Source organism: Dickeya sp. ws52, from assembly GCF_007210685.1.
GTDB lineage: Bacteria > Pseudomonadota > Gammaproteobacteria > Enterobacterales > Enterobacteriaceae > Dickeya > Dickeya chrysanthemi.
In genome coordinates, this window is record NZ_SZVX01000025.1 from 1 (window position 1) to 50,262 (window position 50,262).

The window sequence follows — 50,262 nt, forward strand, 5'->3', positions numbered from 1 at the left end:
TCTGTGATGGAAGCACCACAGTTGATTTTATCGCCAAGGCGGGATGCAGGCTGGCCGTTGATGAATACCCCGGAAGACCCCTGAGCGACCTGCATGGAAGGGCCATCCTTATTACAGGCCGCCATACTCTGGGTGGCGATAACTGCGGCCAGACTATTAATGAACACATTCGGGGAACCGGTGAGGAGCGTGCCTGCCTTCGACATGCTGCTGGCACCGGACTCCGCTATGCTGTCGCGGGCTTTTTCTGCCAGCACGCCGGTCCCCCAGCCCACCGCAAAACTGAGGCCAACCAGTAACACGCCGACCCCCAGGCAGGAGGAGGCGATACCCGCCATAAACAGCGCACCGGCAGCAATGCCCCCAACGGCCGCAATCAGCCCACCGACAATGGTGCCGGCAATCATACCCGCCAAAGCCCCCGAGTGCCCAATCCCATCCCCAACGCGCGCCGCTTCAAACATAACAATGTTCCTTATCGTTACTGGTTAAACGTAAAGCTCCCCAGCAGGGCGTTGAACCGGGATGCATCGACATCAGATAACACGGCGGTTTTCGACAGGGTGAAAACAAGAATGTGTGCGCTATCCAGCGCAAATACCGCCTGCTGCTGCCAGATACGCTGACCATCGCGGAGATAACTTGCCTGGACACTTTCACCTTCCAGCACCTGCTGCCCCAGCCAGATCGCCTCACGCTGCTGTGTTTTCCACCCCTTGAGATGTTGCGACATCAGTACCAGTTGCCGGTCGATATAGTCGTTTAGCGACTCCCCCTCATTGAGCGTGTCGCGGGTAACCGTAATGGCAGCGTCGCCTTCTTTTCCGGCTACAAATGCATTTACCGTACGATCCGTGTAGCCGTCAGGCAGTGTGATACAGCCCTCGGTAAAGACACAGTGGGCGGGAGATTGAGTCGTCAAAATAAAAGCCTCGAATAATGATGGGATGCCATAATCGGTAGCCGCCATGCCAATAGGCATAGCGGACAACCTGCTGATTATTTATTCAAATCAATACGATCACTGCCGATGACGTCGATGTGCACACCCTTGATCTGAATATTGCCGTTCTTGAAAATGGTCAGTGACCCGCCACCTGCAGTTGACAGCGTGATATCACCACCGGTCGAGGTGATCGTGATGTCTCCCGTCACCGTCAATTTATCGTTGCCCGTCACGTCCGTTTCACGGCCCGCCCCTATCGCAACTTTCTGTGCCCCCTGAATATCAGTCGCCTGATTTTCGACGATTTTCAGTACCTGATGACGCCCCACAACACTGACCTGATCCCGCCCGACGTTTTCTGCGTGATCGCCCCCCACCCCTGTACTGCGGTTATTGAGCACCACGGTGTTCATGTCCTTCTGGGCGTGGATAAACACCTCTTCCTGCCCGGCCTGGTCTTCAAAGCGCAGTTCGTTGAACCCGGCCCCTTTATGGGTACTGGTGCGCAGCGAGGTGCGGGTCTTGCTGGCCGGCAGCGGATACGGCGACGGGTTGGTGGCATGGAAGGTGCGCCCGGTGACGATGGGCTGGTCCGGGTCGCCTTCCAGAAAGCTCACCACCACTTCATGGCCGATACGCGGAATGGCGATTAACCCGTACTGGCCGCCGGCCCAGCCCTGACTGACCCGCACCCAGCAGGAGCTCTGGTCGTCGCTGGCGCCGTAGCGGTCCCACGGGAACTGCAGCTTCACCCGGCCAAACTCGTCGCAGTAAATCTCTTCACCCGCCGGGCCGACCACGGTGGCAATCTGCGGGCCGTCCACCATCGGTTTGTACGGCAGCGCCGCCCGCCAGGTGGTGGTGGCTTTCACCACCTCGAAACTGTTGCTTATCGTGGTCGGCTCGCCGCCGCTTTCCTCTTCCAGCGCCTGCGGCTGCTGGCCGCTGTGGGTCACCGCCACCACCTGCCAGGCCAGGTTGAACGCCGGGTTCGGGTGCTCGGTCAGGGTAAAGCTGCTGCCCGGCATCAGTTCGGCGGCATTGGATTCGCCCGCCCCGGTCATGGCGCCGGCACGCAGCGCATCCAGCCGGTAGCCGGTAAAGGCCTTGCCGCTCGGGTCCTGCTTGAAGCGACCGGGGTAGTCGAAGTGCTGGTAGGATTCGCGCTGATGGTCCAGCTCGTTGCTCATCTTGTTATGCAGCAGCCCGTAGGCCGGGGTTTTGAAGCTGTAATCCTTCAGCGCCACTTCGGCGGTGCTCACCGCCTCGGCGTAGCGGAAACGGCGCACGTACGCCCCTTCCGACAACCCTTGCGTGGCGAGATTGAAGAACAGTTCCGGGCCTTTGCCGAGCGCGCCGGCGTCGTCGGCAAACACCACCCGGTGCTTGCCGGCCTCAAACTCGTGGAAGTAGAACAGCCCTTCTTCCGCCGCCAGTCGGTTGATGAACGCCAGGTCACTTTCGCGGTACTGCACGCAGTATTCGCGCACCGCGTGCTCATGGCGCAGGGCAAAGGCAAAGTCGGTAATCCCGGCTTCTTCCAGCAGGGTGCCGATAATCGCGTCCGGTTTTTGGGTCTGGAAGAGTCGGGCGTTGGTGCGCAAGCCCAGTCGCCACAGCGCCGGGCGCACCTCGGCCTGATAGCGGGTGCGGCGAAAGCCGGTGTCGCCCTGGGCAAAGCGGCTGACGATACCGCTGACCCGGCGCTGCAGCTCGCCTTCGTACCACACCAGCAGCTCGCACGGCTGGTCCAGCACCGCGCCGAAATCGATGCCGGGTAACGCGCTTGCCAGATTGAGCGACAGCGCAAACGGCTGGTTCAGCGCCTCGCTCAGCTCAAAATCCACCACCGCGAACGTCGTTTCCGGCAACGTGCCGACCTTCACGGTAAACTGCAATCCGGTACTGTTGGCCACCTGACTTTCTCCTTATTCCCTGTCTGCGTCCGCACTCAGCGATGACCGCCGCCATCGCTCAGGGCAGGCTGAAAACGACAACACCCGGACCGGAGTCCGGGTGACGGCGTGATTACGCTTCGATCGGCGCGCGCCAGTCGTCAGAGCCGGAAGTCCCGGCCACGGTGTGCTCCCAGTCCACCTTGCGGTAGGCCAGCGACACTTCAATAAGCTGGGTGTAATCCTGCTTGGACGGGTCCTGGCAGTGCGGCATCTGGTTGTTGATGTCGACGATGGTGGCGTCGGTCAGGGTGGTGGTGAAGAAATGCTCCTGCTTGCCTTCGACAGAGGTGCGATACCACTTCAGGGTCACGGTCGGCAGCATTTCACCGGACGCCAGCGCGTTATACAGCAGCGGCACGGCCTTGTTCAGCGCGACGGTGAACTTGAACGGTTTGTGCACGCGCTGACCGGCAGGCTGGCCGGACTGCGGGTCGGTCGGCACGGTGACGATGTGTTTGAATTCCTGCACCAGCATCTCGTCTTCGTGGCCCTGCACGTAGATGTTGCCGACGGAGTCGGAGGTGAAGGCACCGGCGGTGATGTTGCCCTGGGTTTTCCCTTCGATGCTGATATAGCATGGAGTTGGCATAGTCTTGCTCCTTGTTGTTGAACGGTTAGTGTGACTTCACCGCTTACAAAGCAATGACTGTGCCAGTTTTTATTGCATTGTTTTTAAAGAGAAAAATAATATCGCCATTTTCCCTAAGTCAAACTTGAGCAAAAAGTTGCGCAGACTTCCCGAAAAAACGGCATCCATTGCGCAAACAGGGATTTATGCTGGAAAGTGAGCAAGAAGTTGCGCAGATTTTGCGATCATTCTGCGGGTGACTGTTTTTCGATCTATTAGTGGCTTGTTTTTTGTGATTTTTATCACGTTTTTGATTTTTATGAACGCTGGGATGCCAATGTGTTTACCGCATATTGCTGTGCCAGATATCCCGTCGAGTGATAAAGAAAGGCATTCCGGCACGGGGAAAGACAGCACCAGATAATCCGGCTTCATCATGCTGATTTGTGAGACTAAAGACCCACTCAAGAGGTAAAGATAGTGTCGGCACCCTACCCGCCATGTCTTGCGGCATCCACCCCTCAACTTATTGAGTCCGACGAAAACCAACGGGTATACCTGCGTCTCATGCATGAAGACTGGCCCGATAGCATCGGGCCACAAAGAACAGAGGTAAACAGGATAAAAGTGAATGAAAATCACGCTAATGAGTGTGATTTAAACATGAAAGGGATATTCCTATCGCTGCCCTTCTCAGCCCGCTTTGCCGCTGTCATTTATCCTGAGTATGTCGGGGGCGAGAGCGTGGGGTGCGCGGGATTAACTGCCCCTGCTCGTCAAAATAGCGGCTCGGCCAAATCTCATAGGCCGGTACCCCCAGTGCATCAGCAATCAGCTGCTCCCCTTTAGGCCACGGACGGATAAGCGCATTACCCAGTGTGGAGGAATTCAACCCCGCCGCCCGCGACACGGCGGCCATCGTAGTTCCCCGTTTGTGAAGCCTGGCGATAATGTCGGCAGAATGCCAATCGATTCTAACCATTTGATTTACCTCATTCAAAGACTTGAAGTCCGATAAGGATAAGTGGATGAATGTTATCTTTAGTAAGTCTAAAGATGATTCATCTTAAGGAATGCTAAAGATGATGTCAATATAACCAATAACAGGAAAAGTTATGGTGCCGCAGCGTCTAAGAGCCGCAAGAGAACGTGCAAAAATTTCACAGGAAGAACTGGCGCTAGCCGCCGGGATTTCTGAGGATACGGGTTACTCAAGAATGTCACACTATGAGAATGGCAGGCACAAACCAAAATTTGAGCTGATATGTACGTTTGCCAAAATACTGGATGTACCGGAAGGATACTTCTACACACTGGATGACAGCTTTGCTGAAGCCATGCTGAATTTGCATGCTGGCGAGCTGGTTCAGTGGAGAAAAAACACATCTAATTAATTGAAAAAATTAGCGATCCCTGTAAATACAAATCACCATCTTTATGAACTCTAAAGATAAATTCTATTGAGCAATGCTAAAGATCTCCGTGAAATCCTCATTGGGAGCACGGCATGATCCCCAAAAGACTCAAAGAAGCACGCTTACACGCTAAACTCACTCAGGAAAAACTGGGTGTACTGGCTGGGCTTGAAGAAGCTACGGCTTACTCACGCTTGTCTCATTATGAAAATGGTACGCACAAGCCGACCTTCGAGCTGGTGTGCGAGTTTGCTCGCGTACTGGACGTACCAGAATGCTATTTCTATATAGTGGATGATGAGTTTGCGCAAGACGTGCTTGAGTTATTTCGAAGCAAGAGGAGTGGTTAGGATTAGGCCCTGTCTTTTAATTTGGCAACCAGCGGTTCTCAGCGTATAGCAGGTACTGGCTTTCATCAGTCAATAGAACATGCTGGTCACCAGTAGCAAGTTCAGCGCAGGGCTCCCCCAGCTTGTGTACAACCCGACTTCCACGCCTGCCAGACTGGCGATAATGGCTGACCAGTCAATAAACATGCTTTGTCAGATCAAGTGCAATCAGGGTGGCAACAATACAACCGCCTACAACCCTTGTCGTACCGGCACTGACCGAGATTACAGTTCCCGCTCCAGCGCATTGCAGTAGCTGGCTGAAATAGTGTTACCTCTCCAACGCGCTGGTATCCCGGTTAGCCAATGTCCTGAAGTAATACAGTGAAAATAAAACTTATCATTCCAATTTTAGGCTACCGCTTAAACCGACTATAAAGAGTTTGCCATAAACATCGTGGTAGCAGAAAGGTAATCGGCACCCCGCCGTCATCGGAAAAATTGCAAGGGCAACATAGAAAACTTCTTCTGGATAAATAAACGCTGAATTATAGAAAAACAATTCTGCGATACTGTCTAAAAACCCGTATTAAGGATTGTGATATCCGTAATACGGGCTCATCAACTTTCACTCCGTCCCTCGCTGTGTTTTTTTGTCTTCTCCGGGCATACGCCATTCTGCACTGGAGGAATCTATGACATCTCATCAGTTATTACGCCTGAAACAAGTGGAAGAAAAAACCGGCCTGAAGCGCTCGCAAATCTATTTGTATATGAAAGACGGAACCTTTCCGGCCTCAATAAAGATTGGTCCCGCCAGCGTGGCCTGGCTCGAATCTGAAATTGACGAATGGATTAACGTCAAATTAGCCAACCGCTTAACGCGCTGAAGGGAGATACAGCATTATGTTCCCCTCACTGAATTACGCGGTGTTAACACACGCCCTTGCTGCGCTTAAGGACGGTAATTTTCGTTATTGTGAAACGTTAGGATTCACCTTTGACGAATTAAATGCCCTCAATCAGCTCTCCCTCGACGAATTCTTTATCGTCAGCCGGGCATCAGCGCAATTTATGGCATTGACTGTCCGCCATGACGTCCTACAGCAGATTCTGACGTTATCCCGCAAGGAAGCGCTGCGCCAACAACAGATTACCCGGGCCATCAGATTGGGAGGATCAATAGCCCTCCTGCACCACTTCTTTGGCCTCACCTCAAATGAGGTCTGCACTCGTCGCCGGTTATTGGGCGTCACCATTCCTTATGGCCGAACGCCCATCCCCGATGAAGCCATTGATGCCGAAATCTGGCGGTTATGGCAGAAAAGCCGACCTGCAAACCTTGAAACGCCTGACGCACTGGAAGTGATGATGCAGATCACCGAAGCATTATCGTCGCGGGAGGAAGCGCCTTCGCTCGCCGTTGTCTGGAACCGTATCACCCTTTGCGAAAAGGAAGCACCGAACAGGAGGACATCACATGCCGGATGAGATCGATCGCGATCAGGAATTTAATGAGCAACGTCTGGAAGAAATGATTGAACAAAATCGTTTTAAACCAGCAACCACACCCTCATTACATTACTGCCGTTTGTGTGGTGAGCCGATTCCCGAGCAGCGACGGCAAACTCTGCCGGGCGTGACAACCTGCACGGAATGCCAAACCATACTTGAACGACGCGAACGCTGTTAATATACATGCAGACGCGCAGAGAATAGTGTTTCTCTGTACGTCTGCTTATTATATTAATAAATATAACGCTTGTTATAAGCGTTAAAACGATGAGCAAAAAACGTCGCCATTATTACTTATCTGCATTAGCTCAGACTTGATATGAAGGTGTTTTGTGTTAGAGAATGATTAAGTTTGACAGTCGGCAATGAGCGAAATATAGACTTTCATACCCTGAACGTTACGCTATTAGGTGATCCAGGGTATGCACTTGCTGGTTACGAATATTGAGCGAGAATCATGCGATGATCACCGCTTTTCTTTCGAGCTAGCAAGTGCTCCACGTTCGTTAACGAATACTCAGGGCATGCAGACAAACTGCTGACTATATTTCTTTCGAAGAACGTGGAATGCATACCAATCCTCGATAAAAAGGAGTTGGTGATGACTGCGATAAATCAGTTTACTGCTCATATTGGCCTCGACTGGGCGGATAAAAAGCACGATGTATGTGTTCAGTTTAATAATGGCGAGCGAGTCTTCCATGTCATTGAACATACGCCAGAAGCACTTGATACCTGGCTGAAAGCATTGCACAAAAAAGTGAAAGGCAGGATCGCAGTCGCCATTGAACTTAAAAAAGGCCCGGTGGTTTTCGCGCTACAAAAATACCCGTTTATTACTGTTTTTCCTGTTCATGCGTTATCGCTTGCTCGCTACAGGCAGACCTTCTGGCCCAGCGGGGCAAAAGACGACCCGCAGGATGCAGAACTGGCGCTGGAACTGATGTTACGTTATCCCAAAAAGATCAAAGCCATTGAACCCGACAATGCGGATATTCGACTACTTCAACAGCTGGTTGAACAGCGTCGGCAACTCATTGAAGACAAACGTCGTTTTGTGAACAGGTTAATCAACACTCTCAAACAATATTATCCTCAACTTCTGGAATGGTTCTCACATCGAGGTAGCTTACTGTTGTGTGAACTGATTATGAGATGGCCCAGTCTGCAACAACTGAAACGCGCCAGGCGCGACACTATTCGCAACTTTCTTAATGCCAAAGGTGGCCGCGCAACAGTCCTTACCGAGCAACGAGTTGCGAGTATCGACAATGCGATCCCGTTGACGACAGACCCGAGTGTTATAGAGGCTAATGCTTTGATGGCAACAGCACTGGCGGCACAAATTAAAGTCGTGAGTGAAATCATCAAAACCTATGACGAACGAATCGAAACGCTGTTTGATACATTGCCAGATGCAGAGCTGTTTAAATCACTTCCGGGCATGGGGCCGTGTATGGGCCCACGTATGCTTACTGCACTTGGAGATAACCGTGACCGTTTTAATAGTGCAGAAGAAATTCAAAACTACGCAGGTATCGCGCCAGTAACCGAGCGAAGCGGTCAAAAATCCTGGGTACACTGGCGATGGCAATGCGCCAAGTTCGTCCGTCAGACATTCGTGGAATGGGCTGCGAAGACGGTTAACTCATCATATTGGTCCAGACTGTATTATCAGAGCCTCAGAAAAAAGGGTAAATCTCACCAGTCTGCTATCCGGGCACTGGCGTTCAAATGGATCCGGATAATTTATAGCTGCTGGAAGAACAGAACCTGTTACAACGAAGCAAAATACTTACTGGCGCTGGAAGAGCGTAAATCGCCCTTACTGAAGCCATAAAAAGCTTGTTGAATGTCTCAGGGCGTGAAGCGGCAGTTGAAGACAATCATGAACGATCTATGACTCGATACTTACTTAATGCACCGTTATTCAAAGGGTTAAGTAAAAAAATATTACCTGTCACCTCAGTGCAATGCAATCTAAGGGCTCAAAGACCCCCTTTGAGTACACCGTAAGTTTTAAAATGTGAGATAAGTTTATTTTACATATTTTCTAATGCATTATCATACATCTCTTAAAATAAAGCATATTACTGAGGAAAAAATGTCCAACATTAATTTGTTCGATGATGTAGTGCCTTTAGAAAAACAACATCCAATATATATAATGATGAAAGAAGAACGCTACAAACCGGAGAGAGAAGTAATTAATCAATGGGCAAAAGGATTTCAAGACCGAGACAATAAATTTGCTAAGGAATTTCAAACAAGTTTTGAACCTTGCCTATGGGAGTTATATCTTTTTGCTTATCTGAAAGAATTGGGCTTAAGGAACGACTTTTCATACGACGCTCCTGACTTCGTCGTCAATCATCCAGAATTTTGCATTGAGGCAACTATTGCACTTCCAGCACAAGGAGACCTTGGAGCGCATGGTTTCAGTAAGGAAGATATGCCGAGAGATTTTAATAAATTTAATTCTGAAGCTTCTATTCGACTTAGTAATAGCTTTATATCAAAGGTTAAAAAATTAAGATCGAGATATTCTCTACTTCCTCAATGTAAAGAAAAACCTTTTGTAATCGCCATAGCTTCATTCGACAGACCTTTTGCACACTTTGCAGCAGCCAGGCCCATACTTGCAACATTATATGGCCTATACCATGATGAAGAAGCAACCATTGAATCAGGGGCAAAGAGTATAATTACTTATAACGTCGACGCTGCAGTAAAAAAAGAAAATGTTAATATAGATATGGGGTTATTCTGCACACCTGAATATTCGGATGTAAGTGCTGTGATTTATAGTAGTTTGGCTACTTGGGGAAAAGTAAGAGCCCTTGCGGACAACCCTTCAGCTCTAACGATTTATACATCATTTACTCCAAAGGAAAACTCATTATATCCTGAAGTTCATCAAGCCCCAAAAAGTGATTATGTAGAACACCTAGCGGATGGGTTATATATTTTACACAACCCATTTGCCAAGCATCCACTGCCTAAAGAGACACTAAGTCATCCAAGAATAGCGCAAGGTTATGTTGAGCCAGATGGATACGTTAATTTTATAGCGCCAGATGATTTTCTTTTATTACGTTTTTTACAATCGTTAAATTTTAAAGAGTAGTAATTATGGTCATATCTAATTACTTTACATAGATAACACCCAGAAAGGGCACTTTTCTTAAAACTCAGCTGTCAAAGATTTAGAGTGGTTATCTAGCGGCATGCTTCCGCATCTGCTAGTGCGGCTGAGTGGATTTCTTGTGCCCTCTAAATAGCTTCGCCAAATAGTAGATCACTTGAAGGGAACTCAGTCCGAGTTGAGCGATCTGATCAATCGCCAAATCAAAACAAATCACCAACCGGACTGAGCGATGCCGATCATAGCAGCAATCCCTGATGAAGAACGACAACTGATGCGTAAAGAGGCCCAACAGACTCATGATAAAAACTATGCCAGACGACTCATTGCCATACTGATGTTACATCGGGGAATGACTGCCACCGAGGTCGCCAGACTGCTCTGTGCTGCTCGTTCATCCGTCGGCCGATGGATAAACTGGTTTACTTTACATGGTGTTGAAGGACTAAAAAGCCTCAGACCCGGTCGGGCACCTTGCTGGCCGGTCGCGGATATCCAGCGTGTTCTTCCCTTGCTGGTTCAACGTTCGCCGAAGGATTTCGGCTGGCTGCGCTCCCGCTGGAGCACGGAATTACTGGCCCGCATCGTCAACCGGCTTTTTGACGTGACACTTCACCGCTCCACCTTGCACCGATACCTCAAACGGGCGGGTATGGTCTGGCGCAGAGCCGCGCCGACGCTGAAAATCAGGGACCCGCACCATGATGAAAAGCGGCTTGCTATTGAGCAGGCGCTGACTCAGGAATCGACGGCTAATCCTGTGTTTTATCAGGATGAAGTCGATATTGACCCTGACCCAAAATCCTGCTCCATTCAGAAACAGAATTCCGGCATGATAATGACTCCCCTGAACGGAGGTGGTGCCGATGAAAAAGTCGCGATTCACCGAAGAACAGATTGTGTTTGCCCTGAAGCAGGCTGAATTGGGTACTCCGGTGCCGGAAGTCTGCCGCAAGCTAGGGATTTCCGATGCCACTTTTTATACGTGGCGTAAGAAATACGGTGGGATTTCACCGTCAGAACTCAAGCATATGCGGCAGCTTGAAGAAGAAAACCTGCGGTTGAAGAAGCTGGTTGCCGATCTGAGCCTCGATAAAGCGATGTTGCAGGATGTCCTCGCAAAAAAGAGCTGACACTGGCACGTCTGCGCGAATGGGTCAGGGATTTACAAGCGCGCTACGGTGCCAGTGAGAGACAGGTCTGTTTTGCATTGCGGATCAGTTGTAGTTCGTTTCGATACCGTTCTGTTGCCGCTGATGACAGTGCGCTACGCCTGCGCATTCGTGAGATCACCGAAACCCGGGTGCATTACGGCTACCGACGGGTACATGTGATGCTCAGGCGCGAAGGCTGGCGTGATAATCACAAGCGGATCTACCGTCTTTACAGCCAGCAGGGGCTATCGTTACGTCTCAAGCGGCCACATCGCAACAAATCTGCCCAGCGACGTCAACCGCAAGCTCAGGGCTTATATCCGAACCATGTGTGGGGTATGGATTTTGTCTCTGATGCCTTGTTTGACGGACGTCGATTACGCCTGCTGACCGTTATCGATCTCTACACGCGCGAGTGTCTTGGGATCTGTGTGGGACAGAACCTTCGTTCAGCAGAGGTCGCTGAAATGCTGGATCATATCGCCAGTCATCGCCCGCTACCTCAGTTGCTGAAAACCGACAATGGCTCTGAATTTGCAGGAAAAATGCTGGATAAATGGGTTTACGAACGGGGTATCCGCATTGATTTTTCACGGCCGGGAACACCGACGGACAATGCCACGGTGGAATCCTTCAACGGCAGGTTGCGGCAGGAATGCCTGAACGAGAACTGGTTCATGTCTCTGGAGGATGCACGGTGCAAAATCGAAGCCTGGCGCATACACTATAATCAGAGACGTCCCCATTCTGCGCTGGGTTGGATGACGCCATCCGAATTTGCTCAAAAATCTGTCGGTTGCCAGAATATGCAGCCATCCTGAAGTCGAGAATTTCTGATTATGGGTGGATCAGATTCGGGGTCAGGGTCAGTACGGAGATGAGCGAAGAATTAGGCTTCTTTATTGGTTAGATGTTCATATAATAAAAAAATCGAGATTTGGCGTGTATTACCACACAAGGATTACCTTATGTCTCTCCGCTTAAGACAAACATTTACTCTTTTCCCAGGCGTACGCCTCAACATCGGTAAGCGTGGAATAAGCGCGAGCATTGGTGTGCCGGGTGCAACAGTCAATATTGGACAAAAAGGAATTAGAGCAACAGTAGGGTTACCTGGTTCTGGTTTATCGTACACAACACCTAACTTGTCCTACGAAGATAAGCTCCCAGTTACCAGTTCACTAAATCCGTCCTCTACAGAGTCTCATTTCGAGATACCTAAGGTAGTGCCAAATAACATTCCATCAAACGCCAAAATTTACATGCCCCAATCTGGCATGAATGAAATTTCCAGCGCTTCTGTTGAAGTTCTGACAAGCACGTCCCTTTTACCTTTACGAGATTTGATTGCCAAAGCACGAGAACAAAGAGCAGAGATAAAAGCTGATTTACAAGAAGCAATTGCAGAAGAATCAAAACAAAAGAGCGAATTGGTTCGACGTAAATCAAGCCTGTTCCGTTGGTTTTACAAGCGCCGTATTGCGGAACTTGAGACAGAACTTCCCAAAACCCAGTCAGAAATATCTCGCCTCGTATCCTGGGAAGACAACACTAAAATTGCGATCACTTTCGAAAGCAGTGATGCCTCGCAGCGAGCCTATGCCGCAATGGTTCGTGCATTCGACGTATTGAAGTCAAGCGTCAAAAAATGGGATATTACTGCGGATAAGGCTACAGACCAATTTGCCGAAAGAACGTTAGCCACGCGGTCTGTTAATCGTCACCCTGTTACCTTCGATTTCAGTTCAACTGATCTCATTCAGTTTACAGGACGAGCGATGCGGTTTGAAAATGTTAATGGTGACGATATTTTGCTTTACCCTGGTGTTGCTGTGATACCACGTGCCGATGGTGCATTCGCTCTGATTGACTTACGCGAATTACAAATTAGTGCAGAACATCGAGGATTCCATGAGGAGGATGGCGTACCGAATGATGCCAGTGTAGCTGGGCATACATGGGCTAAAACGAACAAGAATGGTTCACCAGACCGCCGATTTAAAGAGAACTATCAAATCCCTATCTGTATTTATGGGAATATTACTTTTCAGTCTCAAACTGGAGTTACTGAAGAATACATGGTATCGAATGCCGATGCCGCACAAGCCTTTTCAGAAGCAGTCAAACGTTACCAGAACTCGCTCACTGAATTCGAGGAGTTGGTATAGAGTCTTTAATATCCGCTTCGGCACGAAGCAGTCGCTCAGGGTGCAAGCATGTCCGTTAAGAGCGAAGAACGGACATTTACTTTTCATACCTGTTTAGCTCCACACTCTTTTAAGTGTTTCGATTGTCCGTACATCAGTGATGTACTCTTCCGGCGTGTTTGAGAGGCGCATTCCAGATCCGAATAGCGCCTCACTCACCGTAAAAAACTCTTTTTCCTAAGGTGTCCTTGGTGGTTCGCCAATGCTTTTTAACAGGGAGTTGTATTGATGCGGATCTGCCGCATAAATCTTGTCCAATACGTAGTTTGCTACCTTGGAAATTTCTGGAATCTCCACAGGTTTGAATCCGCGATCAGGGATTGATTCGAGATGTGAAAACTCGTTGTTAAGTCTATTCACAAGAGCTATCGCAGTCGGATCCTCTTCGCCAAAGAATTTCTTGATCCGTTCAAAGGCATCGTTCTTGTCATCATGGTGCGGAAACTTAAAGAACAGAAATGCCTCAAGGAACTTGCGGAGGTTGTTACCGAATCCATAGAATGGTTCATGAGATTCATTCGCTCCACCTTGATTGCGGCACTTGTAGATCTGATGAAACAGGTAGTTGAATTCAGTGATGTAGTCTCGCAGATATGAAGGCATCAGGGAAATCTGACTTGCCCCTCCATTTCTCTCAACGATGAAATGTTGGCATCCACCGTGATTCTTCTCATTAGGAAGTGATATTTTCTTAAGATACTTCAAGAAATCCAGGTTGTGGGTGGATATAAAAAGCTGCTTGTAGCGATAGCTGTTTGTTCCATCTGCATTCTTGATGGGTTTCGCAATCAGGCTTTCAATCAAGCTGAACATGAAGAAGATGTGATTTCCGTCTAGGCTGGAAATTGGGTCATCTATATAAATGATCAGATCCTTACCTTTGCTGTCTGGTTCTTCCAGCTTGGCTATGAAGTAGCAGAAAGCAATCAGGCTGCATTCGCCTTCGCTCAAGTTGTAGGCAGATTTGCCATCTCTGGTGACTTCAAACTTAACCGAAGTATTCTCAACATTGTCTTTGGCTTCAAGCGTGATGCCGTCATGACCAAAGAAGTGGCTGAGCAAGTCATTCACTCGCTCCGCGCCCTTGCGTTCATCCTTCTGCTGGCCCTGTAGTCGGGTCACTTCGGTTTCTTGTTTAAGAATTTCGGCTTCAGCTTCGGTAAATGCAGTGTTGGCTGTGTCAGCATCTGTCTTGAGACTAGCAATACGGGCTAATTCAGTGTCGTAGGTGATGTCTACGATAAAAGACGCCACATCGGTAAGCCGTAGAGATTCTCGTGCAGTGTTTTTATCGTTCTCCAGCGAAGTTGTGCGGCCATTGTTTTTGGCGATCAGATCATTTATGTCGCCCACGCATTGCTTAATTGCAGTCGGATCATGAATATAGACAGGTATGGCAACCTGCTGAAAAATGGCGTTCTTTCTCTTACCCAATGCCGCCTTCAGAGCTTTGAGGTCCTGCATGTAGCTTTTCAGGTGATCATCAAGTGCTATCTTGCTGGTTTCAAATAATATTTTTTCTTCTGCGTAGAACTTATCGCCAGTCAAAGTCAAGAAGTTAGGAATGGCTTGGATTTCGGTGGCGATGGAGGACAGGCATGAATCGATACTCGACTCCAGAGCCGAGGATTCCTTACTGAAGTGAGAGTCTAATACCTGCCAGATGTCATGAGGAAGACTCTGACGGCAGAATGCGCAAGTGTCCCGCTTATCTTTATGAAGCGGTATGCCTTCCTTCACCCACATCTGAAGAGCCGTCTCATTTAACAGCTCCTGAATTGGCTGGGTTGGCTTAATCAATCTTGAAAGGAGTTCTTCAGCTACCTTGCTTATCGATTCGATGTTGAGGTTTATTGATACGGTATCGGTAATATCAGGTAGGGCCTCTTGCTTCAAGAGATTGACCTTGGCAGCTTGTTCTTCGGTTGTCAGAGCTATGAAGCTAGGTTCTTTGACTGATCTAATGTCTTTTTTGATGCCTTCTATGTTGTAGACAGCAGGGCCGTAGATGCGGTTCTGTTTAATCTTATTGTTGGCATGAGAACGAAGTTTGCCCTCCAGAGCTTCAGACGCAGTCTTATGATTGTCTTTCGTTCGATCTCGCTCTTTCTTTTTTGCTTCAAGTTCATGCCGGAGGCCCGCCTTCGATTCAACACTGCCTAGCCTAGTTTGGATTGCGGTAATGGCATCTTCGATTTCTTTGTTCTTTTCACCAACGATAGCAAACGTCTTGATCTCGCCGTCGTTCTGATTGACCAAGAAGCTTAGGTTATCGCTCACAAAATCCCGGTTGTAGACTCGAACATCGTAGCCATGACCAGAAATGCCTACCTGTGTCACATCACCTTTGTCACCACGAATAGTGAAATTTGGGTCGACGTAGTTGTGTGGAATGCGCCCCGTTTCCAAAGCGCGGAAAATCCGCGAGAGTGTAGTCTTACCAGAGTAGTTTCGTCCGTAGAGGATGTTGAGCCTCTTGAAATTCTGGACGTTGTTGCCTGCATCCTTAAGGCTATTTTTCCAACTGAGGTCCGTAAAACTACCGAAACTACCGATGTCAACCTGACTAAACATGAACACTCCCCTAGCGCTGGCTATTGGTTGCCAATTTGCAATTGAAACAGATTGTTCATCTAGTCTACTCTGAGGTTAAAGAACGTATGTGACCGGCTCCCCATAAGCTAATATATCTCAATGTTATCAATGTCCGCTCCTGGCACAAAGCAGCCTGTCAGATTAAGTATGACCCTAAGCCAAAAACCTGCCAACTCAAACCCAATCCAATAAAATCCATCACTAAAAATAATTACCCCCACTATACATTTTCTCTCTTATTCCCCGTTTGATTTTCTCATTTCCCACCCGAATGAACTATTGCACGCTAACCCTGCCACCTTCCCCTGGCGAGCGTGATGGACGTGTAGTCGTCCGGGGCCGGTATTGCTCTTTAACAATATGGGTCGGGCTGTCACGTAACCACAATTCAGGGTGCCGCTGAATGTTCTCGCTGACCCGTTGAAACCGGAATGCAGAATCGGGATGTGACCTCTCTATTTAACTCGTCACTCTTGTTGATTAAAGGAAATACCATGCGGAAACCTACCTATCACGTATTTGTCACGCAGGAAAGCCCGCCCGATTCACGCGGAGAAAAAAACACATTCTGGACCAAGGTCGGCGTGGCCTTCGCCCATCACGGTAAACCTGGCTTGAACATCGTCCTGACACCCGGCCTTGCGGTCTCCGGTAAGCTGGTGCTTCTCGAACCCCGGGACGACAGTGACACACCACCAGCGGAGCCCGGCACGATGAACGCCCAACCGTAACGCACCTTTCCCCCGCCATCGGGCTACCTGATGGCAATCTGTAACCCGAATAACGTCACCGAGGCAACCATGCTTTCCCCGACAGCCTTTCTGGCGGCGGCGATGCAATGTGCCGCCAGCATTCACCCGTCCACCGCGTTGGATGTGGCGAAGGTGGAATCCGGCTTTAATCCTTACGCCATCGCTGAGATTGTACCAAAGCAAGAGAGGCCCCCCGGCAGCGCAGGGGTCATTTCTCATCAGCCCACCAGCGATGAAACGGCCGTCAATATCATCAACCGGATAGAGGCCAAAGGCCGCCGCTATTCGGTCGGGCTGATGCAAATCACCAGCTCTAATTTCCGGCATTACGGCGTGACAGCCCGGGCGTTGTTAGACCCGTGTACCAATCTGTCTGTTTTTGAGCGCATCCTTACCGACTGCTATCAACGCGGCGGCACGCTGCAACGCGCACTCAGTTGCTACTACGCCGGTAATTTCACTGCCGGTCAGCAGCCCGAATCCGCCTTTAGCCAGACCAGCTATCTCCAGCGTATTGGCTATGCCGTCCCGTCAACGCGGGAAGACCGCACGCGTAGTCGCGCCAGCCAGGCCACGTCAGCGATGCATTATCCGGCCACCGTGCTGCGCGGTGAGCTTGCCGACACCACTACCCCGGTTTCGACCACCCTGCGCTACCCCAACGCCGTCCTTCGCGGCGATGTATCCCCCCAGTGAACCATGAGGAGAGATGACGATGCAAAAACGTAAATACTTACCGGCCTTTTTTCCCGCCTTCATTTCCACCCAAACGCTGGCGGCAGGCAGCGGATTTACCAAAGCCAACGACACGCTGAGCAACACCTCCACCGGCCTGCTGGGGCTGGCCGCCGTCACCATCACACTGGCCACCATGTGGGTGGGTTACAAGGTGCTGTTTGACGGTAAAAGCCTGCATGACATGCGCAACGTCATTATTGGGGCGATCCTGATCGTCGGTGCATCCGGCTTTGGCGCGTACTGGGCATCCTAGGGGAAAACCGATGACCACCCTGAATAAAGCGCTCACCCGGCCCGCCGCCATTATGGGCATTCCCCTCGTCCCGTTCGTTCTCGTCAGCGGGGCCATCGTCCTGCTGTCGGTCTATGTCAGCTATTACCTGGCGCTATTACTGATCCCGGCCTGGCTGGAAATGCGGGCGAAGGCCCGAGCCGATATCCATTATTTCGGGCTGTGGTGGCTGGCGTTTAAAACCCGTGGCCGGTTTGCCACCAATCGCTATTTTGGCACGACGGCGATACTGGCAAACCAGTATGACGCCGTCGATATTTCGGAGTTTACCGACAAGATGAAATTAAACGCGCGCATCACGCTGGATAAATACATCCCTTACTCTTCCCACCTTCACCCGCACGTCATCAGAAACCGCCACGGTGATTTCATCGCCTCCTGGGAGCTGGGCGGCACCCTGTTTGAATGTGAGGATGAACATCACCTGACGCTGATGACAAGCCATCTCAACAACCTGATCCGTTCCTATGAAGGGCTGCCGGTCACGTTCTATATTCACCGCATCCGGGAGACCTATCAGGATGCATTCGACGCGACCTCGGGCATTCCGTTTTCAGACGAAGTCGCGGCGCGCTATTACCGGGCACTCAACGCGAAGCCGCTCTGGCGGCATCGGCTGTTTATCACCGTCTGTTATGCGCCCTTCTCCGCACTGGAGAAAAAGGCCATGAAGACACAGCCCGCCGGAAAAAGGCAGGCGGCGCTGGATCAGGCGCTGAGGGTCATGCTGGAGCACCATGTCGCACTCGGCAGCGCACTGTCACGCTATATGGCGACCCCTTTGGGAACCTATGAGGAGAAAGGACGGGTCTACTCCTCGCAACTGGCGTTCTACCATCGCCTGATCACCGGCCAATGGCAGCCGGTGGCGGTGACACGTTCACCGTTTTACCTCACGCTCAGTACACCGGATGTGTTTTTTACCACCGATACCGCCGAATGCCAGACCGTCGGCGGCTCCCGTTTCTTCCGCAGTCTGGAAATTAAGGACTATTCGCCGGAGACCGCGACCGGCCTGCTGGATGCGCTGTTGTATGCCGAAAGCGAGTACGTACTGACGCAGTCGTTCACCTGCATGGCGCGGGATGAAGCGCAACACCATATCCGGCTGGCGGAAAAACGGCTGAATGCAACCGACGATGATGCCCTGTCACAGCGTGAAGAGCTGGTTGTCTTGCGCGACCTGCTCCAGTCCGGGCATGTTTCCTGCGGCAAATACCATTTTTCCCTGCTAGTGTCCTCGGCCAGTGCCGATCAGGTGGTCAGGGAGACCCACACGCTGGCCCAGCCGTTTACCGACCTCGGTATCATGACATCGCTGTCCACGCTGTCGTTACCTGCTGCCTATCTGGCTCAACTGCCCGGCATGTATACCTTTCGCCCCCGGTTGGTGGTCGTCAGCAGCCAGAATTACGCGGATCTGGGCAGCCTGCATAACTTTCACCCTCACAAGCGCAGCGGCAATCCGTGGGGAGAGGCCATCGCCATTCTGACATCGCCCGGCGGCGGCGGTTATTACCTGAACCTGCACGACAGCCAGGTCGGGCGGGATGACTTCAACGAGAAAACGCCGGGGAATACCGCCATCATCGGCAAAACCGGCTCAGGGAAGACCCTGCTGATGACGATGATGCAACACCTGATGCAGAAGTACCGCCACCCGGCGACATTTTCCGCTGCGGCCCCCGGTAAACGGCTGACTACCGTTTACTTTGATAAAGACCGCGCCGCCGAGATGTCGATCCGCCAGATGGGCGGGCGTTACTTTCGCATCCGCACCGGTACGCCTGCCGGGTTCAATCCGTTTTCACTTGCGCCAACCCGACGTAACCTCAGCTTTATCAAGCAATTGGTCCGCATGTTGTGCCGTCGCAACGGCAAACCGCTCGACCCACGCGATGAAGCGCGCATCAGCGCCGCCGTGGATACCCTGATGCTGGACTACCCGCCGGAACTCCGCCGATATGGTATTACGCGGCTGCTGGAGGTGTTGCCCGAGCCGCCGACCCACGAGGCCAGAACCAACGGGCTGCGCATCCGTCTGAAACAGTGGGCGCAGGGCGGCGAATTCGGCTGGATTTTCGATAACGCGGAGGACAGTTTTAACATCGGTGAGAGCGATAACATCGGCATCGATGGAACAGAATTTCTGGATGACGACGACATCCGCGGCCCGATCACCTTTTACCTGCTGTTCCGCGTCACCAGCCTGCTCGACGGTCGCCGGTTGGTGATGTTCATGGATGAATTCTGGAAATGGCTGGCGGATGTCGAGTTTTCTAAATTCTCCCTCAATATGCTCAAGGTGATCCGCAAACTGAACGGCATTTTTATCCCCGCCACCCAGTCCCCCGATGAAATTGTCAGGCATCCCATCGCCCCGGCGATTATTGAGCAGTGCAGCACGCAAATCTTTCTCGCCAATCCCAAAGCCAGCCGGGCGGATTACGTGGAGAAAATGAACGTCCCCGACAGCGTGTATGACACCGTCCGTCGTCTGGACCCAGGCGAGCATTATATGGTCATCGTGAAAACACCGCTGCGCGCCGGTGAAACCCGGCCCTTTGTCGCCCTGGCAAGAATGGATTTATCGGGCCTCGGCAGCCTCACCAAAATCCTGAGCGGAAGCGCAGACAACCTGAAACGGTTTGATGCGCTTTATCAGGAAGGGATGTCCCCTCAGGACTGGAAAGCGGCCTTCCTCGAACAGGCCATCTGATATTTCACTTCGGAGGTCAATCATCATGCAGACCCGCTCTCTCTTTCTGGCGCTCTTGCTATGTCTGTCCGCACCGGCGATAAGCGCCGGTATCCCGGTGTTTGATGCCGTCAGCAATACCGAGTCGACTAATCAATGGATGCAGAAACTCAAACAATGGCAGGAAACCGTTACCCACTATAAAGAAGAGCTGGATGCCTATAAGCAGCAATTGGCGACGGCAACCGGGATACGAGATATTCAGGGGTTTCTCCGCGAGGCAAAAAGCCTGAAAGACGATATCGACGCGCTTCGCAAGAACGGTATTTCACTGGATGACCTGCTGACCAATCCAGACGGTTCCTATTCTTCCGCGCTTCAGGGGTTATATAAAAAATACCAATCGTTTGATAGCTGTAACCCGTCCCGCGCATCCCTGCGTTATCAGGACAGTTGCAAACAGCTGTTACTCAATCAGGTACTGGCGATTGAGAATACCCGCGAGGTTCAGGACAGGATGACGGGCACGTTAAACGACATCGCAGACCTGTCTGATCGCATCGCCAATGCCAAAGACTCGAAAGAGTCACAGGACCTGGCGAATGCCGTCGCGGCCAAAAGCGTGCAACTGAACGCCCTGACCAGCCAGTGGGAGATGTCTGTCCGGCAGACGGAGCTGCGGGCAACACTGCTGGAGCAGCAAAAGCAGAAAGCCTTTGAGCAACAGCAATTAACTGCCCCCGTTGCCGATCTGAACAATATATAGGGAGGTTAGCATGTTAAAACCCGTATCAATCTTATGTGTCATTTCAGCCATTATTACGCTATCCGGCTGTAAAGAGACAAGATCCGAAGCCTGGTACAAGGAGCATCCTGATGAAACCTATCAAGTCTATACGCAATGCCTCAAGGATGGCGAGGCGAGTGATAATTGCGAATTTGCCCACCGGGCGGCATTGATGTTTGCCCAGACAGGAAAACCAGGTATCAAGGAAAAATTCGAGACATTGTTCCAGCAGGAAGCCCAAAAGAGAAAAGCCGTCACAGAGTAATATCCCCGCCCACGAAAACAGGGGTGACTCCCTGTTTTCTTATTTTCTGTCTGTTCCTGTTTCAAGAGAGGCACCATGTCCGGTGGTATTTTCGTTGGTATGGACAAAAACATCATGGATGGACTCAACACCGTGTTAGACGGTCAGTCGTCTACATACGGCACCATGATCAGCGTTATTATCGTCAATTCCTTCACGTTATTTATTCTGTATCGCGGTTATCAGACGCTTGGCGGCAAACTCCAGACGCCCGTTGAAGATGTTGTCTGGGATGTGGGCCGTATGCTGCTGATTACTACTTTCGTGTTAAACCTCGATGGCTGGCTGGATATCAGTATTGCAGCTATTGAAGGAATTAAAGATGGTATTAGCGGTAATGATAATATCTGGGCGCTACTTGATACCGTGTGGGAAAAGGCACAGACGCTGGGACAAATGTTGTTTAACCTGGATACGTCTACCTACGTCAAACTGAATGGCGGATTGGCCGAAGTATTGGTCTGGGGCGGTGTCATCGTTCTTTTACTGGCCGCGACGTTTGTAAACCTGCTAGCCGAAATCACCATACTGTTAATGACAACAACCTCCCCAATATTTATTTTCTGCCTGCTCTACGGTTTCCTCAAACCGATGTTTGATAACTGGTTGAAAACTATTTTTACGGCGATATTGACGATAATGTTTTCCGCCTTATCTATCCGAATCGTCATCAACTACCTGAATAAAATACTGGATGCCGCAACAACAACATCCGCTGAAAGCAACATGGTGACATTAGCAGCACAATGTTTGCTGGCCGGAATTGCATCAGGTGCCGTAGTCTGGTTTTCCGCAAAGATAGCCAACGCACTGAGCGGTGTCGCCGTTCAGGCCACCTTGCAGGGGGCCACCATGAGCGGCTTACGCGGGCTGGCGAACACGTCGTCTGAGGCGGCAAAACCGGCGATAAAAACCGGCGCGGTGACGGCCCGGCTGGCCGCCAAAGGCAGCCATGCCGCTGGGACACTCATCGCCACGGGCACCGGCAACGCTATCTCCGCATGGCAAAAGCGCGCCGCCGCCATTGAGAGTATGAAGCGCCTTAACCAACAGCGTCCTCGCTAATTTCTTTATCACTCCCCAACTCGCCACAGGGTGCCGAGGCAATCGCCGTCGGTACGGCATGTCTGTATCCGTTAACAAGGGCTTTCCATGAAATCCAGCATTGTCTTTCTGATGCTGTGCATCCTCACGGGCTGCGCAGGGCATCAACACGACCTCCCGCCGGTATCCGGCGATCCTCAACCGGTCAATTCCCCCGCGATTATTCAGGAGCTGACAACACATGTCTGAAACAGAAAACCTCATTGCGTCATCCCGCGCCTTTGAAGCGGTTCTGCTGGAAAAGGATGAACGGGAAAAAAAGCGCGCGTGGCGCATGGCGGCAACCGGGTTTGCGCTGGCGGCGCTGACGATAACCGCGCTGATTATTCTGCTGCCGCTGAAAACCACCGACATCGAATTATGGTCGGTGGATAAACAGACCGGGCGCTATGAATATATGACCCGTCTCAGGGAGAAGGATATCGCTACCGAAGCCGCGCTGGCCCATGCGCTATCCGCCCAGTACGTCCGGCTGCGCGAAGGCTATAACTATTTTGCACTTCAGCGCGATTATGACGACGTGCAGCTCTTCAACAGCGACAGCGTGAACCGGGATTACCTCGACGAGTTTAACGGCAATCAGGCCCCTGACGTCATTTTCAATAAAGCGGAATACGTCGTGTCTGTCGAGATTATTTCCAACATTCACGCCCCCGCCACCGCCCCTGATCACCTGGCAACCTTGAGAGTTAAACGCATAATCCGCCGCATCGCGGATAACACGGTCAAAACGGATATCTGGAACATCCGCCTGACTTATCGCTACCTCCCCCGCAAACAACTGACGGACAGCCAGCGAGAAGTGAACCCATTGGGGTTCATCGTCACCAGCTACCAGCGCGATAAAGAACTGAGGGGGGAATGATGCTGAAAAACACCGTACTGATAGGGCTGATGCTGGCGTCGTGCGCCGTCTGGGGGGCCGCGATACCACGCGGTAGCGCGTATGACAGCCGCATCCAGCATGTCACCTATGACAGCCAGAATGCCACCGTCGTCAACACCCGCCCCGGCTACCTCACCACGCTCCTGTTCGATGACGATGAAGCGGTGCTCGACGCCCAGACCGGTTTTCCCAAAGGCTGGCGAGTGACCAAAAGCGATAACCGGGTGGACGTCAGCCCCAACCCTGTCGCCCAGCCGGTAACGGAGGACAACGGCAATAATGTCAACAAGGTGTTTCTGCCGACCGCCAAAGAGTGGAAAACCAACCTGTTGGTGGTGACATCCAAACGCGATTACAGTCTGGAGCTTAACGTGCTGGATAACGACTCGCCCTCGCAGGCCTTCATTATCCGTTTTCACTATCCCGATGAGGCGCGCAGGCAATCAGCGGCCGCCGATGCCGCCCACCTGCAACGCCTGCGTGAGGCACAGGAAAAGCAACAGATTGCGGCCGCCTTCGAGCAGGCCACCACACCGCGAAACTGGCGCTATATCAAGCGGGTCGCGGCGGGCTCGGCGGCGATTGCACCGGATTTTGCCTACGATGATGGCCGCTTTATCACCCTTGGCTTTTCAGCCACCAAAATCCTGCCGTCACTGTTTCGGGTCGTTAACCAGCAGGAACAAACCGTCACGCCCCTAATCACCAAACGCGGGAACTACACCGTGATGGTCGTGCGGGCCATGTCGCCGCATCTGGTGTTGCGCTATGGCCGCGCGGTGGTCGGCATTGAGAATACCGCATTCGGCAACGTCGCCGTCACCGGCGGTGACACCGTTTCGCCCGCCGTCACGCTGGAGGCCAAATGACAGACCACCCCATCCCGGATACAGCGGAAAAAACCGTGGCCGAACGGGAAGCCGAAGCCCGTGAACGCGCCAGAGCCGCGAGAGAAAGCCAGATACCGGCGCACAACACGCCGCCCGGTCAGCCAGACGTCACCCGCTTTAAAAAACCCGCCAGTCGCCGAACGCTGCTGGTCAGCCTGCTCAGTCTGGCGGTGCTGATGCTGCTGGCATGGAGTGGGGATCGCTTTTTTGGCGCAGTCAAACACAGCGATGACAAGGCGACGGAGACCCAGCCGCAGCCGCCGACCGGCGCAATACCACCAGCGCGTAAAAACCTCGGTATGGACCGTCATCCGTTCGGTCTGTTCGAGCAAAACAGACCGGAAACCACAACGGATCATCGCCAGACGCAGGCCGCCCCGCCACCGCCAGCACCGCCCGCGTTAAACAAAGCCGCCGCCCTGGCCGACGGGTTAAGTCAGGCGTCAGATACCGCATCGGCTTCCCGTGCCACCGCCTCCGACACTGACGGCAAGCCGGGCCCGCAAAAACCCGCTATCGCGTCTGACCCGGAGATAAAAGACGCCACTCCCGGCGTGGCAACCGTCACCCACGTCCGGCGGCTCGGTCTCGATCCCGATCTCTACCTGCCGGTTGATAGCGACATTCCCTGCTCGATGATGCAGCGCTTTGTTTCCGATGTCGGCGGGCGGATTTCCTGCCTTATCAGCGAGGATGTCTACAGCGCCAGTCATCATGTGAAGCTGCTCCCGGCAGGCACCATTGCCAGAGGCGTTTACCGCACCGGCGCACTGCAACAGGGCCGGAGCCGGATGTTTGTCATCTGGACGGCGTTGCGCACACCGGAGCCCGGCAGCCTGCAAATCTCGCTGACCGATACCGAGGCCACCGGCCCGTTGGGAGAAGCCGGGATTAGCGGCAGGATCGATACCCATTTCTGGGAGCGGTTCGGCAACGCGTTAATGCTGAGTACGGTACAGGACGTCGCCGCTACGGCGGCGAATACAGCGCCGGGGAAAGACCGTAATACCGACTACACCGAGAATACGCGTGCTGCCGCCTCGGAGATGGCAAAAACGGCACTGGAAAACAGCATCAATATCCCGCCCACGATGTACCTCAATCAGGGGGAGGTGATCGGTATCATGACCGGCACGGATATCGATTTCTCTTCCGTTTATCAACTGCATCTGAAAAAGAGGTGGTATGAACGCTGAAAACCTGTCGCTGGATTTTATGAAAAACCAGTTATTTGGTGAGTTTCTGCCACTGGCAGGCCTGACGGAAATCGCCATTAACCGCCCTGGTGAGATCCACACCAAAACAAATGGTCGATGGCAGAGGCATGAATCGCCGGTCACGTTGCGTCAGTGCAATGCCTTTGCCAACGCGCTGGCCTCATGGCATGACGATAATATTGATGACACGTCGCCGATTCTGTCCGCCACGCTGGAGTCCGGCGAACGCATTCAGGCCATTATTCCCCCGGCCTGCGAGCGGAATACCGTGTCCATTACGCTGCGCAAGCCGTCATATACGCAGAAAACACATCAGTCGTGGATTGAGGCGGGCTTTTATCACCGCGTAACCGGTCAGGAGCAGGCTGAAAGCAAGGACGAGGAGCTGACCCGCTATTACACTCGCGGAGACATTCCCCGCTTTATTGAAAAAGCCGTCGAGTACGGCAAAACGCTCTTTATTGTGGGGGAAACCGGCTCGGGTAAAACCACCTATATGAAGACATTGCTGCACTATATTCCATCGCATCTCAGGCTGACGACAATTGAAGACAACCCTGAAATCCGGTTTTACCACCACACCAATTATGTGCATCTGTTTTACCCGGCAGAGGCCACCGACGAGGCGATTATCACCCCCGGCAGGCTGATACGGGCGAATTATCGAATGAACCCGGACAGAATTCTGCTGGCGGAAATTCGCGGGCGGGAAGCGTGGGATGCGCTGAAAATTATCGGCTCCGGACATGAAGGGCTGATTACCTCCCTGCACGCGGGCAGCCCGGAAGAGTGTATTGAGGGACTCATCGACCGCTGCTATGAAAACCCGGACTGCCACAATATCCCGTTCGATGTGCTGTTACGCAAGGTGCTAAAAAGCATTGATGTGATCGTCAGTATTGATATTCATGGCGACGTCCGCCGGATGAGCGATATTTATTTTAAACCGGTACACCTTCATCACATGAAGGAAATATTCAGATAGACGAACCATTCCCCCCGGCCACCCAGTAAAGGTATTCGATATGAAAACCGCCATACTCACCGCCTTTCTTCTCGGCATGAATGTATTATTTCCCGCCGCCGTAATGGCTGCTGATGCCTGTGAAGTGGTTTTATGTCTGTACGGTAGAACCACCGGAAACAGCGGTGGAAATACCTGTCAGTCGGCTGAACGCACCTTCTTTGCTATTGTGAAAAAGAACCGGCACGGCTTTCTCCCCGGCCAGACTGCCGATGCCAGACAATCCTTTTTAAACGAATGTGATTCGGCTGACCCGGCCGCGATCAGCCAGATTATCGGTAAATATGGCCGCGTTCGTGGCTAATAATGACGAACCGGGCGCAAAGGCGTGACGGTTTTCAGGTTTTTACGGCCCGGTATTGCTTCGCGTATTAAGGCGCGAAGCAATACCGGGCCGTAAAAATGAGGCAGCGGACAGAAATATTTTCGCGGGTTAAGGAGCGAAAATATTTCAGGCACCGCGCCTCACCGGCAAACAGCCGCGCCCACGCGGATTTTGCCGGCCGGGGGGAGCCGCAAAAAATTTGCCGCCCCAGCGAGCAAATAGGCGCACCCACGCGCCGGTTTTTGTGGGGGGCGTGCCCCGCACACCGTCGCGGCTAAGTCTCCGGCCCAAAGCCGGTAGCGTGGCGCGACCACCCACTTTGAAGGCGTTTTCCCATTTTTTCGCTTGGCCGGAACGGACAACAGAAAAAATAGGCGAAAAACGGCGTCTCAAAGGGGGTGGTCGCGCGTAGCGGGCGACGGTGTGCCTCCTTTGACGTTGGGGGTAATGGCGCGGCGTCCAGCCACGACATTACCCCTATGTGACAGGGAATAAGGGCGTCCAGCCCGCATGTACTGGCGCACGCCGTTTAGTGCAGGGAAGCATGCTTTCCGACACATGGCCGCACAGCGGCCACCTTCTTAGCCCCAGACGTTCGCCCCGCCTTTTCGCCCAACACCGTGGGGCGAATTGATGGGGCGATGCGTTGGGGCGAGTCGCTGACAAAGGAGGCATCATGATTTTAAATAAGCTTGCCGTTTCACTGTCGCCGATAGTGAATGGTGCGCTGGCCTTTATTGATGTTATGCAACAGCATCAATTGATGATGGCGCTATTATCGGGCCTGACCCTGCCGTTTTTTGCTTCAATGAAAAGCGATGAACGGCAGAAAGCCTCGCTATGGAAAAAGCTGATTATTATTTTTTCACTGCTGTGTTTTCTGTTTGGCATAATTAGCCCCTTACTTACTAGCATTTTTCAGTGGCTTTATAACGATCGAATACTTACCCGCACTCCCATTCTGGACTGGTCAATATTAATTATATTTACCGTGGCAGGGTTTATTTTCCATATTGCTCTGCGCCGGGTATTAACGCCTGAACTGGATAAAATAAAAAAACGGCTCATCAAAAAGACCAGTCTTGAACGAGAATTACGCACCGATGTACGCACGGTGAAATCGCTGCTGCCGGAAACGCTGCATTATAACCCGCTGGATTATATCAACCTAAATAAGGGTGTTTTTATCGGGATAGACCGTGATGAAAAACCGATGTATCTCCCGTTAAAAGACTGGCAAAAACAACATGCGGATATTATCGGCACCACCGGTGCCGGTAAAGGTGTAGCAACCGGTATATTGCTTTACCAAAGTATCCTGGCGGGTGAAGGTGTATTTATTATGGACCCAAAGGATGATGAATGGGCGACACATATTTATCGCAAGGCCTGCGAGGATGCAGGAAAACCCTTTGCCTTAATTGACCTGCGAAAACCGCAATACCAATTAAATCTGATTGAAAATATTACGCCTGACGAATTGGAGGAATTGTTTGTTGCGGGATTCAGCTTGGCGGAAAAAGGTCAGGAATCCGATTTTTATCGTATCGACGACCGAAAAGCGGCACGTATGGCGGCACAATTTGTCAGCAGTCATCCCTCTTCGACTATCCGCGATATTTATAACGGCGAATATGTTCAAGGTATCGCGGAGGATATCAAAGCCTTTTTCGGCAAGATTGAAGAGCTGGCATTGCTCAATCCCATCAACGCGCCAACAGGATTTTCACTCCAATCGGTTTTTGATGAAGGTGGCTGCTGCTATATCATCGGCTCAATGCGCAATAGCAAGATTATCACCGCCCAGCGAATGCTGCTGGTACGACTTTACCAATTAGCAGAAAGGCGCGACCGGGTAAAAGAAACGCCCCGCCCAATAGCCATCTTTCTCGACGAACTGAAATACCACTTATCAAAACCAGCACTGGAGGGGTTAGGCGCAGCACGGGATAAAGGCGTACATATCATCATGGCCCATCAGTCCATTGCCGATTTAAAAGACTGCCCGGCGGATTTAAAAGGCGATGCAGTTGTCGGTGCAGTCGTTGAAAACGCTAAATTCAAGCTGGTATACCGCGTTATGGACCCGGATACAGCGGAATGGGTAGCGAGAATGTCTGGCACCATCTTAGTGGATGATGAAATCCGCAAAGCCAAAACTGATGCCGTACTGACGGAAACCATCGACGGTGAACGTACTATCAGACAGGCCGAGCGTTTCTTTATCGACAGCAATATGATCCTGAACCTGCCCGATTTTGTCAGCTTTATCTTTACGACGAGAACGCTTCCCTCTGCCTCACTGATTTCCCCCATCAAGGTACAAAAACACGAGCTGGAGATCTATTCCGTTTCTCCGGATATTGCCGCGTCGGCAGCACCGGCAAAAATCGCGCTGGACTTCGACGAGGAAGGAGCGACATCCGCTTCAACGACCAATGTCGCGGCAACCCGGCCCGATCTTTTCTTTGAAGGGGAAAGTAAATTAGCAAAACCAAGATCTGATGATGACGAAACACCGTCCTTGCTCAATTTTTAGGAGGCATAATGCTTATCGCCACGCATAGCGAGCGCACCGCCCGCAACAGCGAAAAGATAAAAAGGCTGCTGAATTTCATGAAGGAAGAAACCTACAGCGACTTTAAAACGCTAATGCTGCTGTTTAGTTTCAGGGATCACAAATCGCTGTATACGCTGCTGACAAAAACTGAACGAATGGGGTTAATACAAAAGCATGTGTTTGAATCACGGACGATGAAAATGTCATTGTGGGGCATAACCAGCGACGGACTGGCTATCGTTTTAACGCCGGACGATGACATTTTCCCCGCACGCTTTGAACCGTCAAAAATCACTGGCTGGACGCTGGAGCACCACCTTGATAATCAGGTTGCTAGGCTCATCCTGGAGAAAAAAGGCGCATCCGGATGGGTAAACGGCGATCGCTCAACGTTCCTCAGCCAGTATCAGGTCAAACACCGTCCAGATGGACTCATCACACTCCCTGACGGACAGGTCATCGCAGTAGAAACCGAGCGCCGCCTGAAGACCAAAGCCCGCTATCAGTCAATCATCGCCAGCCATTTGCTGGCCCGGACACAAAAGCACTGGATTTACGTCTTTTATATCGTACCGGACCTACAGAAAAAACGGGCGCTTGAACTGCTGTTTGGCAGTGTCAAGCACGTCATCGTTAATCATCAACCTATCCTTCTGGAAGCACGTCACCGCAATGTTTTTCGCATTTATACTCTCGACGAGCTGCGACAACTGGAGCCGAGGCAATATTCATAAGCTGGATCTGGCGTTGCCAAATCTCATGGTCGGCTAAGGACGAGGAGCGGACATTACGACTGTAATTAAGATGCCTGAAAACACTAATAGTAAAGTGTCGATCCTTAAGGGCAGTTATCATCACTCAAACCGCTGTTCACCTTCACGATCTTCCTGCCGTTCCTGGGTTCTTTGACGCTCAGTCATAAGCATTAACTTCTCGTGTATTTTTTTCACAGTTTGAAATGCCGTATCGATCGTGTTCAATGAGTTCACTGAAAGCGTCAGCCCGTGACTGCCATATGTTTGCAAGGTTGCCACTCCAGCTTGTGGGACTCGTTAACTCTGCAAAAGACTCAAGTACCAAGGAACGTTCAGGTGCCGCCTCCAGTAATTTGACAGCATTCATTTAATGGCTAATCATGTTGAAAACACACGGAATGTGTGAAATATTTGAGACTGGTGTGCAGGCAGAATTTTGAATTGTGTTTCGCAATTCTTGATTTCAAGGGCTCAAGCTCTCGCTGCTATGATTCTCATAGCAGGATTTGCTGGGAATACTGTAAAAGTGCGTAAGAGTGCCTGCACACCGCTATTCAAGGAGCAGTGATGACTACCCGCCTAGAAAAATTAAAAGCATGTAATTCCAAACCAGATTTCGCACGACTTTTAGGAATTGACCCGGTTTTTATGACCCGAGTCATATATATAAGAAATACTGACAATCTATATTCACAGTTCGCTATTAAAAAAAAGAATGGTTCTGATAGAATCATATCAGCCCCAGACTCTGAGCTCAAAGAAATACAAAGCAAGCTTTCCGATTTACTACAAGACTGTTTAAATAACCTCCGAGAAAATTTAAAAGAAGAAAATCATTTCTCTCATGGATTTGAGCGCAACCGCAGCATTATTACAAATGCAGAAAAGCATAAGTCAAAGAAGTGGGTTCTTAATATAGATCTTTGTAATTTCTTTGATGAATTTAATTTTGGAAGGGTTAGGGGTTACTTTCTAAAAAACAATAACTTTTCTCTCAACACAGAGCTTTCCACATTAGTAGCCAAAATCGCATGTCATCAGGATAAGTTACCCCAAGGTAGCCCCTGCTCTCCCGTAATAACAAACTTAATCCTAGTTTCTTTAGACAGGCGGCTAAGTAATTTATGTAATAGCGTTGGCTGTACATACACACGATATGCTGATGATATAACAATCTCAACTAATAAAAAAGAGTTTCCTAAGGAGATTATCAAAGACCAAGATGGGGAATCCATTACCTTAAATAACAAATTCCTTAAGGAAATAACATCTTCAGGCTTCAAAATCAATCATAACAAATTAAGACTTCTCGACAAAAAAATCCGCCAAGAGGTTACGGGATTAACTGTCAATCGGTTTGTAAATGTAGATAGGAAATATGCAAAAACAGTTCGCGCAATGGCACATAGTCTATTTAACAAAGGGGAGTACACATTAATAGACAAAAAAACACGCAAAGAAAGAGCTGGCACTATCAATGAGTTAGGTGGCATGCTGAGCTTCATTGATTTTGTAGATAAATACAACAACAGATTACCGCACGCGATCAAATCCTCACATAACAAGCGTGAAAAATTATATTCGAATTTTCTTTATTATTCTGCTTTTTGGGCAAATACAAAGCCAACAATCTTGACTGAGGGGAAAACAGACATTACGTACCTGAGGGTAGCTTTGGATGCGTTATCAGAAAACCATCCCAATCTAATTGGGAATAAAAAACTGGGCAATAAAACAGTACGAGATTATGGGATTAAATTCTTCAAAAATACATCTAAAACAAAATATCTTTTAAACTTAGATGGAGGAGCTCCACATCTCAAAGACTTCATTGTTGGCTTTGAAAAAAAGACAGATGCGTTTAAAGTAATCTCCAATCAAAAGCCTGTGATTGTTATTTTAGACAATGATTCAGGCAGCGCTGGTGCTAATGGAATATTCCAAACTTTAATTGGAAAATCTTTCCCTAACATTACTCTTACAAGAGATGAGCTAAGAAATCAGAAGTGGACGTGGGTTACAAAAAACTTATATATAATTTTCACCCCTCTTAATGGTTTAAATGATAGTTCTATGGAAGATCTTTTCCACAGTTCAGTATTACAAACAACTCTTGGTGGTAAAGTATTTAACCGAACTAATGCTAAATGCAAGGATAATGAATACGGCAAAGAATTTTTTGCTACGGGTGTTGTGTTAAAAAAGCGTAAAACAATCGACTTTTCAAATTTTAATTACATTTTTGAATCGATTTCAGAAATAATTGAACATAATAATTCCAGGGAAAAATAGTCGAAGTTAATATTAGGTAGGATTCATTATAATGCTAATTATAACAATTAGTCGTTTCTAATTGAAGCAACTGTAACTTTGAGTGCAAACACTCAAGAAACCTCTTGGCGGCGATGGTGGGGGACAACTTTTGACGACTCACTCCCTTCACCAACTTACAGACCTGTTCTCGATTGATTAACACATATGATTTCAGCAATATCCGCTCTTGGCACAGAGCGGACAGAGGGTAAAATCACCAAGTACCTTGAACAGCGCCGTCTGATGCTGCAATGGTGGGCTAATTTTCTGGATGCTAACAGCAGCGGTCTGGTTAGGCTGTTTGACAGTATCAGAACAGTGGCAAGAAACGAAACGGTATTCCGGTTCCGTTTAACGACAGATGTTTCTGTTCCGCACTATCGACGAACTGGAATAGGCTCCCGTCAGCCACGATTAAAGGCAATGCTTGTTTAACAGAATAGAAATAAACGTCAGAACCCGTCGATGAGGAAGTCTATTGCAGCCTTTATCTGAGAACGATACTGCGAAGCATCACAAAACACCGCACCCAGGGCCTGGACAGGGATACTTGCCAGCTCGTGGGTCATTACGGCGTATTCTTTGCCGTCCGTCAGCATGACGACGGGGACAAGGCGATCCGGTCGGCGGCCTGCCGGATACTTTTCAATTGGGAGCAATGGGATCACTATCCGACGATTCAATTGTCCAATAATATCGCTCGTGACATCGAGCAACAGCGGGTAAACGACGCTTTTCCCAGTATTACTGTATACACTGAATTGCATGGCTAAAACGTCCTGTATTCATCACTGAAACAGCCGTTTTCATCATGAAAACGATTTAATGCGTCGATAGCCTCCCTGTTTTCTTCCTGCCATATTTTCGCTTCATGACGGCGAAGCTCCGCATCCAGTGCGGTTGACAGAGTAGCACTCAGGTTAATACCCGCTTCACGCGCTCTTACCAGTAAGGCACGCTCCACCGTCATGGTCACGCTCTGCGTGTTGCGTTGTTTCGCGGTCATGGTTTCTCTCCTGCATGAAACACGTGCGCATTACACGGCACAATACACTTATCATAACACCAAAAACAGGCCCGGCTACCGTTGCAGTCCTGCAAACTTCACAGTCAGTCGTCATACCTGAGCCGTCGTTTACAGCAATCACCGATGTACAAACGCCGTTTGCGGGATGCGCGGGCTCTTTGCCGCCCGCACCCGCAGCCTGCGAATTTTCCGGGCATTCAATGCCCGGAAAATTCTCAGGGAAACTGAAAACGCCGTCACACAGCCTGCCCCAATATCAGGTTAACGCCGCACTCCTTTGCGGCTTCTTCCCCCTGCCATCAAACCTTATCCATCAGATAACGGTGCGCTTTCGATGCCGCACTGGCCGCTTTGAAAATATAGCGCTTGTCGTTCTTCAATGCTTTCAGCCAGGAAGCGATATAGCTTTCATGCTGAACCTCTCCAACAATCCCCAGATCCGCCATCAGGAATGCGCTTCCCAGCTCGGCGATCAACTCTTCAAACGCGTACCCTTCACTGCCAAACTTCCCTTTCATTTCACGGTTAAGACGGTTTTTCGCACCGCTCCAGTGAACCAGCTCATGCAGGCCGGTAGCGTAGAAATTAGCGGCATCGGAAAAAAGATGACGTTCCGGCAACCAGACTTCATCCGTTAATGGCTTGAAAAAGGCATTTTGACCTTTCTCTATGAGGCGGGCACCACTGCGACGCAGCAGGTTTTCAGCCTGTGGTAACGGCTCGAACGTCTCAACGGGGCTAACAGCCTCAGTAGTCAGGGGAAGGCCATCAATTTGTTCAACATTGAACACGGTGAAGGTTTTCAGCATCGGGATCTGGTCGATGTCTCCGTCTTCGTTTTCCTTTTCCAGCGTTGTATAGAAAATGGCTGTCGTGCCGTGCTCGCCTTTGCGAACCTGCCCGCCCGCTGCCTGTGCCTGCTTGTAGGTCATCCAGCGTGAATCACCGAAGCCCTGTTCTGACGCACTGCACCACAACAGCATGATATTCATTCCGCTATACGCGATGCCGGTTGCGAAGTTGGAAGGTAAACCGGACATGCCCGGCACTCGCTGCCACGGACACGTCCAGGGCTTCACGCCGGCTTCCAGCGCGGTGATGATGCTGTCGGTGACGGTCTGGTAAATATCGGTTTGGGTTTTGGAAAATTTCGTTTTTGAGGAGCCTGACTGCTCCAGCGGGGATACGCTGGTCGCCGCTGCGGTGTTAGGGGCGCTGGTCTGGGTATGCTGGGAAATAGTCATGGTTTTTTCTCCGTCAGGGGTGTGATTTTCGTCTTCGTATCGCCTGACGGTTCGCTTTCCCGGCATCGTTCCGGCACGCAAGGGCGCAGAATGCGTGCCATTTACCCTTGCGGGACGGGTTGTGTTGGGAAACGATCAACCGGAAGCCGATACGGAGAACGGAAAGCACGCGGGAGAAAAAACTGACCCTGCATAGGCGGGCGTAGCGCCCCTTAGGCTGCAGCGGTGAAGTGGGTTTGGGACTAATGCCCTATTAAAATATAAGGAGTTATAATACATGTGATATCACTGATATAAGGATAATCTTCGATGTCTGATAGCCTGCTTGTTCGCACCAGTAGAGATGGCGATCAGTTTCACTATCTTTGGGCGGCGCGGCGCGCCCTTCGACTATTGGAACCTCAGTCAACTCTTGTTGCCCTGAACATTGAAGGGGTATCAACAGCGGAAATGGGCTCTCAGCCAGTGGTTGAGGATGGGGAAGAGCTGATTGATATTTCTGAATATTACGGCAGTAATGAGCTTGCAACAGCAACAACTGTTCGTTACATGCAGCTAAAGCATTCAACGCTGCATTCAGATACTCCATTTCCCCCTAGTGGATTACAAAAGACTATCGAAGGTTTTGCCATTCGTTATAAGGCTCTTATACAAAAAATACCGGTAGAAACGCTACGCACTAAACTGGAGTTCTGGTTTGTGACAAACCGCCCTATTAGTAGCAGTTTCAGTGAAGCTATCAGTGACGCCGCGCACCAGCATACGCCGCGCCATCAACGGGATCTGGAGAAACTTGAGAAATTTACCGGACTTCAAGGTGCAGAACTATCAATATTCTGCCAGCTTTTACATATAGAGGGCCAGCAGGACGATTTATGGAGTCAGCGGAATATCCTGATAAGAGAATCTGCGGGATATCTCCCCGACCTGGATACTGAAGCCCCTCTGAAATTAAAAGAATTAGTTAATAGAAAAGCATTAACCGAAAGCGCCTCAAATCCTTCAATTACCAGAATGGATGTGTTACGTGCTTTAGGGGTGGATGAAACAGATCTTTTTCCAGCGCCTTGCCGTATTGAAAGAATAGAAAATGCCGTTTCAAGGAAACAGGAGGCTGAGCTGGTTCAGCATGTTGTTGAAGCATCTGGAGCACCGGTAATTATTCATGCGGACGCCGGAGTGGGAAAATCTATTTTCTCTACCCATATAGGGGAGCATCTTCCCGCAGGCTCAGTCAGCATCCTATATGACTGTTTCGGGCAGGGTCAGTATCGTAATGCTTCTTCATACCGCCATCACCATCGTACAGCGCTGGTTCAGATGGCTAATGAAATGGCATCTCATGGTCTCTGTCATCCATTGATCCCAAATACGGGTACGGGCATATCTCAGTACATGCGTGCATTTCTGCATCGCCTTTCTCAGAGCATTTCAATACTCCGCGCTTCTGAGCCTCAGGCCGTGTTGTGCATTATTGTTGATGCTGCGGACAATGCACAGATGGCTGCGGAAGAAATCGGTGAAACACGTTCTTTTATCAGAGATTTAATTAGAGAAAAGCTTCCTGATGGAGTCTGCCTGGTTGCACTTTGCCGACCTCATCGACAGGTCTTGCTTGATCCACCTCCTGAAGTATTTACATTATCTCTGCAAACTTTTGATCGTGATGAAACAGCAGCCCATCTTCGTCAAAAGTTTCCCGATGCCAGCGAAAGCGATGTTGACGAGTTCCATCGCTTAAGCTCTTGCAATCCCCGCGTTCAGGCTCTGTCACTGTCACAACATCTTCCACTGGACGATACGCTGAGACTTTTGGGGCCAAATCCCAAAACAGTAGAAGATACTATTGGTGATATGCTGGAAGAATCCATTGCACGCTTGCGTGATACAGCAGGGATATCTGAACGTGCTCAAATTGATATGATTTGTTCAGCACTGGCAATACTGCGCCCATTAATCCCATTATCTGTACTATCTGTCATTTCTGGGGTAGCTAGTTCTGCTATTAAAAGTTTCGCACTTGATCTGGGGCGTCCATTAATTGTTAGTGGCGAGACTATTCAGTTCTTTGATGAACCATCTGAAACATGGTTTCAGGGCCGTTTTCGACCATCAGCGGCTGATTTGCATCAGTTTATTACTCACTTACAGCCACTAACAAAAAATAGTGCTTACGCTGCATCGGTATTACCGGCATTGATGCTGGAGGGGAATCAACTTCCTGAACTGATCACCCTTGCGATGTCCTCACAAGCTCTGCCTGAAACTAGTCCGGTTGAACGCAGAGACATAGAACTTCAAAGATTGCAGTTTGCCTTAAAAGCGGCCTTACGTACGGGCAGATACCAGGATGCAGCCAAATTGGCACTGAAAGCGGGTGGAGAATGCGCGGGAGACAACAGGCAAAGAGCCCTGTTAAGGGACAATATCGATCTGGCAGCAAAATTTGTGGGAAGCAACGGCGTTCAGGAACTGGTTTCCCGTAATTCATTTCCAGATACGAACTGGCTTGGTTCCAGAAATGCTTATTATGCCGCAATACTCTCCGAATATCCCGAACTCTTAGGAGAAGCCCGTAGTCGCCTTCGACTCGCCATGGAGTGGCTATCAAACTGGAGTCAACTACCAGATGATGAGCGGAACAGGCAAAATGTTACCGATCAAGACAGAGCTGCAATGCTCATTGCATGTCTGAATATTCATGGTGCGGGTGCAGCAGCAAATGATATTAGAATGTGGCAGCCTCGTGAATTATCTTTTGAAGCCGGAAATATTGTCGCCAAGCGGTTACTGTCCCATGCCCGTTACGATGAACTTGATCAGTTGGCTATTGCGGCCGGAAATGATATCAGTCTGGTTATGGGCATTGTACTGGAGGCAAGAAGGTTTCACCGTCCGGTCGCTGAAGAGGCAATAAGAAGAGTCTGGCGTCTGCTAAATAGTCCGCATGTCAATATTAAAGGCAGAAATCATGCGAATGACCAGACAATATCAGCCATCACTGGCATGGTTGAAATGGCACTTAGGCAATCTGTTTGTACAGAGACAGAAGGTCTCCAATTGCTAGCTCGTTATTTACCAAAGGTTCCCCCTTATGCTCTAACCTCTGAGTATAGTAAAGAAAGAGTTGCTTACGTCCGGGCATACGCTCTCCAGGCAAATCTGATGGGGTCCCAATTAACGCTCAGCGATTTGGCCACCACAGAGGTCAAAAAAGAACTCAATGCTGAAAAACGCCATAGCGAATCTGATGACCTACGCCAACTTAAACAATATAGTGGAGTATTAATCCCCTGGTGTAATTTATGGGCAAAATTAATTCTGCACAGAACAGGTAAATCAGATTTTGAAAGTGAACTAAATGATGTTCAAAAACAGTCAGCGAATATTAAGGGATACTCCCACTCGGAATATTCATATGTATCAAATGATATCGCAAACATATGGTTTGATATTCTAGTTGAAGCGGGTGATATTTCAATAGACGATTTTGAAAACATTATTAAATGGAGCAAAAACAAAGGGAATAGAATATTCACACCAACTTTTCACCGTTTCAGTTCTGTATGTGCACAGATGTCAGGACTCGAGGAGCTTTCATATAACTTTGCTGAACACGCTTGGTCGTTATGGAAAGATGAGCACTCTGATGCTCAGGTTAAAGCTGATGGTTATATCGTTCTTTCCCGCTCACTCATTTCACTTGATGAGTCAGAAGCGAAAGAATACTTCAATAAAGCAATTGAAGTTACCAGTAGGCTGGGTGATGAAAATTCAAGCCGATGGGAAGCGATACTTGATCTTGCTGAATATGTTACCGATACAAGACAAGCCTCCCCTGAAATTGCCTATAAACTAGCCCGATGTGCTGAACTAACCAGAGAATATGTTGATCGGGATAAACACTTTGCGTGGAGTGATACAGTTGAGACTCTAGCGGAGTTATGTCCATCATCAGCAATAGCGATAATAAGTCGTTGGCGTGATCGTACATTTGGTGATCACAGAAATATACTAGCATGGACCGTCGAGAAACTTGTAAAGAAAAATAAAATTAACGTACTCGATGCTCTTCCTTTCATTACATTCAAGAATGGTTGGCATGAATGCGACCTGCTTGACTCAGTTTTATCCTCGTATATTGATGATGAAAATAAGATTGCAGCATTCGAAGTGGTTTACCAGTATACAAGATTTGATACAGATAATATCGAAAAGCTAAAAAAACTGGATGCTATCGCTGCATCAATAGCTATTGAACGCTCAGAGTTGAAAGAGAGAATTTCACTTCTACAGCGTACTGAAGCGGCTACAAACAAAGCCAGTTTTTCATCGAAAAATAGGGAGAGAGATCACGCTAAGGAATGGGAATCAGTCTTTAATGATTGTGATTTATCGACTACTTATGGTATTAGTTCAGCATACGAAAAATTTCGTATCAATCCTGAACTTTATTCCAGAGAAAATTTTATTAAAGAAGCAATAAGTCGACTTCAAACAGGGAAAGAAAAAGATTTTATCACTGCTTTTAGTACCCTGTCTCACTGGAGCCTTTATGATTCAAAATATATTTTTGAATCTATACCTGATAAGTGGACATCTCGTTTAAGTATTAAAACCGCCCTGACTGATTTAATAAAAGAATATTGTCAGCGTTTCTGTATGCAGATTGGAAAAAATCGTTACTACGAAGTTTTTCCCTTCAACCTAGCTAGCAGGCTTTCCGGCATGAGTGAAAAAGACATCTTCAGTATCGTTTTGGATGCTATTGCAGAATCACCGGAGCCAGCTGATTCAGGCCGTTTATTTAGTCTTCCAGGTCTTCTTATCAGTAAACTGGAACCTAATGAAGCGTTAAATGTATTATCTTATGCACTGAGTTTATTCGATGGAGTGCTAAAAGATGAAGATGGTGATGGTCCATGGGACGAGCAGTTGTCTCCTCCAGTTCAGGTTGAAGATTCTCTTGCAGGATATATTTGGGCACGATTGGCTTCTCCAGAAGCAGAAATGCGCTGGCAGGCAGCACATGCGGTTCTGGTATTATGTCGAATGAATCGTACTCGTGTTGTACAGGGAATTTTTCAGCACGCGATAAATGCTACTACATTACCGTTTTGTGATCGCAATCTGCCCTTTTATACCCTTCACGCTCAATTGTGGTTGATGATTGCTGCGGCAAGGGCAGCGTTGGACGATGGAAAAGCACTGATTCCCAATGTCGATTATTTCTACCGTCATGCTACGACTGATCAACCACATGTATTAATCCGTCTTTTTGCTGCCAGAACTTTACTTTCACTGCATGATAGCGGCCTGATATCTATATCAACTCAAGCTCAAAACAAACTTCGAAATATAAATCAATCAACAGATCTTCCGATTGTTGATGAAGCTGAAAAGCACATAGATGAGGATTCATATACTTTTGGTATCGACTTCGGCCCATACTGGCTGGCACCACTGGGACGTTGTTTCGGCATATCACAAAAGCAGTTAGAACCTGAAATGCTTCGCATTATTCGCGATGATCTTGGTTTTAAAGGCAGCCGTAACTGGGATGAAGATGAGCGGAATAAACGACGCTACTATCAGGACAGAGATAACCACCACAGCCATGGTTCGTATCCACGTGTCGATGATTACCATTTTTACCTGTCATACCATGCAATGTTTATGACTGCCGGAAAGCTATTAGTAACAAAACCTCTGGTAGCCAGTCGCTCCGATGATGTTAAGAATATTTTCCAAGACTGGCTAAGAAGGCATGATATTTCTCGGAAAGATAATCGTTGGCTCGCAGATCGGAGAGATATACAACCCGAGAGTCGTCCTGGTTGGACTGACGATGTCTCTGTTAGCCTGAATGAATGGTTGGCATCCATCTCTGAAAATGTATTTAACGAAGCACTATACCCCAATGCCGGGCTATTAACGGTATGGGGACATTGGTCTGACGTTTGTTCAGATCGAAAAGAATCTATTGCTATCCATTCTGCGTTAGTATCACCGGAGCGATCTTTATCGCTCCTCAGAGCATTACAAACAACGGAAAACGTATATGACTATAAAATCCCTGATGCTGGGGATAATCTTGAAATAAATCATGCCCATTACCAACTAAAAGGATGGATTAACGATATTACTGAATATTATGGAATTGATGAATTTGATCCCTGGGCGGGTAATGTCAGATTTCCGGTACCTGAACCTGCGCCATTTGTAATTGATGCGATGAAATTGTATACAGATAAAGATCATCGAGTCTGGTCTTCAACCTCTTATGTTGAACCAGAAATGATTTCCAGTATTTGGGGGCACCGGTCAGGTAAAAATGACGAAGAAAAAATGTATTGTTACAAGCTATGTGCCTCAGTAAACTTCATTAAATCAGCATTAGCAACATTCAAAATGGATCTCATTCTGGAAGTTAATGTTGATCGCTATTCACGAAATAGCCGATACGAACGGAGTAATGGAAATGAACTCGATAACATCCCGTCAAGCACTCGACTCTTCCTCTTCCGACACGACGGAACCATCCAAACGCTATACGGCAATTATCGAGTTGGGGAAGAAGTTAGTTGATGAGCTCGAACTGAATGATTCTGTTGATACATTGGGCAGATGGATGGCCCACTATATTGCAGAACTCATTTCCGATACGGAACATAGTCCGGATGAGATTGTTCGCGCAGCTAAGCATGCGGAGCTCATGGACTCGATTTGGGCATTCTGGGTTCATCGTTACGAATTACCGATTGGTAATAAGACCTTACAGGAGCCAGAACCTATTCTGAGAGCCTTACAAAGCCTGGATCCTGAGAGCGAACAACCAAGATACTTTTCCTCATCACTGAAGCGGATTGATACAGATAAAGAGTCAGACGAAGTTAAAAAATGGCTCTCAATCGCTAATCATATTGATTCTACGGCGAAAATACTGATTGATTACTGCCTCTCTTTAGCAACGGAAAATGCTATCGATAAATCCAAAGAATGGGTTGAACTAGCACGACAGGCCGGGCTCGCCGAAGATATTGATATAATTGAATTGCGAGTTTTTCAGTTCCTGGATAATCCGGTCAATAAAGATGATCCAACGGTGGTACAAAGAAGAATACTGGAGAAACGACAGAAAAAACTCGCCGCGTTTTTTTCGCTAGCTTCTCAGTTAGATGAACAACTCAAATCACGGCTTGAAGCTCTACCAGCAATTGAAGATGAGACAGAAAAAGACGATGACAATGTTTGAGATCACACATATTTAGCATTAGGACAATTAAACAAACATATTACTTTCTAGCCCAAAGCGTTGAGATTCCGCTTAACGTTTAGTAAAAGGAGTTCAGATGTCAGTATCCAGATTTTTGGTAGAGAACAACGGTTCAAATCAGAACAATATAAAGCTCGCCATGAGCAAAGCCTATCATCTATGCAAAGATGCAGGACTGCAGCAAATCACATTGTTGTTTCCTGCAAAAGGAACATTTTCTCACTCTGATATTGCAACATTTCTTGGTGAGCAAGCGGTAAAGGCTTTACTAAAAGACCAAAAGGTCGATTTGGGTAACAACATTCTGTTGGATTTTAATATACCTAAAAACTTTTCTGTACATGGTGACCATGACATTGTGTTAGCGACATATCTAACTGATAAAGACATGGATATTGTTGATAGTACTCGAAACGTCGATAGCATCGTTTTCTTACCCTGGTCAGAGATCGAAGGTAAACGCTGGTTATCCACATGGGCGCCTGAAATAGTCGGCCCATCTACCTGGGAAGTACAAAAAACACAGCTATTAATCCCCATTGCGGATGAAATTCTACGCTTGGGTCATTGCATCAACATGTCAACAGGACTTAGTCATCCATCGGATAAAGACATGGCAAAACGAATTTTTACCAGCCTAAAAAAGCAAGGATTCAGAGCAACAGAAGAAGAGATCAGGCAGTTCGCAGTCAATAACGGCTGGGAACCCGTTAGAGCGAAAGAGTTAGCTAGTTTTGCAAAGAAATATATAGGGTAGTAAAGATTAAAAAGCTAACTCGTTGTATGTTCAGTCCGAGCTAAATTGGTGGTCATTCTAGTGGTCTTGACGGACAAGACCTCTTAGTTTAGATTATTTATTAGCCAGTTAATGGCAAAGGCGATCCCAGTCAGAGGAGCCAAATTCAAAAAAGCAGATGTCGAAAGGCATCTGCTTTTTGCTTTTTATCAATTGGTTATCCCCTTCTTTAGGTTCACCCTCATCCATTCAAAATCACTCGAAGCCATACCCATTTGCTGGTAAAAATACTGGTAAAGATGGTTCGATTTCGTTTTTACCAGCAATCGGAGGGAACCGTCATGTCACTTACTGATACTAAAGTAAAAAATGCCAAGCCATCAGAAAAGGTGGTTAAGCTCACTGACGGGTTTGGCCTCTACTTGCTGGTACATCCCAACGGTTCCAAATACTGGCAGTTAGGCTATCGCTTTGAAGGGAAACAGAAGGTCTTTTCCATTGGCGTCTACCCGGCTGTTTCACTGGCTGATGCAAGACAACGACGCGATGACGCCAAAAAGCTGTTAGCGGCGGGAATTGATCCGAGCGCTAAAAAACAGGCAGATAACAAAGCGGTTCAGGAAAAGCGTAATAATACCCGCGCTTTCAAAACGGTAGCCAGAAACTGGTTTGCCGCCAAAACCACATGGTCGGAAGATTATCAGCGTTCTGTCTGGACCCGTATTGAAACCTACCTGTTTCCTGACATCGGTAACAAGGACATTGCTGAACTGGATACAGGCGACCTGCTGGTTCCCATCAAAAAGATAGAAAAGTGATCCTACCCACGTAATGTGGACACAGCCCTAAGCGAGGTTCTGATTTTCAAATTGTTCCGGACTGATACCACCACAGGCACTGTGACGTCTCCAGCGATTGTAATCACACTCGATATAATTAAATACCGTCGTCTGCATTATTTCCCGACTGATAAAGCGTTCACCATGGATGCATTCAACTTTCAATGAGTGAAAGAAGCTTTCCGCACAGGCATTATCGTAGCAGCAACCTTTTGCGCTCATGCTCCCATGCAGATTATGCCGTTTCAGCAAGGTCTGATAATCCGCTGAGCAGTACTGCCCGCCACGGTCAGTATGAACGATAACGTTTTTCGGTCGTTTACGCCGCCACAGCGCCATCTGTAGCGCATCACAGGCCAGCTGTGCCGTCATCCTCGATGACATCGACCAGCCAATAACAGCACGCGACCATAGGCCAATATCGGCGAGTTACCGGACGACGTCACCGTGCTGGCACCAACCTCGGCGTTTGATGTATGGGACGGTAAACAATGGGTAACAGATACTGAGGCCCAAAAAGCGGCAGCAGTTAAGTCCGCACACCAAGAGCTGGATAATCGGCGGGCAGTGGCAAACAACAGGATTAACAAACTGACATATGCAGTTAATCTGAGGAGTGCGACAGCGGATGAAGAGGCAGCGTTGAAAACGTGGCAAACGTATTTGGTCATGCTCAGCCGCGTTGACGTTTCAGGTGTTGAAATAACATGGCCTGACATTCCAAATAACTGAAATTTTATTTCAATATTTGAAAATGAATGCGGCACAATTTATCGCGCATCTGATGCCTGATTTATCGCGCCGCGCATCAATTGGCTCGAGGCCACAAGCAGTTACTACCGCTGATCGAATATGCACTAAAAGAAGGATGGGAGGTTGAGCGTACTTCTGGTGGGCATTTGAAGTTCACCAAACCTGGTATGCCACCGATTTTCACCAGCTCGACAGCCAGCGCCTATTGTGCTGGGCGTAATGCGCGCGCCTTCAGGCATTGCAACCATCCAGGTGACGCCGTTTCTATAGAACAGAGTGGCGTGTCGTTCGATGGCAGCAATACTCACAGTGCTCACTGTATGTGTTCTTACCAGCACCGCGTTGTATTACTTCTCTACGAGGGTTTTGACCTCCCCACTCATTCTCTCTACGAGGGGATTTTTCTACCGTAATCAGTGCCAATATGGGCGCAACCTGATGCGTTTTGTTCCACGCACACGGTCCATCATCACGCCATTCTGCATATATGTTCGCTGGCGTAGCTGGCAACATCCCAGGCAGTCAAGGCCATCAAGACTGCGGCACGCTGATAGCGTGTTGGCTTTCACCATCACAGGGCGCTTAGCGTCCATTCATTCCACCCACAAGGGTCCCCATCCCTTGTGGCTGGGGAGTTCCTTTTTTGGAGACTTTCCCATGGATCATCAAACTATTCGCAATCAGATGCAGTCATTGGTGCGTGACCACGTTCCTTCCAATGCCCGCCGCTTCAAATTCAACATCTTCGACGGACAGCCCAAAGTGTCGGTGCTGGGTTTTCACATTGATCCCAAACCTTTTGAGGGAAAAATCATCGCCAGAACGGAGGACGCCATTGTCGTCAAGACCGGCCGAATCGAGTTCGCCGTGCTTGACCGAACTCTTGTGACCGAAGATCCGGACGAAGGTGCCAAGGTACAGGTAGAGCCCTATGCGCGGCACCGCTTCGACGGCCTTCGTGCAGACACACCCGAAGAGCGCACCGAATGCACCGCCGATGGTACGCCCTACAAGCTCAAGATGTATATTCTCGGCTCTGCGCCCGCCAGGCTTCCGATCCCACAACCTCGCTGCCCACCAGAATGGTTACGCAGGAACGGCATACTTTTATATGTTTTGGTCTGCTGGCTATGATGCACGAAGCATCCTGGCCGTATCTCGAAGAGCTTCCTCGATAGGCGTTGGCACAATACCAAAGACCCGAGACGAGGCAGTCGAGTCGAGGATGAAAGGTTGGTCAAATTGATATCTCGTGGCACGCATTTCACGCACCATCGGCATAAAAAGACCCAAGGTCCATAGCAAAGGAAAAGGAATGACCGAGAGCCGAGGTGCAGGCAAGTTTTCGACTTCGCAAAAGCGTGTGACGAGTTCACGCGCCGTCAACGGTGGATTGGTGGGTGCGTGCCAGACTTTTCCCCAAGCACGCTCATCGGTGGCGACTGTGACCAGCAATCGCGCGGCGTCATTGACCGAGGTCCAACTATGCGGTACGTCCAGCGGAATCGGCGAGACCGCCTTCTTGCCTTCAAGCAGTGGTTTACAAAGCGTAAGAGCAAACACAGAGTTCGGCTGGATGTGATCGCTGGCCCGCACTTCGGTAGCTCGGATGCGGCCAGTTTTATGCAAGACAAGGGCCTCGTGCCAGATGTCGGCCCTGATACGTAGCTTCGGGTGCCGAGCAGACGTTGGGGTCTGCTCCGTCATCGGTTGTGCGACAGGACCATAGCCATAAGCATTGCTGTGGCTGACCAAGACTGCGCCGGATCGCTCCGCAGCAATCAGCAACGCCGACGCGAGGGCTGGCCAGTCTTGTAGCCAGCGATCGTAGGGTGGCGCGGCGCATACATAGAGGGCCGCTGCATCGGCCGCTAGCTTAAACAGTTGGTCCGTGTCCGTGACGTCGGCGGCGACACGCTCGATGCCAGGCAGGTCTGGACCGGATCCTTTTCGGCTAACCAGGCGGACAGGCTCGCCCCGCGAAGCGAGCAATCTAGCGGTCGCGATACCGACGGAACTCGCGCCCACGACGACATGTAATTTTCCCATTCTTTCCTCCCTCCATGCGTTGGGCACGGAGAACACAGCATTAGTAAGATTTGGGCCGCGCACAGTGGTGCTGCGGCCCGATGCGAGGGAGCGGCTGAACGGCTATGCCTGCAACGCCGCGGCTAGAACATCGCGCAGTGGCGTTGCAGGACGCCCGGCAAGACGCTCTACATCACTTGTCACAATGTCGAACGCACCGGCCACGAAGTTCCGCTTGATGTCCAAGACGACATTAACAACTGGCTCCGGCAGACCGGCCTGGGCAAGTCCACTTGCAAGCTGTTCTTGCGTGAGGACGGCGAAGCCGACAGGATCGCCAGTGAGTTCCGAGACGATCGCCGCCCGCTCCTCGCCGGTGACGACGGCCGAACCTGTCGCGTTGTAGATGGCACCGGCGTGACCTTCGCCGAGTAGAATGCCTGCGGCTGCCGCGGCCACGTCGTCCCGGGACACGTAGGCAACGCGCTCCGAGCCTAGGCCCGCCAAGACACCTGCGCCGAGCGAGTTCTTGATCTCGTCGGCCATCGACTCGGCGTAATAGTTCATCCGCAGGATGGTCCAACACTGTGCTGTGCGGATCAAGTGCTGCTCACCATCCCAGTACGGCGCGCCGATCGACGGTTCTGCGGCCTCCTTTGTCCCCGCAGCCGAGACGAGCACGACATGCGCGACCCCGGCCTGTTGCGCGGCATCAATGGCCGTCTTCAACTGGCGTCCTCGTACACCGGGGCGCAGGTCAGCGCTGGGAATGATAAGCAGACGATCAAGCCCCTGATAGGCCTGCGCCAGCGAGTCAGGTCGGTCGTAATCGCCTTCGCGACCTTCGGCTAGGACAGTAAGGGCGGCGGGGGTGCGGGAGATGCCGACAACACTATGCCCTGTACCGCGTTCGGCTAGGAACGACAAAACTTTCTGGCCGAGATGGCCGCTTGCACCACTAACTCCGATCTTCATTTGATAACCTTTCTATCGTTAAGAACAAAATGTTCGTGTCAAATGTGAGCGAAAACGATAGGATTGACAAGAATGCACAAAGCAGTTCGCAACGAACAAAAATGTGCCTATCGACAAGTGGGGAAGAGCCCAGTGGCCAAAACACATATCGCAAATCCGGTTGGATGCGAGACACCCAACGACGAACACGCAAGATGCAAAGCTCTCGGGCAGGTGCTTGACCGTATCGGGGATAAATGGACTATCGGTGTGGTGGGAGCCTTGTCCAAAGGGCCAACCCGCTTCAATGCTTTGCTTCGCCTGATCGATGGCGTCTCTCATCGTATGCTGACGCTGACGCTGCGTGGCTTGGAACAGGATGGACTGGTCAAGCGGACGGTGTACCCGACAGTGCCACCCAAAGTTGAGTATGAGCTTACCAATATGGGTAGCTCTCTTATCGAGCCCCTAGAGACGCTCTCGCTGTGGGCCCAGGAACATCATCCGGCCATTGAAGCTGCGCGTGCATTGTCAGCGCTCCGTCAAGCAAGCGAGACTAAGGGGTAAGTGGAGCAGAAGCGAAGTACGCAGCATTGCGTTGCTCCATGGCATTACCATGCGTCATAGCGTCTCAATGTGCCAGGAAGCGCTCGCCTAAAAACCCCCTAAACCACGACAGCGCACGAACATTCTCCACAACTTTCGCCAGCATAGGCGGATTTGCAGCAGGCTCTCAAGCGCCAAACGTAGGTCAAATTCCTTTGCAGAAGCCCCCCCTCTGCTCGATGCGATTACTATCAATGTCGGCGTATTTTCTGCGACAGGCACTACCTAGCGTGTCGGTTGCTATATGGCGCAATGTCAGTCGGCTTGGCGAGTGCGTCGGAACAGTATTTCGTCCACGTCCTCGGGCTGGCTCATGGCGAAGGCGACCACAGGCAGTCTGTTTGAATGTTTTGCTGACGTTGTCAGCGACATGCCACGCAACCTCGGCCCCAGGTTGCGGTGCGGCGAAAACCGCATGGCCGAGCCAGTTCGCACAGCATCCTCATGCGAACGACCACCGGCTTATACCGGTAGTGGATGCCTCTGCCTTATCAACCCATCGCGGGGTTACACACCCCCGCAATCGGGCCTGGTGTGTCTCCGCTTCATTTTTTAATGGAGATGTCATCATGGTTCATTCTACTTCAGGCGAAAAAGCCTATTTCGATCTGCACACCGAAGGTTACGGTCGTCTGCAGCGTGTGCGGGAAGTTCCCGTGCGTGGTGGCCGCCGTGCTCAGCACTTCATGGCTTGCACCATCGCAGCGCTGGTCGGTTCTGCCGAAGAGCCGGTCATCCGCTATTTTGATGTCAAAGTCTCAGGTGCCGAGGCTAAAAAACTGGTCGAACACTATATCGGCACGGATGATCCGCAGCAGCGCCCGGTGGTCAAGTTCCGGCAGGGGGATCTGTGGAGTGATGCATTCATCCGCCCCAGTGGTGAGCGCAAGGGTGAACCCGCAGCCAGCCTCAAAGGTAGACTTCTGAAGGCTGAATTGATTGACCCAGCCACACTGGCGGCAATCGAACAGTACGAGCTGATCACCCGAGGCATTGGTTATCTCAATCGCCCCATAGATGTCACACCGAAGGAGGGTGACCCGTTCCTCACATGCACCATCGGTGCACTGGCCGGGCCTGTTGAAGAACCGGAATACCGATACATCAACACCATCGTGACCGCTCCGGAAGCTCAGCATCTGGTGCGCCGTTGTGTGCAAGCCGTCGAGGCTCAGCGCAAGGTGTTGATCGCCTTCCGTCTCAATGACATGAAAGCGAATCCGTACCTTCGCAAGAAGGGCGAGCATGTCGGCGAACCGGCAGCGAGTCTGGAGTCCAAGCTAATACATATTGGCCAGATCAAAGTAGATGGACAACGAGTCTATCCAACGGCCAACCAGGCCCCCTCAGAGTCAGAAAGTCCTGACAACAGCGCAGATATGCCGTCTACAACATCGGGTATCCGGCGACGATAAGAACCGATCTGGTGCCGTAATTCACCTGCCGTGCACGGGATCAATGGGCCTTTGAGCATGGCGTGGAACTTCGGCTTATCCAACCGGGCAAGCCGACTCAGAACGGATTTATTGAGAGTTTTAACGAACGATTTAGAGATGAGTGCCTCAATGAGCACTGGTTCAGCGATATTGTTCATGCCAGGAAAACGATTAATGACTGGCGGCAGGATTATAACGATTGCCGCCCACATTCATCACTGAATTACCAAACTTCAGCTGAATTTACTGTGGGCTGGCGAAACGGGAAATATGAAGAAAAACCAACCGACATTACTAACTGAAGGTTGTATCTAATTCTGGGGGCAGGTCATGGGGAGAGAGGCGGGGATAACGTGCTGGCAAAGGCAATCCTGGACAGGCCACTTCACCACCCAAAAAACTTAAAATAAAGGAATAAAGCCACCGGTTAAAGGAAAAACGCAAAGCCGGAGTGCCGGCAAAAAACACCACGCCAGTCAGTGATGATGAGATGGCGAAAATCGTCCTCACCCCCAAAGCGGCCAATAATCTTGGTGTTGACATACTGGGCCTGGCTGTATTATCAGGTCCTCAGAGAGAAGGGCAAATCTCACCAGTCTGCGATCCGGGCACTTGCGTTCAAATGGATCCGGATAATTTACTGTTGCTGTAAGAGCAGAACCTGTTACGACGAAGCAAAATATTTACTGGCTCTCAAAGAATGGCGTTCGCCCTTACTGAATTTGCTGAATATCTCAGGCCGTGAAGCGGACATTAAATAAAAATACATTCATATGTTGACCAGAATATACAGTAGCGTTGAGCGGGAGTTAGGCTGTGTCCCTTAACTTAACAACCGCTTTAAAAATAACCTGATCGCTCCCAGTTTTAGCATACTCAGGTAGTT

At 49.8% G+C, this 50,262-nt stretch carries 42 protein-coding genes and 9 pseudogenes; 39 read left to right on the top strand and 12 right to left on the bottom strand.

What is annotated here, in order from left to right; translation table 11 throughout:
- The 5 genes from FDP13_RS19225 to FDP13_RS19245 all read right to left on the bottom strand — a co-directional run.
- Positions 1–464 (bottom strand): PAAR domain-containing protein (locus FDP13_RS19225; protein WP_199886357.1); only part of this gene is annotated, 464 nt, incomplete at its 3' end.
- 17 nt (positions 465–481) lie between these two features.
- A complete protein-coding gene (locus FDP13_RS19230) occupies positions 482–922 on the bottom strand; it encodes a DcrB-related protein (protein WP_143840202.1) in 441 nt (146 codons plus the stop codon).
- Positions 923–999: 77 nt separating this feature from the next.
- Positions 1,000–2,862 carry a type VI secretion system tip protein TssI/VgrG gene (gene tssI / locus FDP13_RS19235; RefSeq protein WP_143840170.1) on the bottom strand — a complete coding sequence of 621 codons (1,863 nt, stop codon included), beginning with the start codon at positions 2,860–2,862 and terminating at the stop codon, positions 1,000–1,002.
- Between the two features lie 112 nt (positions 2,863–2,974).
- The gene (locus FDP13_RS19240; protein ID WP_012768188.1) at positions 2,975–3,493 is read right to left on the bottom strand and encodes an Hcp family type VI secretion system effector; all 519 of its coding nucleotides are present in this window, start codon (positions 3,491–3,493) and stop codon (positions 2,975–2,977) included.
- 691 nt (positions 3,494–4,184) lie between these two features.
- Positions 4,185–4,454, bottom strand: coding sequence for a helix-turn-helix transcriptional regulator (locus tag FDP13_RS19245; protein WP_143840171.1), 270 nt, complete (start codon positions 4,452–4,454; stop codon positions 4,185–4,187).
- Between the two features lie 133 nt (positions 4,455–4,587).
- Here FDP13_RS19245 and FDP13_RS19250 point away from each other — a divergent pair, with 133 nt between their 5' ends.
- From FDP13_RS19250 to FDP13_RS19295, 10 genes and pseudogenes are all read left to right on the top strand, one after another.
- Positions 4,588–4,866 carry a helix-turn-helix domain-containing protein gene (locus tag FDP13_RS19250; protein WP_143840172.1) on the top strand — a complete coding sequence of 93 codons (279 nt, stop codon included), beginning with the start codon at positions 4,588–4,590 and terminating at the stop codon, positions 4,864–4,866.
- Positions 4,867–4,979: 113 nt separating this feature from the next.
- Positions 4,980–5,237: a helix-turn-helix transcriptional regulator gene (locus FDP13_RS19255; RefSeq protein WP_143840173.1), complete on the top strand. Its 258-nt coding sequence runs from the start codon at positions 4,980–4,982 to the stop codon at positions 5,235–5,237.
- Between the two features lie 674 nt (positions 5,238–5,911).
- Positions 5,912–6,106: an AlpA family transcriptional regulator gene (locus FDP13_RS19260; RefSeq protein WP_038900932.1), complete on the top strand. Its 195-nt coding sequence runs from the start codon at positions 5,912–5,914 to the stop codon at positions 6,104–6,106.
- Between the two features lie 16 nt (positions 6,107–6,122).
- A complete protein-coding gene (locus tag FDP13_RS19265) occupies positions 6,123–6,707 on the top strand; it encodes a DUF2857 domain-containing protein (protein ID WP_143840174.1) in 585 nt (194 codons plus the stop codon).
- Entirely contained in the window at positions 6,697–6,909 is a 213-nt protein-coding gene (locus FDP13_RS19270; protein ID WP_143840175.1) for a TraR/DksA family transcriptional regulator, read from the top strand. Before FDP13_RS19265 ends, FDP13_RS19270 begins: the two co-directional genes overlap by 11 nt.
- A gap of 423 nt (positions 6,910–7,332) precedes the next feature.
- Positions 7,333–8,571, top strand: a complete 1,239-nt coding sequence (locus tag FDP13_RS19275; RefSeq protein ID WP_143840176.1) for an IS110 family transposase — start codon at positions 7,333–7,335, stop codon at positions 8,569–8,571.
- A 264-nt stretch (positions 8,572–8,835) separates the two neighbouring features.
- Positions 8,836–9,858 carry a glycosaminoglycan attachment site gene (locus FDP13_RS19280; protein ID WP_143840177.1) on the top strand — a complete coding sequence of 341 codons (1,023 nt, stop codon included), beginning with the start codon at positions 8,836–8,838 and terminating at the stop codon, positions 9,856–9,858.
- 250 nt (positions 9,859–10,108) lie between these two features.
- Positions 10,109–10,678, top strand: a pseudogene (locus FDP13_RS19285) (IS630 family transposase); the annotation flags it as partial.
- Positions 10,679–10,742: 64 nt separating this feature from the next.
- A protein-coding gene (locus FDP13_RS19290) for an IS3 family transposase (protein WP_143840203.1) occupies positions 10,743–11,851 on the top strand; the annotation gives its coding sequence in 2 pieces (ribosomal slippage) (positions 10,743–11,004 and positions 11,004–11,851; 1,110 coding nt in all).
- 147 nt (positions 11,852–11,998) lie between these two features.
- Positions 11,999–13,198, top strand: coding sequence for a DUF4236 domain-containing protein (locus FDP13_RS19295; RefSeq protein WP_143840178.1), 1,200 nt, complete (start codon positions 11,999–12,001; stop codon positions 13,196–13,198).
- A gap of 216 nt (positions 13,199–13,414) precedes the next feature.
- Here the strand turns inward: FDP13_RS19295 and FDP13_RS19300 are convergent, their stop codons facing one another.
- Positions 13,415–15,811, bottom strand: a complete 2,397-nt coding sequence (locus FDP13_RS19300) for an AAA family ATPase (RefSeq protein ID WP_234424443.1) — start codon at positions 15,809–15,811, stop codon at positions 13,415–13,417.
- A 515-nt stretch (positions 15,812–16,326) separates the two neighbouring features.
- Here FDP13_RS19300 and FDP13_RS19305 point away from each other — a divergent pair.
- The 17 genes and pseudogenes from FDP13_RS19305 to FDP13_RS21850 form a co-directional block, all read left to right on the top strand.
- Complete coding sequence (locus FDP13_RS19305) at positions 16,327–16,563, top strand: hypothetical protein (RefSeq protein WP_143840180.1); 237 nt, start codon at positions 16,327–16,329, stop codon at positions 16,561–16,563.
- Between the two features lie 69 nt (positions 16,564–16,632).
- Complete coding sequence (locus FDP13_RS19310) at positions 16,633–17,280, top strand: lytic transglycosylase domain-containing protein (protein WP_143840204.1); 648 nt, start codon at positions 16,633–16,635, stop codon at positions 17,278–17,280.
- 13 nt (positions 17,281–17,293) lie between these two features.
- On the top strand, positions 17,294–17,575 hold the full coding sequence (locus FDP13_RS19315; protein ID WP_019844813.1) for a TrbC/VirB2 family protein: 282 nt from the start codon (positions 17,294–17,296) through the stop codon (positions 17,573–17,575).
- Positions 17,576–17,585: 10 nt separating this feature from the next.
- On the top strand, positions 17,586–20,333 hold the full coding sequence (locus FDP13_RS19320; RefSeq protein ID WP_143840181.1) for a VirB3 family type IV secretion system protein: 2,748 nt from the start codon (positions 17,586–17,588) through the stop codon (positions 20,331–20,333).
- 25 nt (positions 20,334–20,358) lie between these two features.
- A complete protein-coding gene (locus FDP13_RS19325; RefSeq protein ID WP_143840182.1) occupies positions 20,359–21,078 on the top strand; it encodes a type IV secretion system protein in 720 nt (239 codons plus the stop codon).
- 10 nt (positions 21,079–21,088) lie between these two features.
- On the top strand, positions 21,089–21,364 hold the full coding sequence (locus tag FDP13_RS19330; protein WP_038900923.1) for an EexN family lipoprotein: 276 nt from the start codon (positions 21,089–21,091) through the stop codon (positions 21,362–21,364).
- A 75-nt stretch (positions 21,365–21,439) separates the two neighbouring features.
- Positions 21,440–22,468 carry a type IV secretion system protein gene (locus FDP13_RS19335; RefSeq protein ID WP_143840183.1) on the top strand — a complete coding sequence of 343 codons (1,029 nt, stop codon included), beginning with the start codon at positions 21,440–21,442 and terminating at the stop codon, positions 22,466–22,468.
- Positions 22,469–22,555: 87 nt separating this feature from the next.
- Positions 22,556–22,696, top strand: a complete 141-nt coding sequence (locus tag FDP13_RS21705; RefSeq protein WP_012769216.1) for a hypothetical protein — start codon at positions 22,556–22,558, stop codon at positions 22,694–22,696.
- Positions 22,689–23,372 (top strand): virB8 family protein, encoded by a 684-nt coding sequence (locus FDP13_RS19340; protein ID WP_143840184.1) that lies wholly within the window; start codon positions 22,689–22,691, stop codon positions 23,370–23,372. The genes FDP13_RS21705 and FDP13_RS19340 overlap by 8 nt, the downstream gene beginning before the upstream one ends.
- On the top strand, positions 23,369–24,262 hold the full coding sequence (gene virB9, locus FDP13_RS19345; protein WP_199886359.1) for a P-type conjugative transfer protein VirB9: 894 nt from the start codon (positions 23,369–23,371) through the stop codon (positions 24,260–24,262). The genes FDP13_RS19340 and virB9 overlap by 4 nt, the downstream gene beginning before the upstream one ends.
- Positions 24,259–25,479, top strand: a complete 1,221-nt coding sequence (gene virB10, locus FDP13_RS19350; RefSeq protein WP_143840185.1) for a VirB10/TraB/TrbI family type IV secretion system protein — start codon at positions 24,259–24,261, stop codon at positions 25,477–25,479. The genes virB9 and virB10 overlap by 4 nt, the downstream gene beginning before the upstream one ends.
- Positions 25,469–26,485, top strand: a complete 1,017-nt coding sequence (virB11, locus tag FDP13_RS19355) for a P-type DNA transfer ATPase VirB11 (protein WP_143840186.1) — start codon at positions 25,469–25,471, stop codon at positions 26,483–26,485. The genes virB10 and virB11 overlap by 11 nt, the downstream gene beginning before the upstream one ends.
- Before the next feature lie 40 nt (positions 26,486–26,525).
- Complete coding sequence (locus tag FDP13_RS19360) at positions 26,526–26,828, top strand: TrbM/KikA/MpfK family conjugal transfer protein (RefSeq protein ID WP_143840187.1); 303 nt, start codon at positions 26,526–26,528, stop codon at positions 26,826–26,828.
- A 697-nt stretch (positions 26,829–27,525) separates the two neighbouring features.
- The gene (locus tag FDP13_RS19370) at positions 27,526–29,388 is read left to right on the top strand and encodes a type IV secretory system conjugative DNA transfer family protein (protein WP_143840189.1); all 1,863 of its coding nucleotides are present in this window, start codon (positions 27,526–27,528) and stop codon (positions 29,386–29,388) included.
- Positions 29,389–29,396: 8 nt separating this feature from the next.
- Positions 29,397–30,143: a MobC family replication-relaxation protein gene (gene mobC / locus FDP13_RS19375; protein ID WP_143840190.1), complete on the top strand. Its 747-nt coding sequence runs from the start codon at positions 29,397–29,399 to the stop codon at positions 30,141–30,143.
- Between the two features lie 588 nt (positions 30,144–30,731).
- Positions 30,732–32,456 (top strand): retron Ec67 family RNA-directed DNA polymerase/endonuclease, encoded by a 1,725-nt coding sequence (locus tag FDP13_RS19380; protein WP_143840191.1) that lies wholly within the window; start codon positions 30,732–30,734, stop codon positions 32,454–32,456.
- A 240-nt stretch (positions 32,457–32,696) separates the two neighbouring features.
- Positions 32,697–32,783: pseudogene (locus FDP13_RS21850) on the top strand (mobilization protein mobC); the annotation flags it as partial.
- 146 nt (positions 32,784–32,929) lie between these two features.
- Here the strand turns inward: FDP13_RS21850 and FDP13_RS19390 are convergent.
- The 3 genes from FDP13_RS19390 to FDP13_RS19400 all read right to left on the bottom strand — a co-directional run bounded on the left by FDP13_RS19390 (position 32,930) and on the right by FDP13_RS19400 (position 34,748).
- Positions 32,930–33,244 carry a CcdB family protein gene (locus tag FDP13_RS19390; RefSeq protein WP_143840192.1) on the bottom strand — a complete coding sequence of 105 codons (315 nt, stop codon included), beginning with the start codon at positions 33,242–33,244 and terminating at the stop codon, positions 32,930–32,932.
- 2 nt (positions 33,245–33,246) lie between these two features.
- Positions 33,247–33,483: a type II toxin-antitoxin system CcdA family antitoxin gene (locus FDP13_RS19395; RefSeq protein ID WP_010287128.1), complete on the bottom strand. Its 237-nt coding sequence runs from the start codon at positions 33,481–33,483 to the stop codon at positions 33,247–33,249.
- Between the two features lie 320 nt (positions 33,484–33,803).
- Positions 33,804–34,748, bottom strand: a complete 945-nt coding sequence (locus FDP13_RS19400; protein ID WP_143840193.1) for an ArdC family protein — start codon at positions 34,746–34,748, stop codon at positions 33,804–33,806.
- 309 nt (positions 34,749–35,057) lie between these two features.
- Between FDP13_RS19400 and avs3a the strand changes: the two genes are divergently transcribed.
- The 4 genes and pseudogenes from avs3a to FDP13_RS19420 form a co-directional block, all read left to right on the top strand.
- Positions 35,058–41,336, top strand: a complete 6,279-nt coding sequence (gene avs3a, locus FDP13_RS19405; RefSeq protein WP_143840194.1) for an AVAST type 3 anti-phage nuclease/ATPase Avs3a — start codon at positions 35,058–35,060, stop codon at positions 41,334–41,336.
- The gene (gene avs3b / locus FDP13_RS19410; protein ID WP_143840195.1) at positions 41,317–42,003 is read left to right on the top strand and encodes an AVAST type 3 anti-phage proein Avs3b; all 687 of its coding nucleotides are present in this window, start codon (positions 41,317–41,319) and stop codon (positions 42,001–42,003) included. Before avs3a ends, avs3b begins: the two co-directional genes overlap by 20 nt.
- A 97-nt stretch (positions 42,004–42,100) precedes the next feature.
- Positions 42,101–42,781 carry a hypothetical protein gene (locus FDP13_RS19415; RefSeq protein ID WP_143840196.1) on the top strand — a complete coding sequence of 227 codons (681 nt, stop codon included), beginning with the start codon at positions 42,101–42,103 and terminating at the stop codon, positions 42,779–42,781.
- A 320-nt stretch (positions 42,782–43,101) separates the two neighbouring features.
- Positions 43,102–43,572, top strand: a pseudogene (locus tag FDP13_RS19420) (tyrosine-type recombinase/integrase); the annotation flags it as partial.
- A gap of 33 nt (positions 43,573–43,605) precedes the next feature.
- On the opposite strand, the pseudogene FDP13_RS19425 reads toward FDP13_RS19420, so the two are convergent.
- Positions 43,606–44,019: pseudogene (locus FDP13_RS19425) on the bottom strand (IS3 family transposase); the annotation flags it as partial.
- 27 nt (positions 44,020–44,046) lie between these two features.
- Between FDP13_RS19425 and FDP13_RS19430 the strand changes: the two are divergent.
- The 3 genes and pseudogenes from FDP13_RS19430 to FDP13_RS19440 all read left to right on the top strand — a co-directional run.
- Positions 44,047–44,331: a tail fiber assembly protein gene (locus tag FDP13_RS19430; RefSeq protein ID WP_199886360.1), complete on the top strand. Its 285-nt coding sequence runs from the start codon at positions 44,047–44,049 to the stop codon at positions 44,329–44,331.
- 59 nt (positions 44,332–44,390) lie between these two features.
- A pseudogene (locus FDP13_RS21855) lies at positions 44,391–44,582 on the top strand (type II toxin-antitoxin system HicA family toxin); the annotation flags it as partial.
- 427 nt (positions 44,583–45,009) lie between these two features.
- Positions 45,010–45,429 (top strand): annotated as a pseudogene (locus FDP13_RS19440) (GTPase); the annotation flags it as partial.
- 51 nt (positions 45,430–45,480) lie between these two features.
- Here the strand turns inward: FDP13_RS19440 and FDP13_RS19445 are convergent.
- Both FDP13_RS19445 and FDP13_RS19450 read right to left on the bottom strand, forming a co-directional pair.
- On the bottom strand, positions 45,481–46,401 hold the full coding sequence (locus FDP13_RS19445) for an NAD-dependent epimerase (protein ID WP_143840198.1): 921 nt from the start codon (positions 46,399–46,401) through the stop codon (positions 45,481–45,483).
- 102 nt (positions 46,402–46,503) lie between these two features.
- The gene (locus FDP13_RS19450; protein WP_143840199.1) at positions 46,504–47,355 is read right to left on the bottom strand and encodes an SDR family oxidoreductase; all 852 of its coding nucleotides are present in this window, start codon (positions 47,353–47,355) and stop codon (positions 46,504–46,506) included.
- A 72-nt stretch (positions 47,356–47,427) separates the two neighbouring features.
- On the opposite strand from FDP13_RS19450, the gene FDP13_RS19455 reads away from it, so the two are divergent.
- The 5 genes and pseudogenes from FDP13_RS19455 to FDP13_RS19470 form a co-directional block, all read left to right on the top strand.
- On the top strand, positions 47,428–47,901 hold the full coding sequence (locus FDP13_RS19455) for a helix-turn-helix domain-containing protein (RefSeq protein ID WP_143840200.1): 474 nt from the start codon (positions 47,428–47,430) through the stop codon (positions 47,899–47,901).
- A gap of 608 nt (positions 47,902–48,509) precedes the next feature.
- Entirely contained in the window at positions 48,510–49,355 is an 846-nt protein-coding gene (locus FDP13_RS19460) for a DUF3577 domain-containing protein (RefSeq protein ID WP_143840201.1), read from the top strand.
- Positions 49,337–49,678, top strand: a pseudogene (locus FDP13_RS19465) (transposase); the annotation flags it as partial. The gene FDP13_RS19460 and the pseudogene FDP13_RS19465, both read left to right, overlap by 19 nt.
- Positions 49,679–49,680: 2 nt before the next feature.
- Positions 49,681–49,875 (top strand): annotated as a pseudogene (locus FDP13_RS21710) (ATP-binding protein); the annotation flags it as partial.
- Positions 49,876–49,915: 40 nt separating this feature from the next.
- Positions 49,916–50,137 (top strand): annotated as a pseudogene (locus FDP13_RS19470) (hypothetical protein); the annotation flags it as partial.
- Between the last annotated feature and the right edge of the window lie 125 nt (positions 50,138–50,262).

What these genes read in the sequence shown, in the direction of transcription:
- FDP13_RS19240 (WP_012768188.1), bottom strand. Translation starts at nt 3,493, where the DNA reads ATGCCAACTCCATGCTATATCAGCATCGAAGGGAAAACCCAGGGCAAC.
- virB10 (WP_143840185.1), top strand. Translation starts at nt 24,259, where the DNA reads ATGACAGACCACCCCATCCCGGATACAGCGGAAAAAACCGTGGCCGAA.
- avs3a (WP_143840194.1), top strand. Translation starts at nt 35,058, where the DNA reads ATGTCTGATAGCCTGCTTGTTCGCACCAGTAGAGATGGCGATCAGTTT.
- FDP13_RS19265 (WP_143840174.1), top strand. Translation starts at nt 6,123, where the DNA reads ATGTTCCCCTCACTGAATTACGCGGTGTTAACACACGCCCTTGCTGCG.
- FDP13_RS19310 (WP_143840204.1), top strand. Translation starts at nt 16,633, where the DNA reads ATGCTTTCCCCGACAGCCTTTCTGGCGGCGGCGATGCAATGTGCCGCC.
- virB11 (WP_143840186.1), top strand. Translation starts at nt 25,469, where the DNA reads ATGAACGCTGAAAACCTGTCGCTGGATTTTATGAAAAACCAGTTATTT.
- FDP13_RS19335 (WP_143840183.1), top strand. Translation starts at nt 21,440, where the DNA reads ATGTCCGGTGGTATTTTCGTTGGTATGGACAAAAACATCATGGATGGA.
- FDP13_RS19445 (WP_143840198.1), bottom strand. Translation starts at nt 46,401, where the DNA reads ATGGGAAAATTACATGTCGTCGTGGGCGCGAGTTCCGTCGGTATCGCG.
- FDP13_RS19325 (WP_143840182.1), top strand. Translation starts at nt 20,359, where the DNA reads ATGCAGACCCGCTCTCTCTTTCTGGCGCTCTTGCTATGTCTGTCCGCA.
- FDP13_RS19395 (WP_010287128.1), bottom strand. Translation starts at nt 33,483, where the DNA reads ATGACCGCGAAACAACGCAACACGCAGAGCGTGACCATGACGGTGGAG.
- FDP13_RS19455 (WP_143840200.1), top strand. Translation starts at nt 47,428, where the DNA reads ATGCACAAAGCAGTTCGCAACGAACAAAAATGTGCCTATCGACAAGTG.
- FDP13_RS19275 (WP_143840176.1), top strand. Translation starts at nt 7,333, where the DNA reads ATGACTGCGATAAATCAGTTTACTGCTCATATTGGCCTCGACTGGGCG.
- FDP13_RS19295 (WP_143840178.1), top strand. Translation starts at nt 11,999, where the DNA reads ATGTCTCTCCGCTTAAGACAAACATTTACTCTTTTCCCAGGCGTACGC.
- FDP13_RS19340 (WP_143840184.1), top strand. Translation starts at nt 22,689, where the DNA reads ATGTCTGAAACAGAAAACCTCATTGCGTCATCCCGCGCCTTTGAAGCG.
- FDP13_RS19270 (WP_143840175.1), top strand. Translation starts at nt 6,697, where the DNA reads ATGCCGGATGAGATCGATCGCGATCAGGAATTTAATGAGCAACGTCTG.
- mobC (WP_143840190.1), top strand. Translation starts at nt 29,397, where the DNA reads ATGCTTATCGCCACGCATAGCGAGCGCACCGCCCGCAACAGCGAAAAG.
- FDP13_RS19250 (WP_143840172.1), top strand. Translation starts at nt 4,588, where the DNA reads ATGGTGCCGCAGCGTCTAAGAGCCGCAAGAGAACGTGCAAAAATTTCA.
- FDP13_RS21705 (WP_012769216.1), top strand. Translation starts at nt 22,556, where the DNA reads ATGAAATCCAGCATTGTCTTTCTGATGCTGTGCATCCTCACGGGCTGC.
- virB9 (WP_199886359.1), top strand. Translation starts at nt 23,369, where the DNA reads ATGATGCTGAAAAACACCGTACTGATAGGGCTGATGCTGGCGTCGTGC.
- FDP13_RS19300 (WP_234424443.1), bottom strand. Translation starts at nt 15,811, where the DNA reads ATGTTTAGTCAGGTTGACATCGGTAGTTTCGGTAGTTTTACGGACCTC.
- FDP13_RS19330 (WP_038900923.1), top strand. Translation starts at nt 21,089, where the DNA reads ATGTTAAAACCCGTATCAATCTTATGTGTCATTTCAGCCATTATTACG.
- FDP13_RS19245 (WP_143840171.1), bottom strand. Translation starts at nt 4,454, where the DNA reads ATGGTTAGAATCGATTGGCATTCTGCCGACATTATCGCCAGGCTTCAC.
- FDP13_RS19415 (WP_143840196.1), top strand. Translation starts at nt 42,101, where the DNA reads ATGTCAGTATCCAGATTTTTGGTAGAGAACAACGGTTCAAATCAGAAC.
- FDP13_RS19315 (WP_019844813.1), top strand. Translation starts at nt 17,294, where the DNA reads ATGACGATGCAAAAACGTAAATACTTACCGGCCTTTTTTCCCGCCTTC.
- FDP13_RS19255 (WP_143840173.1), top strand. Translation starts at nt 4,980, where the DNA reads ATGATCCCCAAAAGACTCAAAGAAGCACGCTTACACGCTAAACTCACT.
- FDP13_RS19360 (WP_143840187.1), top strand. Translation starts at nt 26,526, where the DNA reads ATGAAAACCGCCATACTCACCGCCTTTCTTCTCGGCATGAATGTATTA.
- FDP13_RS19320 (WP_143840181.1), top strand. Translation starts at nt 17,586, where the DNA reads ATGACCACCCTGAATAAAGCGCTCACCCGGCCCGCCGCCATTATGGGC.
- FDP13_RS19370 (WP_143840189.1), top strand. Translation starts at nt 27,526, where the DNA reads ATGATTTTAAATAAGCTTGCCGTTTCACTGTCGCCGATAGTGAATGGT.
- FDP13_RS19380 (WP_143840191.1), top strand. Translation starts at nt 30,732, where the DNA reads ATGACTACCCGCCTAGAAAAATTAAAAGCATGTAATTCCAAACCAGAT.
- FDP13_RS19280 (WP_143840177.1), top strand. Translation starts at nt 8,836, where the DNA reads ATGTCCAACATTAATTTGTTCGATGATGTAGTGCCTTTAGAAAAACAA.
- FDP13_RS19260 (WP_038900932.1), top strand. Translation starts at nt 5,912, where the DNA reads ATGACATCTCATCAGTTATTACGCCTGAAACAAGTGGAAGAAAAAACC.
- FDP13_RS19450 (WP_143840199.1), bottom strand. Translation starts at nt 47,355, where the DNA reads ATGAAGATCGGAGTTAGTGGTGCAAGCGGCCATCTCGGCCAGAAAGTT.
- FDP13_RS19305 (WP_143840180.1), top strand. Translation starts at nt 16,327, where the DNA reads ATGCGGAAACCTACCTATCACGTATTTGTCACGCAGGAAAGCCCGCCC.
- FDP13_RS19390 (WP_143840192.1), bottom strand. Translation starts at nt 33,244, where the DNA reads ATGCAATTCAGTGTATACAGTAATACTGGGAAAAGCGTCGTTTACCCG.
- FDP13_RS19400 (WP_143840193.1), bottom strand. Translation starts at nt 34,748, where the DNA reads ATGACTATTTCCCAGCATACCCAGACCAGCGCCCCTAACACCGCAGCG.
- FDP13_RS19460 (WP_143840201.1), top strand. Translation starts at nt 48,510, where the DNA reads ATGGTTCATTCTACTTCAGGCGAAAAAGCCTATTTCGATCTGCACACC.